Below are 57,671 nucleotides of genomic sequence, written 5' to 3'. Positions count from 1 at the left end.
GCCCTGGCCGGGGTCGCCGAGTCGGTGGGGCTGGAAGGCAGGCGAGTGCACGCGATCCTCGCGAGCGGTGAATACGCCGACCGCGTACGCGCCGACCGGGCCGAAGGTGTGGAGCTGGGCGCGACCGGCGTGCCGTTCGTCGTCCTCGACCGGCGGGTCGCGGCCCCTGGGGCGCAGAAGGTTCCGGTCTACGGACAGCTGCTGGAGCAGGTGGCAGCCCGCGCCGCGGATTCTTCTACGAGCTGACCGCGGTCTTGCCCCGGCCGACTCCGGTCAGCTCGCTGGCCGTCCGGTTCGCGGCGATCTCGCGGTGGTGGGCGGCGGCCCAGCCTGCCATGGCCTTGACCGCTTCCATCAGCGACCGGCCCAGCTCGGTGAGCTCGTACTCCACCCTCGGCGGGACCTCGGGGTACGCGGTCCGGGTGATCAGCCCGTCGCGCTCGAGGTGCTTGAGCGTCTGGGTCAGCATCCGCTGCGAGATCCCCGTGACGCTTGCCTGCAAGTCGGAATAGCGCAACTTGCCGGTGTTCAGGGTGCTGATGATCAGCACGGTCCACTTGTCGCCGATGCGGTCGAGCACCTCGCGGATGAACGCGCTGTCCTCCGGCCAGGTCTGGCACGGACCTGCGATCTGTCGCTCCGGCGCCATCTCGAATACCTCTCATCTGGTGTGCAACCGCACTACCAGTATGTAACGCCCTCGACCCACTCCGGAAGGACCCAACCCATGTCGTATCTGCTTCACATCGACTCGTCCTCGCTCGGCAAGGCCTCGGTCTCGCGTCAGGTCGCGCAGTCCTTCCTCGACGGCTGGCGCGGTGACGTCGTTCACCGCGACCTGGCTGCTTCGCCCGTGCCTCATCTGTCTGCGGCCGGAATCACCGCCCGCGCCACCGCCCCCGCTCAGCACACGCCCGAGGAGACCGAGGCGGCCGCGTTGCAGGACGCGTTGATCGAAGAGTTCCTCGGCGCGAGCGCCTATCTCTTCACGGTCCCGATGTACAACCTGACGATGCCCTCGGTGTTCAAGGCGTGGCTGGACCAGATCATGGTCTTCGGCCGCACCATGGACTTCGAGGCCCCTTCGCCTGCCGCCGGTCGGCCGGCCGTGGTGATTTCGGCGCGGGGCGGCGGCTACGGTCCCGGCGCGCCCAAACACGGCCTGGACTATGTCGTGCCCACCCTCGAAGCCATGCTCGGCCGTGAGGACATGCTCGGCCTGGACCTCACCACCGTGATTCCCGAACTGACGATGGTGCCCGATGCCCCGGCCCTGGCCGCCCTGCTGCCGAAGCATGAAGCATCGATGGCCGACGCCCACCGCCGTGCCCGCGAGCTCGCCGCCACGATCGCCGCCTGAACCCGGACCGACCGCGGAGCCCTTGTCTCAACGAAGATCTTGCCGGTCCGAAGCCAGGACGTCCGCCAGGTCCGCCGGCGACGGGTAAGCGAAGACGAGGGCGACCGAAACCTCGATACCGAGGGCGCTCTGCAGGCCCGCGGTGATCTGAAAGGCGGCCAGTGAGTCCCCATTGGACTCGAAGAAGTCGCTGTCGGCGTCCAAAGTGTCATCACCGAGGGAATCGCGGTACAGCGACACGATCAGCTCGGGCAGGTCGCGGGTCGTGGTCATCGTGATCCGTTCTCGTCGGTCCGGGTCAGTACGGCTCGGTCGATCTTGCCGCTGTGGGTGGTGGGTACGCGGGCGATGCGGACGAACCGGCGCGGCATCATGTGTGGTGGCAGCGTTTCGGCCAAGTGGGCGCGCAGCGCGGTGTCGGGGACGTCGGCCAGTTCGCCCACGACATGCGCGCTGAGGGAGACCCGGCCTCGTTCGTCCTTGTCCGAGGTGAGAACCGCGCCGGTCACGGCCGGATGGGTCAGCAGGGCGCCTTCGATCTCGGCGGGATCCACGCGATGGCCCCGGATCTTGAGCTGACGGTCCATCCTGCCCAGGTACACCAGGGTGCCGTCGGGGCCTCGCCGGGCCAGGTCCCCGGTGCGGTACAGCCGTGCTCCCGGCGGGCCGAACGGATCCGGGACGAACCGTTCGGCGGTCAGGGCGGGGCGTCCGCCATAACCGCGTGCGACTCCGACGCCGCCGATGTGGATCTCGCCGGTGGCACCGTCGGGTACCGGCCGGTGATCCGGACCGAGCAGCCACACCGACACGCCGTCGATCGGCGCCCCGATCAAGTCGGCCGTCGTGACCGGATCCTTCGGGACGGGGTACCGGGTCGACGTCATGGTGCATTCGGTCGGGCCGTACTGGTTGACCAGCCTGCCCGGCAGCAGGCGCCTGCCGCCCGAGGTCAGGAACGGCAGCAGCGACTCTCCACTCGAAACGACCAGCCCGACCGTCCGCAGTGCCGCCGCGGCTGCCTCGTGTCCGGTCAGGAAGCCGAGGAAAGTCGGGGTCACGCTGAGCAGCGCGGTGATGCCGAAAGCGCGCACGGTCTCGGCGAATTCGGCCGGTCGCAGCAGCCTGGCGCGGGGGACGAGCACCACGCAGCCACCGGCGACGAGCGGTGCGAACACATCGCGGATCGACGCGTCGTAGCCGATCGGGGCCGCCTGCAGGGTGACCGTCCCCGGTCCCAGCCCGTTGTCCGTGCCGATCGCGCGCAGGTAGGACCGCAGACCGCCATGTTCGATCAGCACGGCGTTCGGCTCGCCGGTCGAACCGGACGTGTGGCTGACGTAGGCGAGCGTGCGCGGGGTGACCTCGGACAGGCGCGTCGCCACGGTGGGCGGTGCGGTCTGGTCGATCGGGACGACCGGACCGGGTACGGGCAGCGAGAGCCGTTCGGCGAGCGCCGCCGTCGTCACCAGCATCCACGCACCGCCGGTTCGGCACATGGCTTCGAGACGTGCGTGCGGTAGGTCGGCGTCGAGGGCGAGGAACGCGCCACCCGCCCGCGCCACGGCGGCCATCGCGATCACGGCGTCCACACCGCGGTCGACGGCGATGGCGCAGACCCGTTCCGGCCCCAGCCCGTGGCCTGCCAGGCTCCGCGCGAGCCGCTGGATCCGGTCGGTCAGCTCCCCGTAGCTCAGGTGACCGTCCGGGGTGCGGATCGCGGGTGCCCCGGCGGGATGAGCGAAGAGATCGTCGACGAAGCTCATGTCGGCTCGCCGGCCAGCAGTTGCGCCACCTCGTCGTCTGAGAGCCCGGCGATCTCGTCCTCGAGCGCCTGGGTCACCGCCCTGGCCAGCTCGGCGACCGTGGTGGCTTCGAACAGGCGGCGCAGCGGGAGCTCCACGGCGAACGCGGTCCGCAGCTCGGCGAGAACGCGCGTGGCGAGCAGCGAATGCCCGCCCAGCGCGAAGAAGTCGTCCGTCACCCCGATCCGGTCCACCCCGAGCACCTCGCGCCAGATGTCGGTGATGAGCTGTTCGGCCGGGCCACGGGGTGCCTCGGCCGGGCCGGTGCCGGACGCGGTCAGTTCCGCCGCGGGCAAGGCCTTCCGGTCGACCTTCCCACTCGCCGTCAGCGGCAGGGCGGGGAGTTTCGCCCAGCGTGCCGGGACCATGTACTCCGGCAGCAGTGTGCGCAGATGTTCGCGCAACGTGTCCGCGCCCGGCTCACCGACCACATAGGCGGCCAGCAGCGGGGCGCCCGACGGATCCGCCGCGGTGACCACCACGGCCGCGTCCACGCCGGGATGCCGCAGCAGGGCCGCCTCGACCTCCCCGAGTTCGATGCGCAGACCGCGGATCTTGACCTGATGGTCGATGCGCCCGAGGAACTCGATCGTCCCGTCCGGACGGTGCCGCACCAGGTCTCCCGTGCGGTACAGCCGTGCTCCCGGCGGACCGAACGGATCCGGGACGAACCGCTCGGCGGTGCGGGCGGGGTCGTTGTGGTAGCCGCGGGCCAGCCGTACCCCGCCGAGGCACAGCTCTCCGGGGACCCCGGTGGGAACCAGGCGGAGATCGGCGTCCACGACGTAGGCGCGGGTGCCCGCGACCGTGCGGCCGAGCGGCATCGCGGCACCCGCGGGCTGACCGTCGAGTTCACCGGTCACCGGATGCAGCACCGAGCAGATGGTCGCCTCCGTCGGCCCGTAGCTGCACAGGAACCGTCCCGGCAGGCCGGAGTCCGCCCACATCCGGGCGTCATCCACCGTGACCACGTCGGCGCCGACGTTCATCAAGCGCAGGCCTGCCAGCAGATCCGGGCCGTAGCGCATCGCCTCGCGGTAATAGGCGGGGGTGGTGTCGATGATCGTCACCCCCTGTTCGGCGAGCCTGGCCGGCAGTTCGGCCGGGGTCCAGAACAGCGGATCGCTCACCACGATCGTCGCGCCGGCGAGCAGGGTCGCGCCGATCTGGTCCATGGACACGTCGAAGGTGAGCGCGGACAACAGGACCACCCGGTCGTCGGAGCCGATGGTGTAGGCGTCGGCGATCACGCGGCAGTGATGGGCGTAGGACCGGTGCTCGGTCATGACGCCCTTAGGCCGCCCGGTCGAACCGGAGGTGTAGATGAGGTACGCCAGCGTGCGCGGATCCGGCCGGGGTTCCAGGTCCGTGCCGTCACCGTCGGACCAGTCGACGCCGTCGACGGCCACCACTTCGCGGTCGCCGAAACGCCCGGCGAACTCGCGGGTGGTCACCACGAGCCGCGCGCCGGCGTCGGTGAGCATGAAATCGAGCCGGTCCGCGGGATGCCGCGGGTCGAACGGGGCGTACCCGCCGCCCGATTTGAGCACGCCCAGCAGGACCACCACCGCGTCGAGCGAACGCTCCAGGCATACCCCGACGACGGTCTCGGGCCCGGCCCCGCGCGATCGCAACAGCCGGGCGAACCGGTTGGCCCGTGCGTTCAGTTCGGCATAAGTCAGCTGCTGTCCGCCACAGACCACGGCCACCGCCTCGGGCCGGTGTGCTGCCTGTCGTTCGACGAGTTCGGGTACGCACAAAGAGTGCTCGCCCGCCGGGTCCAGAGTGGACAGTCGCTCGTGATCCGGGTCGGACCAGTCGTGCAGCAGGCGACGGCGTTCGTCTTCGCCGAGAACGTCCAACTCGGCCAGCTCGCCCTCCGGTGCGGCGCCGATGCCCGCCAGCAGACTCAGGTAGTGCCCCGCCATCCGCTCGATCGTCACCCGGTCGAACAGGCTGGTCGCGTACTCGAAGACACAACGCAGCTCTCCGCCGTCGCGTTGCTGCACGGACACGGTCAGGTCGAACTTGGCGACCGAGGCGCCGGCCGGGATCGGCTGGACCGCGGTGCCGCACAAGGTGTCCGGCCGGTTCTCCAGATTCTCCAGCTCGAACATGATCTGGAACAGCGGGTTGCGGGAGAGGTCCCGGTCCGGCTGCAACGCGTCGACGAGATGCTCGAACGGCAGGTCCTGCCGGGCGAATGCCTCGGTGCAGCCGCGCCGGACCTGGTCGAGCAGCTCGACGAAGGTCGGCGAACCCGACAGATCGGCCCGCAGGACCAAGGTGTTGGTGAAGAGACCCAGTAGTTCTTCGGTCTCCTGCCGGGTCCGGCCCGCTACCGGCGTGCCGACCGAGACGTCGGTGCGCCCGGTGTAGCGCCCGAGCAGTACGTGGAACGCGGCGAGCATGGTCATGAACGGTGTCGCGCCCTGCCGGGCGGCCAGCTCGGTCACCGCACGGGCGACCGGAACCGGGACGGTGACCGAAACGGTGTCCCCGCGCGGGTCACGCTGCGCCGGACGCGGCCGGTCGGTGGTCAGCTCGACCGGGGTGAGCCCGGCGAGCCTTTCCCGCCAGTACCGGAGCTGACCGGCCATGTCTTCGAGGGACCGTTCGGATCGCTGCCAGGCGGCGAAGTCGGCGTACTGGACGGGCAACGGCTCGACGTGGGCCTCGTTCAGGTCGCGGAACAGGATGGCCATCGACCAGGCGTCGAAGGCGATGTGGTGCAGGGTCAGCGCGACCAGGTGCTCGTCCTCGGCCACCCGGATCACGGTGACGCGCAGCGGATGCTCGCGTTCGAGATTGAACGGACGGCCCGACACCTGGCGCAGCAGTTCGCGGGCCGCGTCGGGCTCGCCGGTCAGGTCGACGAGGCGGAACGCGACCGGTCCCGGCGGGTCGACGATCTGCACGGGTTCGCCGTTCCGGTCGACGTAGCGGGTGCGCAGTACCTCGTGCCGGGCGGCGAGCCGGTCCAGGGCGTGCTGGAACGTCTTGACGGAAAGCGGTCCGGAAAGCCGCAGGGCCAGCGGGACGAGGTACTCGACGCTGCCGGGGTCGAGCTGGTCGAGGAACCACATCCGCTGCTGGGCGAACGACAACGGCAGGCCGCCGTCACGCGGGACCGGCTGTATCGCCGAGAAGGCGGCTCCGGTGCTGCTCGCGTCGAGCCGGGCGGCGAGGCGTTCGACGGTCCGGTCGTCGAACAGCTCGCCGACCGTCAGCTCTCCGCCGAACTCACGCCGGAGTTTCAGCACGAGCCGGATGGCGAGAAGCGAGTGGCCGCCGAGGGCGAAGAAGTCGGCGCGGACGCCGACGTGCCCGACCCCGAGCAGTTCGGCCATGGCGGCGGCGACGAGCTTTTCGGTCGGTGTGCCTGGCGCCGTGTGATCGTCCGAAGCGGACTCGGGGATACCGTCCGGCGCGGGCAGCGCGGCACGGTCGAGTTTGCCGTTGGGACCCAGCGGGAGTGCGTCGAGGGCGTGGACGACCGGAGGGATCATCGGCGACGGCAACCGCCCGGCGAGGTGCTCGTGCAGGTCGGCGGGCATCGTTCCGTCGGCGGGCACCGCGTAGGCGACGAGAGTGGTGTCCCCGGCCGGTGTCCGGTGGGGGAGAACGGCGGCCGCCGTGACACCCGGATGCGCGCACAGCGCGGCCTCGATCTCGGCGGGCTCGATCCGCACACCGTTGATCTTGACCTGATCGTCGACGCGGCCGACGAACTCCAGCACGCCGTCCTGCCGCCAGTGAACCAGATCGCCGGTGCGATACCAGCGTTCGCCGGGAATCGAGGGGTAGGGATGCGGGGTGAACTGCCGGGCCGTCTGAAGTGGACGATCGACGTAGCCGCGGGCGAGCCCGGCGCCGCTGACACACAGCTCGCCCGGCACCCCGATCGGCACGAGCCGTTCCGAGGCATCCACGACGAACACCCGTGTCCCGGACAGGGGCGTGCCGATGGGCACGGTGCCGTCCTGGTCGTCGCGCCGGTACCGCCACGCGGTCACGTCGATGGCGCATTCCGTGGGACCGTAGGTGTTTTCCAGCTCCACGTCGAGCAGCGTGGTCAGGCGACGGCACAGCGACGCCGGCAGCGCCTCACCCGCCGAGCAGATCAAGCGCAGCGACGCGCACTCGGTGAAACCGGGCTCGTCGAGCAGCAGGCGCAGGACCGACGGGACGAGTTGCAGGACCGTGGCGCCGTGCCGGACGATCGCCCCGGCCATCGCGGCGGGATCGCGGTGGGCGCCAGGCGGCGCCATGACCAGGGTGGCACCGGCGGCGAACGGAGCCAGCAGCTCCCACAGCGAGGCGTCGAACCCGATCGTGGTCTTCTGCAGGACCCGGTCCGCGGCGGTCAGCTGGGTGCGGACCGACCACAGGACCCGGTTGCGGATGCCGTCGTGGGTGACGGCGACTCCCTTGGGCCTGCCTGTCGAACCCGACGTGTGCACAACGTAGGCGATCTGCGCGCCGTGGATCGCCGGGCGCTCGGCGAGCGTGTGACGGGCGATGGCGTCCCGATGCTCGTCCAGATCGATCCTGGTGAGCGCGTCCGGCAGCTCGACGTCCACGGTGGAGTGCGACAGCACCAGCGTGGCGCCGGTGTCGGCGACGACCTGGCGAAGGCGTTCGGCCGGGTGGTCCGGCGGCAGCGGGACGTAGGTGCCGCCCGCGGTGAGGATCGCCAGCAGCGTGACGACCAGGTCGGTGCCGCGGTCCAGCGCGACGCCGACGGGTGTCTCCGTGCCGACGCCCTGCTGTCGCAGGTAAGCGGCCAAGGCACTGACCCGTTCGGCGAGTTCGCCGTAGCTCAATTCGTCCACATCGGACACGACGGCCACGGACCGTGGAGCTCGTGCGGCCCGGTCGAAGAACAACTCCGGCAAGGACTGTCCTGCCGTCACGGTCGCCGCCGTGCCGAAGGAACGCAGCCGGTCCTGTTCGGACTCGGCGACCAGTTCGAGCAGATGCGCGGGATCTTCGGGGGCGGCTGCGATCTCTTCGAGCAGCCGGAGGTAGTTGGCGGCCATCCTGTCGATCCTGGCGCGATCGAACAGGCTCGTCGGATAGATGAGCTGACCCTGTACCGAACCGTCGGCGAACTGGGCCAGGTGCAGCGACAGGTCGAAAGCCGAGGCGGCCCACAGCGGCGGACACAGCGAGACGTCGAGGCCGGGTAGCCGATAGGGCTGGCGACGGGCGTCGTACCAAGCGATACCGGCCTGGAAGACCGGGTTCCGGGACGGGTCGCGCTCCGGCTCCAGCCGGGCGATGACCTGATCGAACGGCACGTCCTGGTGCGCGTACGCCTCGAGAGCGGACTTCCGTGCCTGCCCCAGAAGCTCCTCAAAGGACGGGTCGCCGGACAGATCACCGCGCAGCACCAGCGTGTTGAGGAACATCCCGATCAGGGACAGCTCGTCCGGACGCCTGGTGGAGACCGAGACCCCGACGGCGATGTCGTCCTGTCCCGAATAGCGGGCCAGGAGGAGCTGGTACGCGGCCAGGTACACCATGAACGGCGTCGCGCGGTGGGTGCGGCCAAGCTCTCGCAGCTTCTCGGCCAGTGCGGACGGCACGATGAAATCGACGGAGTCGCCCTCGGCCGCCCATCGTGCCGGTCGGGGCCGGTCGGCGGGCAGTTCGAGCGGGACGAGCCCGGCGAGCCGATCCGTCCAGTACGCGAGCCCGTCGTCAGTGGCTCTCCGCTCGCGGCGGCGCAGGGCATCGTGGTGCTGAAGACCCGGCTCCGGCAGCTTCGTCGCGCCGTAGAACGCGTCGAGTTCCCTGGCCAGCACGCTCCAGGACAAGCCGTCGAAGGCGATGTGGTGCACGGCGATCAGCAGGACCGCTTCGTCGACGGCCAGCCGGACGAGGGTGACCCGCCACGGCGGTTCCGTGCGCAGGTCGATCGGGGTGCGCAGATCGCGCAGCCGGATCTCCCGCAGGCTCGCCTCCCGCTCGGACGGCGACTGGCCCGAGATGTCCACAATGGATGGATTGACCGGCGCCGGAGCCGTGACGACCTGCACCGCGGTACCGTCCACCGTGTCGAACCGGGACCGTAATACCGCGTGCCGCGCCGCGATCTCCGTCAAGGCCGCGGTCAGTGCCTCGACGTCGAGGTCACCACGCAGCCGCAGGGTCGCGGACAGCAGATGCTCGATGGCCGCGCCGGAACGCAGCTGGTCGATGAACCACAGCTGTTCCTGCGCCGACGACAACGGGTGGACGTCACCGCTTGCCACGATGGTCAGCCTTTCGTGCCGTTTTCGCCGGTCGAAGGTTCGGCCATGGCCACGGCGATCTTCCGGGGGCCGGTGAACGGTTCACGGCCGTGTGAGGAGAGCATGTTGTCGACCATCAGCACGTCGCCGCGTTGCCAGTCGAAACGCCGGGACGCGGCCCGGTAGCAGTCCCGCAGGTGGGCCACGACCTCGTCGGGAATGGTGCCGCCGTCGCCGTAGTAGGTGTTGGTCGGCAGGTCTTCTTCGGCGAGCATGGCGCGCAACCCCGCGCAGACGTCCTCGGCCAGCGTCGTCACGTGGAAGAACGTGAGATGGTTGAACCACACGGCCTCGCCCGTGACCGGGTGCCGGTGCACGGCCTGGCGACGGGCCCTGGTGCGCAGCCCGTTCCGGTCGAGCCATTCGGTCTCGACGCCGTTGCGCGCGCAGTAGGCCGTGACCTCGTCGCGGTCGGTGGTGTTGAAGGTCTGCTGCCACGGCAACCCGAACGAGTCGGTGAAGTTCCGCGTCACCATCCAGCCCCTGGCCTCGAACTCCGCCCGTACGGCGGGATCGATCGCGGCGAGGATCCGCCGGGTGTCGGCGAGCGGCGTCGCGCCGAGGGTGTCCGGCGGCCGCACGCAGTAGAAGAACAGGCTCAGCGGCCAGGCGGCCTGGTAGGAGTTCTCGTTGTGCAGGAAGATCTCCTCGGCTTCCGGATAGTCCGTCGAGGTGTACACCTGCCCCTTGATCGTGCTGCGGGGCGACGAGCGCTCCTGGTAGGTCAGCGGCGGGCCTGCCAGGGTGCGGACGGTGGTGTCGAACCCGTCGACGTCGTCGATGCCGAACCCGCGCAGCAACACGGCGCCGTGTTCGAGCAGCTTGTCCCGGATCGCGGCGCGGCCGGCCGTGAGCGACTCCTTGCCCTGGCCTGGCGTCATCACGAGGGGCAGGGCACGTTCCTGCACGGACGGTACAGCGGTCATGTCCGCCATCGTGTCCGTTCGGCCCGTGCCCCAGAAGAGAATGACGGGTAGTGCGGATCGCACCGCCGTGCCGGAGGTTCTGCGTGTTCTTCTCTGCACCCGCGCACGCCCTCGCGGGCAGGCTCGACCCACCGGTGAACCGACAGCCGGGTGCGCCAGTGACTTCCAGGAGAGACACCCATGCGCGAGGAGCAGACCGACCAGCGTGCTTACCTGGTCGTGGTCAACGACGAGGAGCAGTACTCGATCTGGCCGTCCGACCGTGACCTTCCGGCGGGTTGGCGTGCCGAGGGGGAGCGCGGCGGCCGCGAGGAGTGTCTCGCCCGTATCGCCGAGGTGTGGACCGACATGCGGCCTTTGAGCCTGCGCCGTCAGCTCGATCCGACAGCGGGCTGAGCCGGCGAAATCCCATGGACCTGAATGAGGACGAACCGGCGGGTGTGCTCGCCACGATCGGCGCGACACCGCTGGTCGAACTGACCAGGCTCTACCCGTCGGCCGGGTTCCGGCTGTTCGCCAAGCTGGAGGGCCACAATCCCGGCGGCAGCAGCAAGGACCGCGCCGCACTGTCCATGCTCGCCGGCGAGATCCGCGCGGGACGGCTCGTCGCGGGGCGTTCGGTGGTGGTCGAGTCGAGCTCGGGCAACCTGGGGATCGGGATGGCCCAGGTGTGCCGGTACTACGGGATCCGGTTCATCTGCGTGGTGGATCCCCGTACCAGCAAGCAGAATCTCGCGATCATGCGCGCGCTGGGCGCGGAGATCGAGATGATCGAGCACGCCGATCCGGTCACCGGCGACTACCTGCCGGTCCGCCTCGGCCGCATTCGCGAGCTGACCGAACGTCTCGAACACGCCTACTGGCCGAACCAGTACTCCAACCCCGGCAACCCGGCGGCGCATCGGAACACCATGCGCGAGATCGTCGGGCAGGTGCCGGGGGTACTCGACTTCCTGTTCTGCGCCACCAGTTCCTGCGGGACACTGCGCGGCTGCGCCGAATACGCGCGGGCCAACGACCTGCCGGTGACCATCGTGGCCGTCGACGCCGCAGGCAGCGCCATTTTCGCCGACACTCCGGGCCCCCGGCTGATCCCTGGACACGGTGCCGCCGTCCGCCCCGGTCACCATGCGGACGACTTGGCCGACCTGGTCGTACACGTCGCCGATCTGGACAGTGTGCGCGGCTGCCGCCGCCTCGCCGCCCGCGAAGCGATCCTCGCGGGCGGTTCGTCCGGTGCGGTGGTCGCGGCCGTGCACAGCGTGCGCGAGCTGGTGCCACCCGGCGCGACCTGCGCGATCGTCCTGCCCGATCGGGGCGAGCGGTATCTCGACACGATCTACGACGACGCCTGGGTCACGACCCATTTCGGCGGTGTCCCCACGGACGAGCCCGAGCGGGTCCTGACGCGTTATTGATCGCAAGTCCGTGAAGGCCTCCTTGAGGGACTCAGAGTCCATCAAGGAGGCCTTCACGGACTACCGCTTCGTTGGAGTGGGCAGAGGGGTGTCCACCAGTTTCGGTGCCGACCGGACGGCCGGGCTGATCACGGTCGTCAGGGCCAGCGCCGCCATCCACAGGGTGAACAGCCACACCGTCGTGGTGGCGCCTGCCTTGCTCAGCAGGACGCCGCCGATCAGCGAGCCGAGCGGGACGGCCCCGAAGGCGATCATGCCCGCGGCGGCGAGCACCCGGCCCCGGATGTGGTCCGGGGTGATGTCGAGCTGGTAGGCCGAGATCGCCACATTCCACAGTGGACCGACGAACGCCATCGCCGCGAACACCGTACCCAGCAGGAGCGGCTCCGTCACCAGCGCCAGCAGCGGGACCAGCAGGAGCCAGACCCAGTTCGCACCGATCACGACCGTCTTGAGCGACAGCCGTTTCGCCGCCGCGGGGGCGAGCAGCGAGCCGAGCACCCCGCCGACCGCGATGATGCCGAGCATGACACCGATGATCGACGGGGAAGCGCCGTGGTCGGTCGCGATCACGATCACCACCAGGAACAGCGCCTGGAACAGCAGGTTGCTGCCGGCGATCAGGAACGTGGTCGTCCGGAGGAACGGTTGCCGCCACAACCAGACGGCGCCTTCGGTGAACTCGGCCCCCCTCGGCCGCCGGTCAGTGGTGTCGCGCTGGACCTGGAAGTCCTTGCGGATCAGCCCGAGGGTCACCACCGAAACCAGGTAGCTGGCGACGTCGAACACGAACGGTGCCGAGCGGCTGAGGCCGAACAGCATCCCGCCGAGCGGCTTGCCCAGCATGGCCGCGCCCCGGCGGCGGGCCTCGTTGTGGGCCAGCGCCTGGGCGACCTGGGACGTGTCGACCACGTTGGGCACGGCGGCCGCGGCGGCCAAGCGGTAGCACACCGCGAAGGTGCCTTCGAGGAAGCCGACGACGAGGATGTGCGGCAGGGTCAGCCGACCGAACAGCAGGGCCGCCACGACGGTGCTCAGCGCCAGGGCACACAGGAGATCGCAGTAGATCATCGTCCGCTTGCGATCGAATCGGTCGACCAGCGCACCCGCGGGCATCTGGAAGAGCAGCTGAGGCAGCAGCGAGACGAATCCGGTGAGACCGGCGTCGGCCGCCGAGCCGGTCAGGGCGAGGACCAGCAGCGGGTAGGCCACGTTGGACACGTTCGAGCCCAGGATCGACACCGCCGATCCGGTCCACAGCAGAACGAAGTCGCGGTTTCGGTGCAGCGGCGGCGCCTGGGCATCCATGCTCCCGATGCTTATCGCCATCGGCGTGCGCGCACAGAGAAGGATCGGTACTCCGGCGCGCGATCGGCTGCGTGAACGCGCGCCACCTTCACCCTGCCGAATGTCCGCGCGGGCCGGGCATCCTCGACCGATCTGGACAGGAAGGCGGCTCATGGACACCCGACGCGACCCCCGTGCCGAATTGCTGCGGCGACGGCTGCGAGGCTCCGGCACTCCGGAAGCGGGCGGCGGGATCGTCCCAGTGCCACGGGACCGGCCGCTGCCGCTGTCGTTCGCGCAGCGCGGGTTGTGGTTGCTCGACCAGACCAGGCCTGGCGGCGCCGACTACCTGATGCCGGTGCGGTTGCGGCTGCGCGGCGAGGTGAACGAACCGGCATTGCGCCGGGCACTGGACGAGGTCGTCGCCAGACACGAGGTGTTGCGCACCCGGTACCTGGCCGACGGTTCCGGTGGCGAGCCCGTGCAGGTGGTCGACGAGCCGGGCCCGGTGCCCTTCGAACGACTCGACCTCGCAGACCGGCCGGAGTCACTCGAAGGTGTGCTGGCCGACGCCGGTGCCCGCCCGCTCGACCTGTCCGGGGAATGGGCGCTGCGGGTTTTGCTGATCCGACTGTCCGATGTGGATCACGTGCTCCTCCTGTCCGTGCACCACATCGCGTCGGACGGCCTGTCCGAGTCGATCCTGCTGTCCGAATTGGACGAACTCTACGCGGCGTTCGCCACCGGACGTCCGTCTCCGCTCGAACCGCTCACCGTGCAGTACGGCGACTTCTCCGTCTGGCAGCGGGATCGTCTCACCGGCGGCCGTCTCACCGAGAAGATCGAGTACTGGCGCAAGCAACTGGACGGGATCACCCCGCTCGAGCTGCCCGCCGATCGGCCGCGGGGGCCGGTCCGCGACAGCGCGGGCGCCACCGTGCCGGTGTTCGTGCCCGGTCCGACGGCCGAAGCCCTGGCCCGCCTCGGCCGGGAACACGGCGCGACGTCGTACATGGTGCTGCTCGCGGCCTTCCAGGTGCTGCTGAGCCGCTACAGCGGGCAGACCGACGTGGTCGTGGGCAGCCCGGTCGCCGGGCGCGAGCAGGACCGGACCGAAGGGCTGGTCGGGATGTTCGTCACCATGATCGCCCTGCGTGCCGACCTGTCCGCGGATCTGTCCTTCACGGAGTTCCTGTCACGGGTGCGGGCGACCGCGCTCGACGCGTACACCCATCAGGACACGCCCTTCGACCTGGTCGTCGACCAGCTCGCGGGGGAGCGCGACCCGTCCCGGACCCCGCTGTTCCAGGTGGTGTTCCAGCTCGGTGACGAAGGCACGCCACAGCACCTGCCCGGACTCGGTGCCGAACAGGAATCCCCTGGCTGGGACGTGGCGAAGTACGACCTGGACCTTACGCTTGCCACCCGGCCGGACGGCTCGATCACCGGGCGCCTCGGGTACGCCACTGCCCTGTTCGACGCCGAGACGGCGCGCCGCCTGTCCGGTCACTTCGTTCGCCTGCTGGAGAGCATCGCCACCGAGCCGACCGGCCGCGTCCACGGGCTGGCCATGTTGACCGGCGAAGAGCGCGAAGGGTTGCTGGCCGCCGGGAACAGCCCGGACTTGACCTTCCCGGTCGACGAAAGCCTCACCGACGTGTTCGCGGCCAGGCTCGCCGACAACCCCGGCGCCGTCGCCGTGAGCTGTGATGGCGAGCAGCTGACCTACGCCGAGCTCAACGCGCGGGCCAACCGGCTCGCCCACTGGCTCCGGTCGCTCGGATCGGCGCCAGGACGGCTGGTCGGCGTCTCCCTCGACCGGGGGCTCGACCTCGTGGTCGCCCTGCTGGGCGTGCTGAAATCCGGTGCGGGCTACGTGCCTCTCGACCCGGCCCTGCCCGCCGGGCGCCTGGCGATGATGCGGGCCGACGCCGAGGTCGGCATCGTGGTCAGCCGCGGCAAGCTGGCCGGATGGCTCACGGACGAACCGGTCACCGCGGTACTGCTCGACCAGCCCGGTCCCGAGTGGCCGGAGACGGACCCGGAGCGCTTGGCGGGACCGGGTGACGTGGCGTACGTGATCTACACGTCCGGGTCCACCGGACGGCCGAAAGGCGTTCCGGTCACTCACGCGAACGTCCTGCGGCTGCTGCGTTCGTGCGCCGTCGATTTCGCCTTCGGCCCGTCCGACGTCTGGACCCTGTTCCACTCGTACGCTTTCGACTTCTCGGTGTGGGAGCTGTGGGGCGCGTTGCTGCACGGCGGGCGTGTCGTCGTCGTGCCGTTCGAGATTTCCCGGTCCCCGTGGGACTTTCTCGACCTGCTGATCACCGAGGGCGTCACCGTGCTGAACCAGACCCCGTCGGCCTTCCGGCGGCTGGTCGACGCGGTCGCCGAGGCGGAGACCTCGCCGGAGTCGCTGGCGCTGCGTGCCGTGGTGTTCGGCGGTGAGGCTCTCGACGTGGCCGACGTGGCGCCGTGGTTCGCCCGCTTCGGCGACGAACGGCCCGCCTTGGTCAACATGTACGGGATCACCGAGACGACCGTGCACGTGACCTACCGCAGACTGCGCGCCGAGGACACCACGGCCGGTCCGCGCAGCCCCATCGGCAGGCCGCTGCCCGACCTGCGCGTGTACCTGCTCGACGGCAACCTCGAACCCGTGCCGGTCGGGGTGCCCGGTGAGCTCTACGTGTCCGGGCCGGGCCTCGCGCTCGGTTACCTCGGCCATCCGGCACTGACGGCCGACCGGTTCGGTCCCGATCCATACACGCCGCGTCCGGGCGCCCGGATGTACCGCACCGGCGATCTCGCCAGCCGTACTCCCGACGGCGATCTGGAGTTCGCGGGCCGGGCCGACGACCAGGTGAAGATCCGCGGCCACCGGATCGAGCCGGGCGAGGTCGAGTCGGCCCTCGCGGGGCACGCGTCGGTGTCACGCGCCGTGGTGCTCGCCCGCCGCGGTCCGGGAGAAGCGGAGCACCGCCTCATCGCCTACGCCGTGCCGGTCGCCGGCCGCCGGCTCGCCGCGGCGGAGTTGCGTGACCATCTGAGCGGGCTGCTGCCTGCCTACATGGTGCCTGCGGCGTTCGTGCCCTTGGATCGCTTCCCCTTGACCTCCAACGGAAAGATCGACCGTGGCGCGCTGCCCGAACCGGCGGTGGACCACGCGACGCCCACCGGCCCGGTCTCTCCCCGCGACCCCGCGGAGCGCGCTATGGCCGAAGTGTGGGGTACCGCGCTCGGTGTCGGCTCGGTCGGTGTGCACGACAACTTCTTCGCACTGGGCGGTGACTCGATCCGGGCCATCCAGGTGGTGGGCCTGCTGCGCAAACGCGGCCTCCCGGTGACCGTGCAGGATCTGCTGCTGCATCAGACCGTCGAGAGCCTGACCCGCTTCACCGGCACGGCGGCCGGTCCGGTGGAGGACCGGCGGGTCGCCCCGTTCGAGCTGATCGGGGAAACCGACCGGAAGATGCTGCCGGAGGACCTCGCCGACGCCTATCCGATGTCCATGGGCCAGACCGCGATGGTCTACGAAATGGTGGCGGACAAAGAGGTCAGCCTCTACCACAACATCACGTTGTTCCCGATCGTGGACGACGCCCCGTTCTCGCTGTCCGCGCTGCGGGAAGCGGCGGTGCTTCTGGTGCGGCGGCACGAGATCCTGCGGACCAGCTTCGATCTGACCACCTATCGGGTGCCCATGCAGCTCGTGCACCGGACCGCCCCGATGGACGTCGGTCACGACGACCTGCGCGAGATCGCCGAGGCGCGGGTGGAGGAGATACTGGCGGCGTTCGTCGCCGATGCCCGCCGCAGTCCCCTCGACGTCACGAGTGCGCCGCTGGTCCGTTTCCACGTGCACCAGACCGCCGAGCGCCGCTGGACGCTGTCGTTCATCGAGTGCCACGCGGTCCTCGACGGTTGGAGTCACCACTCGCTGCTCGAAGAGCTCTTGGACACCTACCGCAGCCTCCGGGACGGGCTCGCGCCGACGTTCCCCGAGCAGGCGCCGGTGCGGTTCGCCGACTTCATCGCGCACGAGAAGCGCTCCCTTGAGTCCACTGTGGACAGAGAGTTCTGGCGCGATCGGCTGGACCGCTTCGACCCGGTCACCCTGCCGCCAGGGTGGGCGTCGGCGCCGAGCGCGGACGGGCTGCCCCATCAGATCAGCGTGCGGTACGCCGATCTGGAACCCAGGTTGCGCGCGCTGGCCGCCGTCGCGGGCGCTTCGCTGAAGACCGTGCTGTTCGCCGCGCACCTCAAGGTGCTGAGCACGATCAGCGGGTCGAACCGGTTCCACACCGGGCTGGTGCACAACGGCAGGCTGGAGGAACCGGGCGGCGAGCTCGCCAGGGGAATGCACCTCAACCCGCTGCCGGTGTGCGTCGACCTGACCGCGAAGACCTGGACCGGGCTCGTCCGGCAGGTGTTCGCCGAGGAGGTCGCGGTCTGGCCGCACCGGCGGTTCCCGCTCGGTGAGCTGCAGCGGCACTGGGGTTCCGGCCGTCCGCTGGTGGACATTTCGTTCGCTTACCTGGACTTCCACGTCTTCGACACCCAGCGGGTGGAGACGGCGAAGATCGTGGACGAGAGCTACAACGGGTTCGGTGTCGACGTCTGGAGCTTCCCCGGCGTCCTGCACTTCCGGGCGCAGGCCGACCGGATCAGCCCGGACCAGGTGGACGCGCTCGCCCCGATGTACCGGCGGGTGCTCGAAGCCATGGCCGCCGATCCGGACGGCCTGGTTCGTGGCGCCGCGCTCGCCCCGGCCGAGATCGACCGGCTGATGTCGTTCGCGGACGGGCCGGTGGCCGAGTACCCGGACGCATGCGTGCACGAACTGTTCGAACGTCAGGTCGCGCGCACCCCGGACGCGACCGCGTTGCGCTGCGCTGACGGGACCACGGTCACCTACGCCGCGCTCAACGCCCGCGCGAACAAGCTGGCACGTCATCTGCGCGAGCGGGGCGCGGGCCCGGAAACCGTGGTCGGCGTGCTGCTGCGCCGCGGTCCGGAGCTGGTCACCGCGGTGCTGGCGGTCCTCAAATCCGGCGCGGCCTATCTGCCGCTCGATCCTGCACACCCGGAGAAACGGCTGGCCACGGTGCTGACCGAGGCGGGCGCGACCACCGTGGTCACCGAATCCGCCCTGGCCGACCGGGTGCCCGGCACCGCGGCGATCCTGGTCGGAGACCCGGCCATCGACACCCACCAGGACGACGATCCGGACCAGAGCGCGACGCCGTCGACACTCGCGTACGTCATCTACACATCCGGTTCGACGGGGACTCCGAAGGGAGTCATGGTCGAGCACCGGAACCTGGTCAACTACCTGTGCTGGCGCGCCGGTTCGGCGAGCTCCCCGCTGTACTCCTCGATGGCCTTCGACCTGCCGGTGACCTCAGTGTTCCCGGCGCTGCTGTCCGGCGGGACGGTCACCCTCACCCCGGACGACGACACCCCGGCGATCGAGGCGCTGGTCTCGGTGCTGTCGGAGGGCGGCTTCGATCTGGTCAAGCTCACGCCGTCGCATCTGGTGGCGCTCAGCCAGATGCTGCCCGCCGAGGCGTTCGCCGGCGCGGCGTCCCGGCTCGTCGTGGGCGGCGAGGAGCTGACCAGGGACATGCTCACCGCCTGGCGCCGGCATGCCCCGGACGTCCTGGTGGACAACGAATACGGACCGACCGAGGCCACCGTCGGCTGCACTTCGCAGGTGAGCAGGGTCGCCGACCTCGAGGCGGGGCCGGTGCCGATCGGCAGGCCGGGCCCGAACACCGTGCTGCGCGTGCTGGACGCCGACCTCGAGCCGGTTCCGGTCGGCGTGCTCGGCGAGCTGTACATCGGCGGCGCCCAGCTCGCCCGCGGTTATCGCGGCCGTCCCGGCCTGACCGCCGAACGGTTCGTGCCGGACCCGTATTCCGACGGCGGGCGGCTGTACCGCACCGGTGACCTGGCCAGGTACCGGCCCGACGGCGTGCTGGAGTTCGCCGGGCGGGCGGACGATCAGGTGAAGATCCGCGGCTACCGGGTCGAGCTGGGTGAGGTGGAAGCGGTGCTGCGAGCGCATGCCGAGCTGCGTGACGTGGCCGTGCGCGCCCGCCGGACCGCCCGCGGCGACCAGGAACTGGTCGCGTACCTCGTACCCGCCCACGAAGGACTGGATCCGGCCGGTCTGCCCGGTCTGCTGGCCGGTGCCGTGCCGGACTACCTGATCCCGTCCGCGTGGGTGGTGCTGGAAGAACTGCCCACCACCCCCAGCGGCAAGCTCGACACCAAGGCCCTGCCCGAACCGACGGCCACCGCCCGTGCCGCGCTGGCGCCGCGGACCGCGGTGGAGAACATCATCGCCACCGCGCTGGCCAAGGGCCTGGGCATCGATCACGTGGGAGTGGACGTCCCGTTCAGCGATCTGGGCCTGCACTCGCTGCTGATCATCCGGGTGCTGGTCGAGCTCCGCGAAGAGCACGGCCTGCCGGTCGAGCTGCGGGACTTCTACGAGCATCGCACGGTGATCGACCTGGCCACGGCGGTGGACCCGGCGAGCAAGGGCGGCTTCCCGCCCACCGAGGTGGCGGCGCTGGAATCGGCCGCGGGCTGGGCGCGGCAAGCCGTCGTCTGGCTGCGGCGCACGGGATCGAAGCCGCCGCTGTTCTGCATGTACCCTGGCGGCGGCCTGTGGTATGTGCGGCTGGCCGAGCACATCAGCGCCGACCGCCCGGTGGCCGCGCTGGAATGGCCCGGCCTGCACCGGGACACGCCGTCGCCGCAGAGCATCGCGAGTGTGGCCGCGCTGTTCGTGGAGCAGCTCCGCGCGGTGCACCCGGAGGGCCCGTATCACCTGCTCGGCTGGTGCGGCGGGGGACTGGTGACCGGCGAGATGGCCCGCATCCTGCACCGCGACGGCGACCGGCTCACGCTGATGCTGCTCGACCCGGCGCAGGACTTCTACAAGCGGGAGAACATGTGGGAGGAGACCGCCATGTTCGTCCGTGGCGAGAAGCTCCTGGAAGAGCTGAACTCCACGACCGATGCCGACGAACTCGCCGAGATCCGGCGCCAGTTCGCCGAGGTGCTCGACTACATCATCGACGAAGGAACCAAGGAACCGCCGGTGCCCGGCGACCCGTTCTGGCCGCGCCGGATCCGGGTGTGGCGGGAGCTGACCCAGGCGATGCTCGGGTACCGCCAGCGTCCGTATCCCGGCCGGACCCATCTGCTGGTGGGTGACGAGCTGGCCGAGGGCCTGCACGAGACCAACTTCGGGCAGAGCTACGCGCAGTACCGGGACCGTTGGGTCAAACTGGCGCCGGGCGGGCTCAAGATCCACCGCGTCGGTGGCGACCACATGGGCGTGCTGCGACCGCCGCACGTGTCCGGCCTTGCCGGTCTGCTGACCACGCTGATGGAGACCACCGAGGAGGCGTCGCCGTGACCACGCTCGCGGGGATCGACCTCGACCAGGCCACGATCCCGGACCTGCGGCGCGCGATGGACTCCGGTCAGCTGACCTCGGCCGAGCTGACGGCGTTCTATCTCGACCGGATCCGCCTGCTCGACCCGCGGCTGCATTCGGTCATCACGACCAACCCGGACGCGCCGCGGCTCGCGGCCGCGAGCGACGATCGCCGCCGGGCGCGTGGTCTTCTGGACGGCATCCCGGTGCTGATCAAGGACAACATCGACACCGCGGACCGGCAGCGGACGACGGCTGGGTCGTTCGCGCTGGCCGGGGCGCGTCCGGCCGCCGACGCCCATCTGGTCGAGCGGCTCCGCGAGGCCGGGGCGGTGATCCTCGGCAAGACGAACCTTTCGGAGTGGGCGAACTTCCGTGACCGCCGCTCGTCGAGTGGCTGGAGCGCGGTCGGCGGGCAGACCGCCAACCCCTACGTTCTCGACCGCAACACCTGCGGCTCGTCGAGCGGCTCCAGCGCGGCGATCGCCGCGAACCTGGCCACCGTCGCGGTCGGCACCGAGACCAACGGCTCGATCGTCAGCGCGGCGGGCGGGAACGGGGTCGTCGGCGTCAAACCGAGCATCGGACTGGTGAGCCGCCACGGCCTCGTGCCGATCTCCGCGGTGCAGGACACCGCCGGCCCCGTGGCCCGCAACGTGACGGACGCGGCCGTCCTGCTGGCTGTGCTCAACGGCCCGGACGCCCGCGACCCGTCCACCGACGGCAGCCCGGCCCGGCCGGACTATCTGCAGTTCCTGGACCCCTGCGCGGTGCGAGGCAAGAGGATCGGTGTCTGGGACGCGACCGGCGGCACCAGCCCGGAAACCGTGGCGGTGTTCGCCCAAGCCGTGGAGCGGCTGGCGTCCCTTGGCGCGATCACGGTCGAGGTGACGATCCCCGGACTGGACGTGGTGGGCCGCTCCGAACTGCCGTCGATGCTGTACGAGTTCAAGCACGGCATCAACGCCTACCTGGCGGCGACCCCCGGTGATCATCCCGCAGACCTGGCAGGGCTGATCGAGTTCAACAAGTCCAACGCGGACACCGAGATGGGCCATTTCGGACAGGAGCTGTTCGAAGAAGCCCAGGCCACGAGCGGTGACCTGACCGATCCGGACTACCTGCGCCTGCGCGCGGAGGCGACCGGAGCAGCACGGCGCGGGCTGGACGACACGCTCCGCGAGCACCGGCTGGACGCGATCGTGGCGCCGACGAACGGCCCGGCGTGGAGGACCACGCTGGGCAAGGGCGACGACTACCGATTCGGCTCGTCCGCGCCCGCCGCGGTGTCCGGCTACACGAACGTGACCGTCCCCATGGCGTTCGTCGGCCCGCTGCCGGTCGGCCTCTCGATCATGGCGGGCCGGTACAGCGAGCCGACGGTACTGGCGCTGGCGTACGCGTTCGAGCAGGCCACACGGGTGAGGAGGCCGCCGGAGTTCCTGCCGACGAGCTGAGCCCGCCGGTCAGATCAGCCCCGCGCGGACCGCGTGGGCGACCGCGTGGGCACGGTTGCGCACCTGAAGCCGCGCCATCAGTTCGTAGATGACGTTCTTCACGGTGTGCTCCGAACAGGACAGCTTCCGTGCGATGTCGGCGTTGCCGTGTCCGTCCGCCATCAGGGTGAGCACCGTGAGCTGCCGCTCGGTCAAGGGCGCGACCGGATGGACCCCGATGGGCAGGGACAGTTCGGCGCCACCGCTGAGCAACCGGACAAGCAGCCCGTAGGGCAGCCGGCTTTCCCCGTGCACGGCCGAGTGCACGGCGGCGCTGAACTGGGCAGGAGTCGTTTCGGGAGTCTGCAGCAGGATTCGTGCTCCGGCCCGGAAGGCGCGGAGGACACCGGCCGGGCTGAGCGTGTCCGCGGCGACGATCAGCCGATCTCCCGCCGCGCGGAGGGTGGCGGGACAGGCTGTCAACGCCTCGTCGATCGTGCCGCCGGCGGCTACCACCACGGTGTCCGCCGCGGCCGCGACGAGGATCTCCGCCTGTCTCAGCTTCGCGACCACGGCCTCCCGGACGAGCGCGCCTGCCGCGTAGACCTGCACGCTGATCACAGCAGCCTCGCCCGTAGTGCGTAGGCCACGGCGTGGGCCCGGTTGCGCAGCCTGAACCGCTGGGTGATGTCGTGCACGACGGCCGTCACGGTGCGCGCCGAGTAGGACAGCCGCCGGGCGATCTCGTCGGTTTCGTAGCCCTCGGCGACGAGGCGCAGCACGGCGTGCTCGCGTTCGTTGAGCCCGCCGCGGGCCCAGGCCTGCGGCGCGGTGGGTGTCTGGTTCTCCATGCCCTGTTCGAGTACCCGGTCGATCAGGTCCGGTGGCATGGTGCAGTCGCCGACGACGGCGGCGAGCACCGCGCGGGAAAGCCGGTTCGCGCTGGCCTCTCGGCGGCGCAGCAGGCCGTGCGCGCCCGCCGCGATCGCGTGCAGCGCCTCGCCCGGCGACAGTTCGGTGGCCAGCAGCACGATCTCCGGGCGGTGCGGCTGGTTCCGGATGGAGTGCACCACGTCGAGCACCTTGTCGTCCACGAGGTCGACGACCACGACCGTCGCGTCCGATTCCTCGCCGTTCGTCACCACGGTGAGTTCCGGGCTGCCGTTGAGTGTGCAGCCGATACCCGCTTCGAGTACCGGATCGGCCGCGTCCACACTCACCCTTGCGGGCTCTCCCATCCTTTTCCCCTTCCCCGTACAACCGCCGCCCATTTTCATCGGGTAGGCGGCCGGTTGTCTTCCTCACTAAGCATGAAATCGAGATTTTCCGCAACGATTCATTGCTCACTTCGCGTGAATTTCACCGTAGTCACGACGCCGTTCGGGGACGCAGGGACAAACGCGCAGCCGGTGCCCGTGCGGATGTTGCCGCTCTTTCCCTGCCATGCCAAGGCCTCCGGCACCAGGCTGAGTCGAGCACACTTCGGAGGTTGTCATGGCCGAACCAGCGCGCCGCCACTTGATCTCCATCAATGATCTCGACGACGAAGACCTGCGATGGATCGTCGGTCGCGGAGTCGAGTACGCACTCGGCCACCGGACGGACGAACGACCGTTACGCGATTCGGTCGCGGGTATTTTGTTTCGTAAAACCTCGACCAGAACGCGGACGTCATTCTCCGCCGGCGCACTCCGGCTCGGCGCCAAGCTGATCAATTACGGTCCCGGTGATCTTCAGGAGAACACCGGCGAGACCATCGAGGACACCGCCGCCGTGTTGTCGAAGATGCTCGACATGCTCGTGGTGCGGACATCAGGCGGCGAGGCCGAGCTTCGTGCCTATGCCGTGAGCAGGCGGATGGCCGTGATCAACGCGATGTGCGCGGACGAGCACCCCACTCAGGCTCTGGCCGACCTCACCACGCTCACCCAGCGGTTCGGCCGGGTCGAAGGGTTGCGCGTGCTCTACGTCGGCGAGGGCAACAACACCGCTTCGGCGTTGGCTCTGGCGTTGTCCCGCTACACCGACACGGCTCTCTACCTGCGCACGCCGACGGGCTATGGCCTCGAACAACGGTTTCTGGACCGGGCCGAACTCAACGCCAAGCGCAATGGCGCACTGGTGGAGGAGCGGCACGACATGGCCGCGCTCCCGGTCGTCGACGCCGTCTATACCACGAGGTGGCAGACCACCGGAACGGTCAAACACACCGAGGACTGGCGCGAAGTGTTCGCCCCGTTCCACGTCGACGAGGCAGTGATGGCCGCGTCCGGCGCGAAAGTGTTCCTCCACGACCTTCCCGCGCACCGCGGGGAGGAGGTCGCCGCGGAGGTCCTCGACGGACCGGCGAGTCTCGCGTTCACCCTGGCGGAGAACAAGTACCACAGCGCACGGGCCGTACTCGAATGGTGCGCGGGTCCGGTGCGCGATGCCTGAAGACGTCCTGCTGCCGGGTGGCGAATGGCGGCTGTGGAGGGAGTTCGCCCTGCGTGGCCCCGGCTTCCCCGCCGCCGGCGTGCTGCGACTGGCGCCGTTCGGGCTCGCCGAGGCGGCGGACGGACTCGCCAACAGGACAGGCCCCGAGTGGACCGCGTTCGAGGAATTGTTCGCCGGAGCGATGGTGGACAACGTCAAGGAATTGCAGGAGATCGCCGCGTTGCCGGATTTCCAGGCCGCGGTGGCGTGGCAGAATCCCGCCCTTCTGCAGCGCGGGATCGGCTTGTTCCTGGCGTGGGACCCCTCGGTGGACGGGCGCACCAGCAAGCGGCGCGAACGCGAGGAGCTGGTCGCGCACTACTGGCAGCGGTTCTGCGTGAAGAACGACACGATCGGTTTCTTCGGGCCGGTGGGCTGGGGCCGCTGGGACGAGTCGGCCGACGGGGTCGTCGTCGAACCGGGCTCCGGCCTGGTCGCCGAGTCGAACGTCTATTTCTCGAGCTGGGCGGTGGACGCGGTCGCGCGCACGGTCGGCGCCGATCCTCGGCTGCGGACCTGGATCGCGCCACGCCGAGTGTCGTTCGTCCGGGTCACCGGGGACGTGGCGCGGATGCCAGGACGGCGTCCGGACCGGCTTCACCCGCAGGAGCGGGAGGTGCTCGCGCGCTGCGACGGAACCCGCCGTCCAGCGGAGATCGCGGCACAGCTCGGACAGGAAACGACCGAAGAGATCGTGATGTCCATTTTGGACGAATTGCGACGGCGGCGGCTGATCGTGTGGCGGCTGGAGGTGCCGACCTGCGCGTATCCCGAACAATACCTGCGGTCGGTTCTGGAGCGGGTCACGGACCCGGAACTGCGGCGGGACGGGTTGTCCAAAGTGGCGGTCCTCGAACACGGGAGAGACCGGATCAAGGCGGCGGGCGCCGACGCCACCGCCTTGTCCGCGGCGTTCACCGCGCTGGAGAACGAGTTCGAGGCGCTGACCGAGGTCGCGGCGCAACGCGCCAAGGGCACGCGCACCGCACCGTGCCGGGCCCTGATCTACGCCGACTGCCGCCGGTCCGCCACGGTCCGGATCGGCGCCGCGATCCGCGACGAGCTGACTCCGCTGGCCCTGTGCCTCACCGCCGCCCGCTGGATGACGGGCCGGTTCGCGCGAGCCGTCGGGGACCGGATCCGGCAGGCGTACGACCGCTTGCGCGAACAGGACGGGAGCGTGGACCTCGCGTCGTTGTGGATGGAGTGCCTGCCCGCCCCGCACGGCGGTTCGATCGCCGACATCGACCGCATCCAGGACGAGCTGCGAGAACGCTGGGCACGGATCCTGGGGGTATCCGTGGACAGCCGCCGCGTCCGTCTGTCCAGTGTGGACATCGCGGACCGGGTCCGGGAGGAGTTCGGGGAAACCGGTCCGAGCTGGCCGCAAGCCCGTTACGTCAGCCCGGACGTCCTGGTCGTGGCCGACGACGCCGACGAGGTCGCGCGAGGGAACTTCGAGCTGGTCCTCGGCGAGCTGCACGTCGCGATGAACACCGCCAGTACGTCGTTGTGGGTGATGCAGCATCCGGACGCCCGGCGGCTGTTCGCCGAGACCGCGGTCGACTTCCCCGGTCCGCGTCTGCTGCCGATGCTGCCGAAGGAACAGCCGCCGCGATGGTCGGCGCGCAGCCGGATCTCGCTGGACCGGCCTGAGGACTACTACGTGGCCCTGGTCGACCACACGGTCGATCCGGAACGGGGACGGACGGCGCTCAGCGCCGACGTCCTGGTGGAAGAACGGGACGACCGGCTGGTGGCCGTGCTGCCCGACGGCGCGGAGTTCGACCTGCTCGACGTGTTCAGCAACGCGATGACCAACCGGGTCATGGACCGGTTCGCTTTGCGCCCCCGCGCCGGCCATTCGCCACGGGTGACGGTGGACAAGCTGGTGGTGGCGCGGGAGTCGTGGTCGGTTCCGGTGGAATCCCTGGATTTCGTCTCCGAGAAGTCGGAGGCGCGGCGGTTCGTGCTGGCTCGCCGGTGGCGTGACGCGTTGGGACTTCCCAGGTTTGTGTTCGTGGTTTCGCCGGGGGAGCCTCGTCCGTTCTATGTGGATTTCGACGCCCCGGTATTCGTGAACATCTTCGCGAAGGCGGTGCGGCGGCTGGCGCGTCAGGATCCGGACGGCCGGTTGTCGATCACCGAAATGCTGCCCTCACCGGAGCAGGCGTGGCTGACCGACGACAAGGGGAATCGGTACACCTCCGAACTACGCTTCGTCGCGGTCGACCAGTCCGTCCGATGACCGTCGAAGCACCCCCGCTCGGCGCGGCGGACGTGGTGACGGCGGCGAGGCGGACCGCGGGCCGGATCCGGCACACGCCGCTGCTGGCGCCGGACGGCCTGCCAGGGATCCTGCTCAAGGCCGAACATCTGCAGCATGGTGGCTCGTTCAAGACCCGCGGCGCCGCGAACGCGATGCTCGACCTGGCCACCACCCACGTCGTGACCGGCTCGTCGGGCAATCACGGGATCGCGGTCGCCCGGCTCGGCGCCGAGCTGGGGGTCGAGGTGACGGTCGTCGTCGCCGGTGGCGCGGCCGCCGTCAAAGCGGCCACCATCGGCAGGCTCGGCGCACGGGTGATCGAGGTGCCAGGAGGGGTGGCTGACCGGGATCGGTACGCACGCGAGCACGCGGCCCGCACCGGCGCGGCGTTCGTGCCGTCCTCGGATCACCGGTCGGTGGTCGCCGGAGCGGGCACGGTCGGGCTGGAAGTGTTCGACGCCGTCCCGGACCTCGACGTGATCTTCGTGCCGACCGGCGGTGGTGGCCTGCTGGCGGGCGTGTGCCTGGCCGCCGAGGGACTGCGCGGAACACCCCGGATCGTCGGCGTGGAGCCGGCGACGGCCCGGCGCTACGCCCGTTCACTGGCGGCCGGATGCCCGGTCGAGCTGCCGCCGTCCCGCACGGTGGCCGACGGGCTCCGCGGTCAGCGGCCGGGCGAGATCCCGTTCCCGATCATCCAGCGCCGGGTCGACGAGCTGATCGAGGTGACCGACGAAGAGATCCTGGCGGCGATGGAACTGCTGCGTCGCGACGGGGTCGAGGCCGAACCGAGTGGGAGCGTCGCCCTCGCCGGTGCCCTGCGGACGCGGTTCACCGGCCGTGCCGTCGCCATCGTGTCCGGTGGGAACACCCCGCGGCGCTGCCGCGCCGATGTCCGCTAGCCCGAGGAGCGTTGCCGACATGGTCTGGTTGAGCGGAAAATGGCGGCTGTGGGACCAGTTCGCGGTGCGGGGCGCGGGTTTCCCCGCGGCGGGCGTGCTGAGGCTCGCGGAGGAAGGACTCGCGGCGGCCGCGGACCGGCTCGACGCGGGGCTGTCCGGGGCCGCGTGGGACGTGTTCGAGAAACAGTTCGCGACGACGGCCGTGGAAACGGCCGTCGAGCTCCAGTCGATCGCGTCCTCGCCGGGTTTCCGGGACGCGGTCGAGTGGCAGAACTCCACCATCTGGCGAACCGGTGTCGAGTCCTTCCTCGCGTGGAAGCCGTCGGTGGCGGGCCGGACCAGCAAACCCCGGCAGCGTGAAGAGCTGGTCGCGCAGTACTGGCAGCGGTTCTGCGTGAAGAACGACACGATCGGTTTCTTCGGCCCGGTGGGCTGGGGCCGCTGGGCCGAGTCGGCGAACGGAGTCGAGGTCGAGCCCGGTTCCGGGCTGATCACGACGTCGAACGTCTACTTCGCCAGTTGGGCGGTCGACGCGGTGGCCCGCGCGATCGGCGACGATCCGCGGTCGCGGGACTGGGTGGCGCCCCGCCGGGTGCCCTTCGTGCGGGTGACCGGTGACCTGGCCCATCTGCCGGGCAGGCCACCCCAGGCGATTCCCGCGGAACTCCGCCCCGTTCTCGAACTGTGCGACGGACTCCGCTCGGCGCGGAAAATCCAGCAGGAGCTGGGCCCGGCGATCGACGTGGCCGCCGCCGTGACGGAACTGGTGCGGCTCAAGGTGGTCGTCTGGCGGCTGGACGTCCCGGCGAGCGCGCATCCCGAACGGTACTTGCGAACCTGGCTGGCGTCCGTCGGCGAGACCGGTCTCCGGGAGCAGTGGCTCGCCTGGCTGGACGAGCTGGAACGCGGCCGTGATCGGGTGCGGACGTCGACCTCCGCGGAGCTTCCTGGGGAACTCGCCGCGCTGGAGAGCGACTTCACGACGATGACCGGTTCGGCGGCCACTCGCGCCAAGGGCACGAACACCGCCCCGTGCCGCGGCCTGGTCTATTCCGACTGTGTCCGGGCGGCGCGGGCGCGGCTCGGCACGGACCTGCTGGCCGAGCTCGCGCCGGTCGACCTGCTACTGACCAGCGCGACCTGGTTGACCGCGCGGCTCGCCGACGCGGTACTGAGCCACGCGCGGAGGGTCCACACCGACCTGACGGCGGCCGGTACGGTCGGCCTGGCCGCGTTCTGGTTCGCGTGCATGCCGATCCTGCACGGCTCGGCGGTGACCGAGGCCGAGGCGCTCCGCCGGGAGCTGTCCGCCCGGTGGGCACGCATCCTCGACGTCCCCGAGGGAGCCCGGCGCGTCAGGTTGTCCCATGTGGACATCGCGGACCGGGTGCGGGACGAGTTCGGCGATCCGGTCCCCGGCTGGGACATGGCCCGCTACCTCAGTCCTGACGTGTTCGTCGTTCCCGGCACCGACAACGAGTGGGTGCTCGGCGAACTGCACGTCGCGTCGAACACCCTCGGTGCTTCGCTGTTCGTCAACCAGCACCCGGCGCGCGGTGAGCTGCTCGACGAGACCGCGGCCGACTTTCCCGGCCCGCGTCTGCTGCCGATGCTGCCCAAGGAACACCGGTCCCGGCTTTCCGCCCGGATCCGCTACTCGTTGGACCGGCCTGAGGACTACTACGTGGCCCTGGTCGACCACACGGTCGATCCGGAGCGCGAGCGGGCGGTGCTCAGTGCCGACGTCCTGGTGGAAGCACGCGGGGACCGGCTGGTCGCCGTATTACCGGACGGCGCGGAGTTCGACGTGCTCGACGCGTTCGGTCACGTGCTGACCACGCTGGCGATGGACCTGTTCCGGATCATGCCCGACGCGGACCATTCGCCGCGGGTGACGGTGGACAAGCTGGTGGTGGCGCGGGAGTCGTGGTCGGTTCCGGTGGAGTCCCTGGGTTTTGTGTCGGAGAAGTCGGAGGCGCGGCGGTTCGTGCTGGCTCGCCGGTGGCGTGAAGGACTGGGACTTCCGAGGTTCGTGTTCGTGGTTTCGGCGGGGGAGCCTCGTCCGTTCTATGTGGACTTCGACGCCCCGGTGTATGTGAACATCTTCGCCAAGGCCATGCGGCGGCTGGCACGGCAGGATCCGGGCGGCCGGTTGTCGATCACGGAGATGCTGCCCTCGCCCGAGCAGGCGTGGCTCACCGACGACAAAGGAAATCGGTACACCTCCGAACTGCGTTTCGTCGCCGTGCACCGCTGACCACCGGAAGAATTCCCGGTCGGGTTTTCTGCGCTTTCTTCCCTGCGAAAGCCGACGGCCGCCCGTCAGGCTGAGGACATGCTGATCCTGTCCCATGGCGATGTCCGGCGGATTCTCGACGGTGCGGAGCAAGAAGTGCTGGCGGCCGTGCGCACGGCTTATGTCCTGCACACCCAAGGCCGGTCCGCCATTCCGCATTCGGTGTTCCTGCGGTTCCCCGGCGACGACCGGAACCGGATCATCGCGCTGCCCGCGTATCTGGACACACCCGAGGCGCCGGTCGCCGGCGTCAAGTGGGTGTCGTCGTTCCCCGGCAACGTCCAGGCCGGGATGGACCGGGCGTCGGCGGCGATCATTCTCAATTCGATGCGGACCGGCCATCCCGAGGTGTTCCTCGAGGGCGCGACCATCTCGGCACGGCGCACCGCGGCGAGCGCGGCGGTCGCCGCCGTCACCCTCGGCGCGACCGGCTCCGGGGTGTCCCTCATCGGATGCGGCGTGATCAACTTCGAGGTTCTGTCGTTCCTGCGCGCCCTGTACGCCGGGCTGGACTCGGTCACCGTGTTCGACCTCGACCAGGCGCGGTCGACCGCTTTCGCGGACCGGTGCACCACCCGCTGGCCGGAGATGAAGGTCGACGTCGTCACACGGGTCGAGGACGCCCTCGCCGCACATCCGCTGGTGTCCCTGGCGACCAGCGCCACGGTCCCGCATCTGGACGTCGCCCGCTGTCAGCCGGGAGCGTTGATCCTGCACCTGTCGCTGCGCGACCTCACCCCGGAGACGATCCTGGCGAGCACCAACGTCGTCGACGACGCCGACCACGTCTGCCGTGCCGCCACGTCGCTGCATCTCGCGGAGCAACAGGCAGGCAACCGCGACTTCATCGCCCACTCGCTCGGCGAACTCCTCCTCGACGGCGACCGATACCGGCGAAACCCGGACACCCTCACCGTTTTCTCGCCCTTCGGTCTCGGTGCTTTGGACCTCGCCCTCGCGGATCTCGTCCACCGGCGTGCCCGCGAAAGCGGCCTGGGTACTCACGTACCCGACTTTCTCGGTACCTGATCGTTCAAGCGGTACCGCAGCACTGGCGGATGACATCGGCCGTCAGGGGCCCGCCGGGCCGGTGCAGGACCACCGCCCTGAGTTCGGCGGAGCGCGCTGCTTCCTGTAACTCGTCGGGGAAGGTCTCCGTGCACCACAGCGGTTCGATGATTCCCCGGACGGCGTCGGGATCTCGTTGCAGAACGTCGGCGACGGCGGGCCAGCGATGCCGGAGGATCGTCCACAGCGCGAGCGAGTCGATGTCGACCGCGACGCCTTCCAGGGTCCGCACGGCGCGCAGGATCGTGTAGTTGTTGAGGAACAGCTTGATACTGCGCGGATTCGGCGGCAGGAGCGGGGCGAACTTGCGGAGGATGTGCTCCCGCTGGGTGCGCGCGGAAGCCCCCAGCAAAGCATTGGTGGCGTCGACGGCGACGGCGTCCCGCAATTCGGGGCTCATCGCCGCGAGAGTGCCGACGACGGCCTGTTCGTTGCCGTCCGCGTCGCCGATGCGCTCCTTGGCCTGCTCGACTTCCTGCCAGGGAACGGATTCGGTGCTGCCAGGGCGCAGAAGCCTGCCGAGGAATCGTTGCTGCGCGGTGGCGCTCAGGGCAGGCATCGGCACGGTGAGCTGGAAGAGCTTGTCCAGGAACTGGTAGCCGAGCGAGTCGGTCGCGCCGTATTCGGCGGCGTAGGCCTTGCGCAGCCAAGCTCCGTCGGCGGCTATTACGAAGTACGCGGCCGGTGGCAGCGAGGCGTCCGGGTCGTGCCGTCGCGGTGCGTCCCGCACCAGCGTCTGGATCGCCTCCAGCAGCTCGACCACCTGGACGTCCTTGCAGCGGTCGAGGTCGTCGATCAGGAAGACCACGGGTTTGCGCGAGGTGCGCAGGAGCCAGTCGAAGTGCTCGGCCACCCTGCCCATCGGGTTGCTGTCCGACTGCTCGAACAACCGCGCGCCGCGCGCCGAACCCCACAACAGGATCCGGGCCGCGACCCGTGTGCCGGTCCACAGCACGCCGAGCGCGGTGACGACCGGTGCGGCGACCTTGAGGACCTCCGCGAACGGTCCCGCGCCGCCGATCGCTGCCCTGACGACGAGGGCGAGGCCCCCCGCGGTCACGGCGAGCAGGATCAGCGCCAGCAGATAGGGCGCACCCGATCGCCGTGCCCGCTCCGCCGTCTCCCGCAGCCGGAACCGGCCTCGCTCCCACAATCTTCTGTCGGTGACGACCTTCCGCCGCAAGGCCGACAGCAAGGCCCACCACGGGGGTGACAGCCGTGATTGCTGCCAGGCGTCGAACCGGACCACGAGATAGCCGCTTCCGGCGAGCCGCCTGCCCAGGAAGTTGAGCAACGTGCTCTTGCCGGAGCCCCAGGCCCCGTCCAGATGGATCAGCAGTGACGACCTCGGGTCGCGTTGCCGTGTCTCGGTGAGGCGCTGGGTCAATGTGGCGGCGAGGGCGTCGCGTTTGAGCAGGTCGACTTCGGCGGGGGTGTCGGTGGACCACTCGACCTCGACGGCGACCCGGTCTTCGAGCACGCTCGCCAGCCTGCCCAGCTGATCGGCGGTGTCTTCGTCGAGCCGCTGCTGCACGGCGGCCCGGACCAGGCGGTGCACTTGCAGGACGCCGCGGTAATGATCGATCTTGACCAGCATGTAGCGGTTGAGTTCCCGGAGTGCCCTGCTCTGCTCGACGGCGTCGGTGAGAACTCGTTCGAGCGCGGCGGGTATCTCGACGGTCGGCACCGTCTTGAGGTCGGCTCGGCTGATCCAACCGGCCTCGAAGAAGGTCAGCAAGCCGAGCAGGAGCTCCGCTCCGGGGTGATTCTCGGACAGTGTCCGCAGGGAAACCGTCCAGGTCGCGGACAGGTCGGGCTGGGGCAGCTCGCCGGTGGAGGTCAGTTCCTTGAGCGCGTTGTCGAACATGCTCAAGTAGTTCTCGGGTGTATCGCCGGTGACGGCGATCCAAGCCGCCGCCTGCTCCAGTGCCAGGGGCAGGTCGCCCATCGCCTCGGCGATCCTGTCGGCGTCCTGGACGGTCATTCCCGTGTCCCGGAGGGTCAGCAACCGCACGCTCTCCAGGCGCGTGAAGACGTCGATGTCGATCTTGTGGACGTGCGACTGCGAATCGCGGGAGGTGACGATGAAATGCACGTGAGGACCGCGGGGGAGATACCCGTCGATCTCGGTGAAATCGGGCACCCCGTCGAGGACCACGAGCCATTTTCCCGGCGGAACGTCTCCGGCCAGGGCCCGTAGCGCCGCGTGGGTGCCACGTCCGACGCCGATTTGCTGTCCGAGTTCGGCGAACGAGTCGCGTACCGACTTGAGGTCGGTCGCCGACGTCCACCACACAGCGTCGTACTCGTCCACATGGCGGAAGACGTATTCGAGGGCGATCTGGGTCTTCCCGATCCCGCCCATTCCGGTCAGCGCGAGTCCATGGTGGCCTCGGGAGAAGTTCTCTCGCATCCGCTTCAGCACGGACTCGCGGCCGACGAACCGGGGATTCCTCGGCGGCACCGCATACCAGATCGTGGGCGGGCCGTCCCTCACCACCTGCCCGCCGGGCAGCGGAGGGTCGCCGTGAGTCACTCTTCGCCCACCTCACCGCTCGGGTTCCGGACCGATCCCTGGATGAGTCGAGCGGCGCGACCGGATCATTACGGCTTGGGTCATTGATCGGCCGGACGAGCGAGCGTCTCAGGGACCAAGGTCCCCGGCCAGGTGATCCGAAGATCCCTTGGTGCCGTACTTCGTTCCCGACAGGATCGAGAGGAGATCGGCCTTGCTCCCCGAAGAAGGAGAGTTCCTTGCTGTCACCAGCGTCCACCGCGGTCGTTCGTGCCACTTTGCCCGCCGTACGCGCACACTCCACGGAGATCACCGGTGAGTTCTATTCGTCCATGTTCTCCGCGCATCCGGAGTTGCTCGACCTGTTCAACCAGGGCAATCAGGCCGATGGGCGCCAGAAACTCGCGCTGGCGGCCGCCGTGGTCGGCTTCGCCGAGTCTTTGACCGCCGGTGACGAAGCCGCGCCCTTCGAGCTAGTCGCCGAGCGGATCGCTCACAAGCACGTATCGCTGGGGATCCGGGCCGAGCAGTACCCGGTCGTCGGTCACCATCTGCTCACCGCCGTCGGAACCGTCCTGGGTGACGCGGTCACTCCTGAGGTCTTCGCGGCATGGCACGAGGTGTACTGGTTGCTCGCTTGCCGGCTGATCGCGGCCGAAGCCCGCCTCTATCAGCGTGGCGATCTCGACCCGGCCGACCTCTGGCGCCGGTGGCGCGTGGCCAAGCGCCTGGACGAGGCTGTCGACGCGGTTTCGTTCACGATGGTCCCCGACGACGGCGCGGCCGTACCGCAGTTCGCGCCGGGCCAGTACGTATCAGTCGCGGTCGAACTGCCCGATGGCCGACGTCAGCCTCGCCAATACTCGCTGTCGCACGGCCCTGGGCGGGGTTCGCTGCGGATCACCGTCCGCCGGGTCCGCGGCCACGAGGGTGCCCCGGCCGGAGCGGTGTCCAACTACCTGCACGACCAGGTGAACGAAGACGACATCCTGCTGCTCGGGCCGCCCGCGGGGGAGACGACGCTCGACACCGGCGACGGGCCGGTACTCCTCGTCAGCGCCGGAATCGGGATCACGCCGATGGCCGCCATGCTGGACCACCTCGCCCGTACCCAGCCGACCCGGCGGATCGTGCTTGCCCACGCCGACCGCTCGCCCGCCCACCACGCGCTCCGTCGCGAATGCGCCCAAACCGTGAGCGGCCTTGGCGATGCCGACGAACTGTACTGGTACGAAAGCGACCACGACGGCCGCTCGAGGACGGGGCGGATGGATGTCGACGTGCTGCCGCTGCGACCGGACACCACTGCCTATCTGTGTGGCCCTTTGCCGTTCATGCAAGGCATCCGCGCCGGGCTGATCCGGCGCGGTGTGCCCGCCGAACGCATTCGCTACGAAGTCTTCGGGCCCGGAATGCTCGACCAAGGCTGATGCGCATACCGTTCGTAGTGCAGGACCGCGCTGAGGGGAAGCCGGTCCCGCCAGCCGTGCCGTTCCAGATCGGGCACCGCAGGCAGGTCGCGCACCGGGCCGACGCACAACCAGGCCACCGGGCGGACGTTCTCCGGCAGTCCGACCAGTTCGCGCAGGAACTCTTCGCGATAGAAGCTGACCCAGCCGAGCCCGAGCCCTTCGGCGGTCGCGGCCAGCCAGAGGTTCTGAATGGCCAGGCACACCGAGTACAGGCCGGCGTCGGCGATGGCGTGCCTGCCCAGCACCGCGGGGGCGCCACGCGACGGGTCGTAGCCGACCACGATGCCGACGGACGACTCCTCGATGCCCTCGATCTTGATCCGGGAGAAGACGCGGGCCCGCTCAGCGTCCAGTCGGTCCGCGAACACCTGCCGTTCGGTGTGCACGTGCTCCCGGAACCTTTTCCGGACGTCCCTGTCGGACACCACGACGAAGTCCCATGGTTGTGACAGGCCCACGCTCGGTGCGGCGTGGGCCGCGCCCAGCACGCGGTGCAGCATTTCCGTCGGAATCGGCTCCCCGGTGAACTCGCCTCTGGTGTCCCGGCGCCGGTGGATCGTCTCGTACAACAAGCCTTCGCCCGGTTCACATGTCATGAGCCAGATCGTGCCTGTCCGGGCCGGGGATCCAGCGGTCAGGGCCCACTGGGCCTCCGGTGTCATGGACCGTTCGGTCCCGAGCGTGAAGAGACCCGCGACAACGGCGCTCGGGACCGAACGGCTTCAGGACCTTCGAACAGCTATGCCGTTGCCTCCCACGCGGTCACCGCACCACCCGTGACCTGGTCGATCCAGGCCCGATAGCCGGGAACGCTGTTGTAGATTCCGGGACCATTGAGGCAGTTGCTGCTGTTGTTCCCGGATCGGCTGGTGGCGCCGGTCAGCTTGCCGTCCAAAATCGACGGTCCGCCGGAATCGCCGTAGCAGGCACTGGTTCCAGGCGCGCCCTGGAAGCAGATCTCCTTGCCTCGCTTGAAATCGGCGGTACACCGGGAGTCCGCGACGGTAGTGGTGTCCACCTCGCGAAGCTGTGGCGACGCGCCACCGCAACCAGGGGTACCGCACGTCTGACCGTGTCCGATCAGCTTGTTGACGGTGCCGACGGCCGGGCTGGAGGCCGCGATCTTGATCGGCGTGGCGGTGGCTGCTCTCGACAGCTTCACCACGGCGATGTCGTTCGCGCCGAGGGTCGCGCTTGCCGCGGTGATGAGCTCACCACCGGAGCCGGTGTTGACCGAGCCGATCCGAGCGGAGAAACCACCACCGGTGGAGCCCTGGACGCAGTGTTTCGCCGTGACGAGCCATTGCGGGGCGATCAACGACGCCCCGCAGAAATGACGGCCGTTGCGTTGCAGCGACGCGAAGAACGAGTAAGGAGTGGTGACGACCTTGCCGCCGATGATGAAGGGTTCGATCGGCGGTCCAGCCGATGATTCGGCCACAGCCGCGGGCCCGGCGAAGAGCGACCCGGCAACGAGGGCGGCGGCGATCATGGACATACGTCGGATCCACATGATTTTTCGGCCTCCTGCGAAGAAAGGGGAGTCCTGCATGGGACGGGATTCAGTAGTGTCTGATCGATCAACACCCGACCGTAGTGCTCTGTCGAGTATCCGGTACCTCCCTTGGTACTGAATCGGACATACCATCGATGGGTAAGGCGAAGGACGGCTGCCGGGATCAGGGCAGACTGCAGTCCGGTTTCCCGAACTGATGATTGAGGTCTTCCGCGAGCTGCCGGGCCGCGTCGCGCAAAGCGGTGATGTCACTGTCGGCGGTGAACGTGGCCTCCACTGCGGCAGGTACCCGCACGGGCGCGGAACCACCGACACGCTCGAAAGAGCTGCTGTCTGGATGCACTCGTTCGACGGCGATGAGATGCCGGCTGGGCGCTGATCCGCTGGTGAGCAGGTCCGCGCGCACCATGATCGTTCCGGTGATGCCCAGCGTGCGGCTATGCGACGAGGCCAGCGCGACGCCCGCTCCGATCAGCAGGTCCATGACTCTGACCGGCACCCAGTGCGCGTCGTGGAGTTTCGGCACGCTGACGGTGCTGGTCAGTTCGACCGCGAGGGCGACCCCGCCGTTGTGGTGCAACTCCACCACTGGCCACGAGGCTGAGGCCTGGAGATTGTCATCGGCGCGGTACGAGCGGAACCGCCACCGCCGCAACCCGGTGCGTGGGTTCGCCACCACGCCATCGGAAAGCCCCAGCAGCTTTCGAAACCACGATGTGTCGCCCGTGAGGTCCCCGGCCAGGGCCTCGGCATCGAGAATCGCCTTGATGGCGTTCTGGCGATCAGGCCCCGACGTGCGCGGAGGCGGGGACAGGACCGGCTGGGCCGCCAGCGCCAGCCACACACCCTTGTCCTGATCGATCTCCGGCTTCAACCCGTCAAGCAGCGCGACCAGCGCCGCCCGGTCGTCGGCACGCCGGGAGAACCGGTCCCGGTAGGCGCGCTCCAGTTCGTGCTCCGACATCCAGTTCGTGTGCGGCCCGTACCGGTAGGGCACGCCCATCCGGTTGTTCTCGTAGACCACCACATGCGGCGCGTCTGGGCTGGCCGTCACGAACACCACGATCAGGCCAGGCCCGCCCCGGCCGTCGTCCAGCGACTCGATCGCCAGATCGCCGATCAGCGGGCGGACCCAGCGCGCCGCGTACGAGTGCAGGGTCTGGCGTTCCGCTTTACCGTTGGCGACGCCGAGCAGCTCATCCGCCCGCTCGTCGGCGTCCTCGCTCACCCCGTACACGATCAGGCCGCCGCCGGTGTTGGCCATCGCCGCGAGGTCCTTGGCGAACTCCTCGAGCTTCTTGTCCGGGCCCTGCGGCAACGCCCGCTTCCACTCGAGATCGTCGGTCTCGGCCATATCCAGGCGCACCGCGCGATCCACCATCGCGTACGTCAAGGCGGTGGGCGATTCCCCCAGCTCGGCATGGATTCGTGACCACTTGATCGGCATCGCCGGATACTACGAGACCGCCACGCCGGCGTTCCCTGCCTCCGGTCGGTCACCGTCAGCGCAGCAAGGCGAGGCACTTGATCCCGAACCGGTCGCCATAGCTGTTGAAGTAAGACACCAGGCTGAATCCTCTGCCGACCCAGACCGGATACTGCCAGCGGCAGGCGGCGTGGAAGTCGATCGGCACCGAGGTTCCGTGCCCGGCACACCGCCAGGACGCGACGGTTTCCCCGACCGTTGCGTCGGAGTACCCGAGGGAGTTGCAGTACTGGTTGACGGCGATTCCGCCGACATCGCTGTAAGCGGACGGGTTGGTCCAGCAACGGCCGCCGTTGTTGGTGACGGTGAATCCGGCCGCGACCAGGTCGGAGAATTGCCACCGGCAGACGTTGCTCAGCAGTATGGCCTGGTCGGGCTTGTTCCCCGTGCAGAACCAGACATCGGAACGACGCACGGCGTCGTTGAATCCTGCGGCCTGGCAGGCTTCGCGGATCATCATGCCACCGAGGTCGCCATTAGTGGCAGATGCGGCAGGGGAAATGAGCAGGAATGCGATAAGGGTGCTTCCCATTATTGCCAGAACTGACGTGAGTCGTGATCTTCGCATCAGAATCAGCTCGTTTCCGTCGGGTTGGGGGGATCTTCCATGAGGTGCGGAGGTATTTTTGCGCGAATTGACCAGTGATCACAATAGGCCTGCGGGCGTAAGCAAAATTGGCATTTGCTCTATATGGAACGGCCCTGTCCGCCGCGACTTCTGCACGATTCGGACATCTGTGTGTCGGTCCCGCATATCGGCACTGAACGTATGGGTGGCATCAAATCGCCTTCCGTTCTCTGGCAAGCGATCGTCGAGAGTGCCGAACTCTACGCAAATCCGATGGCCTGAGAAGGCCGTCTCCGAAATCCGTCCTCTCAACGGTGCCTGCCGGAAGCGAAAACCACGTTCCACTGCAAAGAGGCGTTGGCCGTCTAGCCCGGATCTTTCGCGCAGGTGAGGGCCTCGCCCCGCGCCGCGGCGTTGGCGGCTCGGCGACCTCCTTTTTGTGTTCGGGGTAGGCGGGTTTGCCCTTTGTCGACTGGGGTGTCGCCGGGTTCCACGTGTCCGGTGGTGGTGCTTGTTGGTAGGGACGGTTCGGGCTGGTCAGGTCGGTGCGGGCAGGGTGGTCAGGCGCTGGTGGGCGTGGTGGGCGATGCGTCCGGCGATGGTGAACAGCCGTAGCCGCAGGCGTTTGGGTTCCCAGCGTCGGGCTTGGTGGCCGGTGAGGGCGAGCATCTGCATCCACGCGGTCAGTTCGAGGGCGAGTGCGACGATCGCGACCCAGATCTGGTTGTGGGCGAATCCGTGTAGGGGCAGGTTCGATAGTCCGGTGGCCTCGGCCACCCCGGCGCCGTCGCGGGGTGTGCGCTCGTCATCACGCCTGGTCGGGGATCTGGGCGATGCGCTGCACCGCGTCATCGGGCAGGGTGAACCCGAGCGAGTAGCCCAGTTTCCGTGCGTGCAGCCAATCCACGAACTCGTGGGTGCCGCCGCCGGAGTCGGCGCGGATCAGCACCTTGCGGCCGATCCGGCCGCCCTTGCCGGTGAACGGCAATTGCCGCAACGCATCCCGCGCTACGCTGATGTGATCGGCCGCCGTGTTCGAGCCGGCGTTACCCGGTCGCAGCAGGATGGATAGGGGTTCGCCGGTGCCCTCGGCACCGTGATCGACAAACGCGCACAGCGGGTGGAAGCCGTAGCCCCGCTTGAACGTCGGGCGCCGCCTTCTCCTTGTCCGAATGCGCGGTCACCAACGTCGCGTCCACATCGACGATCACCGGATGATCGCCACTGATGCCACGGTCCGGGGCGTGCGCACCGGCCAGCTTCCACGCCCCGGCACGTGCCCTCGCACGGGCGGCGGCGTCAGCCCAAGAGATTAGTGCACGCCACGGTGTGCACCCCTGGCAAAGTCAGGCAAGGCCGGCGATTTTCGGTACGAGGTCGGCGGGCCTCGGCAGGGTCGCGATCTCGTCGGCCACCTCGGAGGCGGCCCGGCCCAGCCCAGGGTCGGTGAGCAGGCGGTCGATCAGCTCCGCGTCCACCTGATCCGGCTCCGAACGCAGACCGAGCCCGCGCCGCGCCACGGCGTCCGCATTCACGTACTGGTCCGCGCCGTGCGGCAGCACGAGCTGCGTGACTCCGGCGTCGATCGCGGTCAGCGTCGAGCCTGCCCCGCCGTGGTGCACCAGCGCCGCGCAGGTCGGCAGCAGCGCGGACAGCGGCACCCACCCGGCCGCCCGCACGTTGTCCGGCAGTTCTCCCAGCGGCGACGGGTCCGCGTCGCCGAGGGCGAGTACGAACTCGGCGTCCAGATGCCGTGCCACATCGACGAGTTTGGTCAACGACGTGAGCGCGCCGACCTGGGTCAGCACCGTGCCGAGTGTCACCGCGACGCGCGGGCGCGCGGGCCGTTCGAGCACCCACTCGGGCAGCACGCCGCCTCCGTTGTACGGCACGTACCGCATCGGCCAGCCGCGCACCGGCCGGTCGACCATGCTCGGCGGCGCCACGTCGATCGACTCACACACCTCGGGAAACCCTTGCACGCCATGCCGTTCGCGTTCCTCGACCATCTTCTTGAAGATCACCTCGGTCATCGGCGCCTCGTCGGCGAACCCGAAGCCGTGCGACACGGCCGGCACGCCGAGCTTCGCGGCGACCAGCGGCCCGGTGCCCTCCATCGACGAGTACACGACCACGTCCGGCCGCCACGATTCGGCCGCCGACACGGTCAGGTCCACCGACACGCCGGACAACTTGGCGAAGATCGCGCCGACGAACTCCAACCCCTTCTCGGTGTCGACGTCCGTGCTGTAGTCGAATTCCTCGGGTTGCTCGCTGGCCGCCTGGTGGAACACCGCGCCGATGTCGACACCCGGCGCGGTGTCCACGACGTGCAGGCCGGCGTTCGCGGCCTCCTTGCCGCCCGCGGTCGCCACCAGCACCTCGTGGCCGGCGGCACGCAGCGCGTGTGCCAGGGAGATCGTCGGGAACACATGGCCAAGACCGGGGGAGGTCGCGAAGAGTGCGCGCACGATTCCCATTCAACACGCGATCGGCGATCTCGTCGAGTGGCAGGTTCAGCAGCGCGTTCTCGATCAACTCCGGCATCGCCGGGTGAATCCAGTACTGGCCGCGCGCCATGCTTCACGTGTCGGTGGCAGTACTGCACGAAGTCGTGCGTGTCGCCGCCGGAATCGGTGCGCATCAAGACTTTCTGGCCGACCGATATCCCGGTTGGAATGGCAACTGCGTCAACGCCTGTGCCAAGCGCCCAGCGGATGAAACCCGAAGCCCTGCTTGAAATTCGGTGCGGCGCGTTCCTTGTCCGAGTGCGCGGTCACCAACGTCGCGTCCAGATCGATGATCAGCGGATCGTCGGCGTCGACCCCGTGGTCGGGTCCATGATCACCGGCGCATTCCCATGCCGCGGATGGCGGTCACCGCCTTACGCGGATCCTCGGCCAGCGCGGTGATCAGCCGCGACACGGTTGGATCCGAGGCCACCAGCCCAAACACGCCCAGCGCGACCGCGACCGCCAAATCCAACACGATCTTGCCCGGATCGTGCACTGCGAGGGGTTTCCGCAACGGCGACAACACCCTCGACAAAAGCCGTGATCAGCCCGACCGATTCGGCCGTTCTCAGCAGCAACGCCGCCCCGGCCTGCGACACGACACCCGAACCTGACCCGCCTACCACCAGCTGCGGATACGGCGAACTACACTTGCCCACCTGAATTGTGCTCCTCAACTACAAGCGATACGACCTTTGGCAAGCCGTATCATCGCAGCTCAGAGCACCATTCTCCTTTCACGGCACGCCGTCAGACCCGCACCGCCGTGAAAGCCCCTGGCTAGTCGTCGAACCAGACGATGAGCCTCACGTTGTCGTCGCCGTGGACGCCGGCCAGAGCTCGCATGACAGCCCAGACCGGCGCCCATTCCAGGGTTACCGCCTGGCTCCGGCTCAGGCGTTCACTGCGGAAGACCGCGTCGCCGTCGATCCATTCGGTGCCCTCCGGCCAGATCTTTCCCTCGCCCTGCGCCCCGATCGGAGTGCCACTGACCTTGGCGAACCGCGTGTTATGGCCCGCTTTGCCGCGGAAAGCCAGGCTGCCGTCCGGCTGCCGTCGATACTCGTGAATGCGACTGTCGGGCAGGTCGGCGAGCTCGTCCCAGTCGACGGCCTCGACCTCGGACCAGCCGATCCAAGTGGCGCCGAAGCATCCCCATCGCGCCATGTGGGCCACGGTGAAGTCCGTGGCGTCGTCGGGCAAGCCGCGGTCGGCCGCGATGGGCCGGAAGTTGGCGAAGTTGCGGACACCGAACAGGCAGGCGAACGCGTCGTAGTTTCGGGTGTCGTTCAAGATGTCCAGGTCGATGGCCTGCGCCCAAGAGCCGGGACCGTGCCCGGCGCAGGCCGAAGCCCGGCGGTACTCGATGACGCCATTGATGTCTGTTCCCACTCACAGAGTGTCGGCTACCGCACGGCGAACGACGAGCGATATTCGAAGCCGAACCCGCTCGCCTCACCCCTGCGTGACCAGCTGCCGTCCCAGCGCCACGATCGGCTGGATGGTGGTGTCGTAGTTGCCGAGGACCACGATCACCCAGCCCGCGTCCGGGAACACATCCAGGTTGGTCGCCCGGCCGGGGCCGCTGCCGGAGTGCCCGACGACGCGGCGGGCCGCCGTGACGGCCTCGACGTGGCCGTACCCGTAGAACTGGAGTTCGCCGTCACCGGACGGACGGTCCGCCGGGCTGAGCGCGTGCTTGCCCTCGGTGACGACCCTGGTGAACGGCGGATTGAGCAACTGGTTGCCGTGCAGCGCCTTCGCGAAACGGAGAAGATCGGGCGCCGACGAGAACGCGCCGTGGTACGGGCTTCCGATGTAGGGGAGCCAGGGGGTGGTCGTGATGTCCACCCGCTCTCCGGAGGGCTGGGTCAGGTAGCCGTGGGCGATGCCACCGTCGGCGATCACCGTCGGCTTGAGGTAGAAGTCGGTGTCGGTGAGCCCCGCCGGCGTGAACACGTGCCGCCGCACGTAGTCGTAATAGGACTGCCCCGAAACCGCGGCGACGATGGCGCCGAGGATGAAGTAGCCGTCATTGCTGTAGCCGAAGCGGGTTCCGGGGGTGAACTGCAAGGGCAGTGTGCGCAGATAGGCCGACATGCCCTGCCAGATGTCGTTCTCGCTGTCCCACTCGTCCTCGCCGGGCGGACGCTGGTTGGTCCTGCCCGGCCTGCCCGCGCCCGCGGTATGAGTGAGCAGCTGGTGCACGGTGACCGTGGCGACGTCGGCGGGGAATCCGTCGAGATAGGTGCCGAGCGGCTCGTGGAACGCGAGTCGGCCCTCCTGCGCGAGCCGGGCGACGGCCACCGCGGTGAACGACTTCGTCATCGAGGCGAGGTCGAAACTCGTGGTCGTGTCGTTGGCGACACCTTGGGTCTTGTGGGCCATGCCGTGGGATCTCGTCAGCACTTGCTTGCCCCGGTACGCCACCAGAACGGTGCCGGAGAACTGGTCCGCCGCGGCGCGTTCGGCAACGAACCGGTCGAAGCGCCCGCCCGGCAGGAGGTCGCGCGGCAGCCGGTACCCCGCTTCGCTCGCATCGCCGGTGCCTGACGTGGCGAGCAGGCCTGCCGCGGCGATCGGTGCGGCGCCGAGCAGGCCGAGGACCGAGCGTCGTGATGGGGCAGTGGACACGGTTGTTCCTTTCACCGGGTAAGCGATTCGTAGACGGCCGCGGCGATCTCGCCCTGCGCGGTCTCGACGACGCTCTGCAGCGCCATCGCCTCGTCGACGGAGCCGACGGATTTGTTCATGAACTGGGCGAACATGACCAGCCTGCCGTCCGGCAGCACGATGTAGCCTGCCAGCGCCTTGTGGAGGACATCGCCCATGCTGGCGGTGCCGGTTTTGGCGAAGACCCGGCCCGCGGCCGGTGAATCGGGCAGAACGTGGGCGATCGATCCGTCCCGTCCCATGATCGGCAGCGCTTGCCGGTACGGGACGAAGTACTTCTGCCGCGCCATATGGCTGAGGAAACGGACGAAGAAGTCCGATGTGTAGCGGTCGCCCACCGGGTCGTCGGGGTCGACACCGGCCCGCTCGAACAGCTCCCGCTGGTAACGCTCTCCCGTCACCTTCGGGGTGTCGGGATCGTGACCGGCGACGGCGCCGACGAGATAGGGGAAGTGGACGGTGTGCGGGTTCGAGCTGATCTTGAGCATGACCTTCACCTGTTCCGACAAGGGCGGAGAGATGTACTCGGCCACCTGCGTCCGACGGCCACTGTCCAATCTGGACAGGTGACCGATGACGTCGACGCCCGCGTCGTGCAGTGCCTCGGCGAAGGCGATCTCCGCGAAACGAACCGGGTCGGGCACGAAATACGGGGACACGACCGGCGGGCCGCCCAGCCGCACGTCACCGGTGAGCCGCACGGTGCGCGTACCGTCCGGCGCAGTCGAGACCTCGGTGAAAGTCAGCCGTCGCAAGGGGTTCAAGACGGTGGTGACGTCGTTGACGACGGTCAGGTAGGCGATGTCCGGCCACACCCGGAGCCCGGCCGGGGCACCGGCCTGACCGCCGGGCGTCACCACCACGTCGACGATGTTGTCGTTGACCATCATGGGCGAGACCGGGATCGAGATGTTCCCGATGGCGATCTGCTCACGGCCCTGCCGGAACAACGAGGCGTCCACGGTCACCCGGCCCTCGACGCGGCGGATGCCCCGGCACGCCACCTGGCCGGCCAGGTGGCGCAGCTGCTGGAGGGGGTCCCCGTGTATCGGGGCGGTCGCGCTGCCGTAGGAATGGTCGGGTAACGGCAGCGCGAGCGTGCCGTCCGGCCGGATCCTCGGGCCCAGCAGCAGGTCGCCGCCGGCCACCAGCACCAGATCTCCCCTGAGGGCACCGTTGACCACCGGGCCGGTGCGGTGGACGGTCGTGCGGAACCGGTGGCCGGCGCCGAGCGCGGAGAAGGCGGAGCCCGCGACGAACACCTTGAAGGCGGAGGCCGCGACGAATCGCTGCTCGGGGTTCATGGTGAAGACGGGTTCGGCCCCGGCAGGCTGGAACCGCATACCCCACTGGGAACCGGCGAACTCGGGCCGCTTGATGATGTCGGCGATCTTGGCCGCGAGGGTGCGCTCGGAGGTGTCGGCGCGTGCCGTCGCACCTGCCGACAGCAGACCCGCCGCGGCGATGGGGGTGGCGCCGAGGAGCTTGAGCACGGTGCGACGTGAGTGGTCGCCGGTCTGGACCTGGCCGGAATGTTTCACGAGAGCGAGTTCTACGCGGACGAGGGTTTCGGCACGGTTTCATCCGCGAAGAAACGGTGCCGAAACCCTCGGCTGGTGATACTGGTGCGCGTGCGAGTGCTGGTCGTCGAGGACGACGAGGAAATGGCGTACACGGTGGCCACCGGGCTGCGGCGTGCGCGGATGGCCGTCGACGTGGCGTTGGACGGGACCGGTGGGCTCGAACGCGCGCTGCACACCGACTACGACGTGATCGTGCTGGACCGGGATCTGCCGGGACTACACGGCGACGAGGTGTGCGCGGAGCTGATCGCGGCCCGGTGCCGCAGCCGGATCCTGATGCTGACCGCGGCGGCCACGACCGAAGACCTCGTCGACGGCCTCGGCCTCGGTGCGGACGACTACCTGCCCAAGCCGTTCGACTTCCGGGTGCTCGTGGCTCGGGTCGGGGTGCTGGCGCGACGGGCGCATCCCGCCGTGCCGCCAGTGCTGCGCCACGGTGACCTCGTGGTCGACACGGCCCGGCGCCTGGCCACTCGTGGTGACCGGCCGCTGGAGCTCGCGCCGAAGGAGTTCGGTGTGCTGGAGCTGTTGCTGGCCGCGGAAGGCAGGGCCGTATCGGCGGAGGAACTGCTGGAACGGGTGTGGGACGAGGCGACCGACCCGTTCACCAACGCCGTGAAGATCACGATCAGCAGGCTGCGGGCCCGGCTCGGTGCCCCGCAGGTCATCGAGACCGTGCCCAAGAGCGGCTACCGAATCTGATGGGCCTGTTCCTCCGGCTCGCCGGCCGCTGCCTGCCGCGCCGAACCGTCCGGCTGCGGCTGACCCTCCTGTACGGCGGGCTGTTCCTGCTCTGCGGCGCGGGCGTCCTGACGGCCACGTACTTCCTGGTGCGTCACGCGGTGCAGCCGGCGGGCAACGTGCGGCTGTTCCGGTATCCCCTGGACTCCGCCGCCCCGGCCCCGGCGGGTAGCTCGCTCCCCATGCTGGGCGTCGAGGCCGAGCAGGTCGCCGCGAAGGCCGAAGAAGCCTTGGCGGCGCAACGGCAGGAGGTGCTGCACCAGCTGCTGGTCCAGTCCGGAATCGCGCTGGCCATGATGGTGGCGCTCGCGCTCGCACTCGGCTGGTGGGTGGCAGGCCGCGTCCTGCGCAGGCTGCGCACGATCACCGCGGCGGCACGGAAGATCTCGGCGACCAACCTGCACCAGCGCCTCGCGCCGTCCGGCCCGGACGACGAGCTGAAGGAGCTGGGGGACACCTTCGACGAACTGCTCGGGAGGCTCGAGGCGGCATTCCAGGCGCAGCGCCAGTTCGTGGCCAACGCGTCGCACGAGCTGCGCACACCGCTCGCCCGCCAGCGCACTATCGGGCAGGTGGCGCTCGACGACCCGGACGCGACGATGGCATCCCTGCGTGCGGCGCACGAGCGGATTCTCGTGGCGGGTGCTCAGCAGGAACGGCTGATCGAAGCCATGCTCACCTTGACCCGCGGCCACGGCGGCATCGACGTCCGGCATCCCTTCGATCTCGGCGAGATGGTCACCGAGGTGGTCGACGTCCACCGTCCGCCAGACCTCACGCTGCGGACCACGATCGAACCGTGTCTCGTGTCCGGGCACCGCGCGCTCGCCGAGCGGCTGGTCGTGAACCTGGTGGACAACGCGATCCGGCACAACGTGCCCGGCGGGTGGGTCGAGGTGTCCTGCGGCTCGGGCGTGCTGACCGTGACCAACTCGGGCCCGGTCGTGCCCGCGACCGAGGTGGACCGTCTTTTCCAGCCCTTCCAGCGGCTGGGGAGAGCACGGACAGGGCAAGGCCTGGGGCTGGGCCTGTCGATCGTGCAGGCGATCGCCACCGCTCATGACATGCCGGTCACGGCGACACCGAGGCAGGATGGCGGCTTGACGATGAGGGTCGAGTTCGCCTGACTCCGTGTCCGCTCGTTGAACTCCTCGCGAATCCTTCGCCGGTTACGGTTGCCGCCCCCGGCGTATGCGGGAATTGTTCGCGTTTGGTCTGGATGTTGTCGGAGGGAGCGATATGCGCGTGCGAAAGCTACTCGTGGCCGTCACCGCGGCGACCGCGGTCGCCGGCGGGGTGACCGTGCCGGCGTGGGCGAGCAGCGAGGCCCCAGGTGCCGTCGCGGTGAACCTGGAGGGCGCCAAGAACTTCCGCGATGTCGGCGGGTACACGACGACCGACGGCCGCACGGTGCGTACCGGCGTGGTCTTCCGGTCCGACAAGCTGTCCCGGCTCACCGACGCGGATCTCCGGCGGCTCACCGCCGCGAACGTCTCGCTGGATGTCGATCTGCGCAACGTGAAGGAACGCCACGACGAGCCGGACCGAGTGCCCGCGGGCGCCCGTTACCAGGTGGCCGACGTGGTCTCGCTCGAACACGGGCTGCGGTTCCACGACAACGCCGCCGTCACGCTGGTGAAGGCCATCGCGGCCGGGCTGCTCAACGGATCCGACAACCTGGGCCAGTCGATCGGCTACCCGTTCATGGTCGACTTCGTGGGCGCGGACCACGCGTTCGGCGACCTGCTGCGGGCCATCGCGGCGAACGGTTCCGGCGCCACCGTATTTCATTGTTCGGCGGGCAAGGACCGTACCGGCTGGGGGACGGCGATCCTCCTGAGCCTGCTCGGTGTGCCACGTGCGGCCATCGAGGCCGACTTCATGCTCAGCAATGACAAGCTGGGTGATCCGAAGGCTGTCGAGCTGAGCTGGCTGCGCGCGGCGTTCGACGAGGTCGACCATCTCTACGGGTCCATGGACGCCTACGCCCGCCAAGGACTGCGCCTCGACGATGCGACCATCGACGCGTTGAAGGCCCGTCTGCTGATCTGACACCCAGCCGAGCCACAACACGGCATCCCTGTCGACGTCGCCGTGTTCGGCGGGGAACATCTGCTCTTCAGCTCACCGTCCCCGTTGCCGCGATGGACGGCAGCGCACGGTCGGTATCGGCGATCCTGGCGAACCTCGCCGTCAAGGGCGCCAGTACCGGTGACACGAGTACCTTGTCGGCCATTCTGCGCAGTGTCAGGCCGAGCCGGGTCCGGGGGAAGGCGAACGGTTTGATCCAGCGGGGGAGTTGCTGGACGTCGTCGACGAGTGGCCGCATCCAGTTCTCGTAAGCCGTGAGGCCGGGCGTGAGGGAGCCGGATCCGGTGCCGGACAAGCTGGCCGCGAGGACGTAACCGCTGACGAGCGCGAGCGAGGCACCGCCGCCACCCAGCGGGGTCACGCACCAGGCGGCGTCACCGGCCAGGCATACCCGCCCGCGGTGCCAGACCGGCATGCGGATCTGGGTGAGGTGGTCGAAGTAGACGTCGTCGGAGCCGTCGAACCCGTCCAGGATCCGGGGCGCTTCCCAGCCCACGCCGGAGAAGCGGTCACGGATCCTGGACAGTGCCTCTGCCCGGTCGAGCCGGGTCGGGTCTTCGGCCTCGGTGCAGGCGAGGATGGCGCGCGTGGTGCCGTGATCATCCGGGCGTAAATGCACCTGCCTGCCGCCGACCGTGGTGTACCAGCGCCATCGGCTGTCGTCGTCGGTGGCGCGCGGGATGGTGCCGAAGACCATGGTGATGCCCAGCGCGCGGCGGTCGACCTGGCCCTCGAAGAGCAGGTCGCGGGTGGTGGAGCGGACGCCTTCGGCGACGACCAGCAGGTCGGCGTGTAGGACCCGACCGGCGTTCGTGGTCAGGGTGACCCTGTCGGTCTCTTCCTCGACCGCGACGATGGTGTCGCCGTAACCGATCTCGACCCCTTCGGGCAGCTGCTGCAGGATCGTGCAGGCAAAATCGCCACGCAGGATTTCGAGTTCGGCGGTCGCGCCGTCGGGGCCGTCAGAGGGCAGCTCCACGAGGACCTCACCGGAGGCACCCACGAAAACGGTGCCGGTCTCGGTGGTGTTCTGCGCTCTCACCGCGTCGGTCAAGCCCATCCTGGCGAGTACCTCGCGGCCGACGCCGCGGACGTCGACGTTCTGCCCGCCGTCGCGAAACTCCGTCGCCCTCTCCAGCACGGTCACCTCCCAGCCGGTGCGCCGCAGCCAGAAAGCGGCCGAGAGTCCGGCGATACTCGCGCCGGACACCACGGCGTGTCGAGTGGTCATCAGAGTTCCCCTGTCGATAGCGGGCGTAGTAGCTTTACTGCAAAGCTACTACGCTGCAAAGGTGATCGCATGGCCGATGTCGACCCGCTGACCGAGAGCTGGACGCCGATCCAGATCGAAGTGATGCAGCGGCTTCGAGACTGGGCGGCCGGCTTCGGTGACCTGAATCGCCATCTCGCCGTCTGGATGCGGCTGCCCGCTTCGGACGCCCATGCGCTGGGGCAGATCACCTGGGCCGCCGAAGCGGGGACACCGCTCTCGCCGGTGGAGCTGTCCCGGCGGATCGCCATGACCACCGGGGCCACCACGATTCTGCTGAACCGGCTCGAGGACGCCGGTCATGTCCAGCGCAGCCGCGAGAGCAGCGACCGTCGCCGTGTCACCCTGCGCCCGACCCCCGCCGCGCGCGAACACGCCCGCCGGTTCCTCACCTTCGCCGGCGCCGAGATCGCGGCCACACTCCGCGCCGCCGACCCCGAGGAACTTCGTGTCGTCACCACGTTCCTGTCGAAGATCACCGAGGCGGCGGAGAGTGCCAACCGGCGGTTGGAGCTGTGATCGCCGAGCCCCGTTCGGAAGTGGACCCGGTGTACCGGGCAGAAGAAGCATCGACGCGGGCGAGCGCTACTTGCACAAGGTCTGGACGTTCGTGAAGGTGATGTCGCCTGTGGAGGTGGTGTCAGGGTTGAACCGGAAGACGACGTCATCGTCGCCGAGCTGCCCGCGACGAGCTGCTCCGGCAGGTCGGTGGAGCCGCCCTCCCGAATGGCCGGGTCCGTACCTTCAAGCCGTTGGACAACGTAGCGGCTTCGGCTGCCGGCCTCTCTGACACGGAGGCGTTGTCGACGCAAAAGTCCTTGTGAGCACTGGCGAAATTCGGGTCAGCGCACTTCGCGGGGTCGAGGTCGGCAGCGTCCTGTCGGGCGTCCGGCGCGGCAGAGCCGTCGCACGCGGCCAGAACGAGGACGCCGACCATTACGAAGAGGCCGACCGAGAGTCTTTTGGTGGCACAGTACGTCACGTGGGACGCGTCGAGAGTCCTGCCCCATCCAGCAGGAATGCAAGGAATGGGCCGACCGTGGGCCCGCAACACGAATACCTTTCACGGCCGGGGTCGAGACTGGTGAGGTATTCGGCTGTCGTCGCTTCACGCGCCGAATCGTCGGCAACTTTGGCGAACACCCGTTCGCATACCGAACTGCTCGAAGCATGGCTTTTGGCGCATGGTTAAAGGTGTCGAGAGGCATTCTCCGTGAATGGCAACAGTCCGATTCTTGCCGAGGTCGGGCGCCAAAAGCCGGGACCACCTCGTCGAACCGGCCCAGACCGGGAGTGCGGGCCATCCCTGGCCCTGGCGGGAATGCCGACGACGTTCGAAAGTCCCGACCAAGCTGTCGTTCTCCGTCGCTCAACGGCGACTGGTTCCGCATCGTGGGCGATTCACCGTTCGTGTGAAGCTGTTACTGTAAGTTGGCAACGCTGACTCTGTGTTGATACTCTTCTCTGCGAGATGCCCGCACTGACTATCGAAATCCGGTGGCCGGGTCAGCGTAATTCCTGAACCAGAAACAAGTCGTTTGAATTGACGCCGTCGGCGTTCGACGGGGATTTCCAGTAGCCCGGTCGTCCCTGTGACGACGGCAGGCACTGTCGCGCGGTCTTTTCCGCGGCGTGCCTTGGGATTGGCATTTCCCAGCTCCCTGCGGCACTGGCATGTCGCAGGGAGTCAAGTAATCAACTCATGATCGGAAGGATAGTGAGATGAACCACAGTCCGCCAGGGTTTGCGTCGAGAACATTGACGAAGTGCACCCTGACTCATCTTGCCCAGTCGGCTGACCTCAACCACCAGGGAGATGTCAGCGGTTTCGTTATTTTCCGGCTGATCGACCACGCGGCATGGGTGGCCACGCTCGAGCAGAGCAACGGCCCGACAGCCACCCGTGCCGTGAAGCGGATGGAGTTCCTGAACCGGGTCAAGGAAGGCGCGCTGCTGCATGCCTATGCCCGGATCGAACAGGTCAACAACACCTCGATCGAAGTCTGCGTGAAGGTTACCGCCACCTACTGGACGGGTTGGGCGGACAGCCCTGAAGACGTCCCAGAGCCCCCGACACCAGTGGCTTCGGCGGATCTGGTGTTCGTGGCCATCGACTCCACCGGAACGCCGCGGCCCGCGACACCGGTGCCTGCGACCCGATCGTCATCCGAGGACCTGCATCGGCAGCGCAGCACCGGTTCCGGGAAACGGCCGCCCGGCCGCCCAGGCAAAATCTCTCACTGACCCGTCGGCGCTCCCGGAACGGTTTCTCCAGCGTGGTCCGCGGGGGGTGACGATCGCGTCTGTCGGATCGCACCTGGCGACGACCATTTCGAGAATGGCCGCCTCACCGTCGAGCAGACGGTGAGGCGGCCATGATGGTCATCGTGTCTCGTTCCGGAGCGCCGGCGGTTGGTCCATTCGAGTGAGCAGGTGGTCTGTTTGTGATGCCGCGTGGTCGCGTTCCGATGGATCGGCAGTGAGAAGACGACAGGGTTTGCTGCTCGGCCTCGGTTTGCTTGCCGTGGCGTTGGTCTGGTGGGTTGTCGAGGTCGCTTTCCTGCCGTCGGAAGCACGGGGTAACGCCGCTACCTATGGACAGTTCGTCCTCGCCGCGGTGGGTCTCGCCGTCAGCGTCGTCGGGTTGTGGAAGGCGGTACTCCCGCCGTCGACAGGGCTCGACGAGCTGTCGGACCGGTTCGCGACGGTGATGCGCGCGCAAAGCGTGACGGCGGCGCTGGAGCGTGGCTTGATGCAGCCTTCTCCCTTGCCCCTCCGGTGGTCGGGAGTGGCGAAGGGAATCACTGGGAGTGTCGCCGCGGCGACGGCGTCACGCGGTGCGGAGGCGTGGTTCCAGCCCTTGCCGGGCCTTGGCCCCATAACGTCGGCGGACCTGCGGTCGGGTAACCGCGAGAAGCTGCACAGGGTCTATGGCGCTCTTCCGTCAGGACGGTTGATCCTCGTCGGGCCGGCGGGCTCGGGCAAGAGCTCGGCGGCCGTGCTGCTCCAGCTGGACGCCCTGCAGTACCGGGAATCCGCTGCCGGTGACCACGACCGGTGGCGGATCCCGGTTCCGGTGATCCTCACCCTGCACGGCTGGGATCCGGAGACCACCTCGGTCATGGACTGGCTGGTGAGCAGACTGACCCTGATTCCGTTGCTGCGCGGCCGTGGGGGTGCCCGTCACGCGCGGGCCTTGCTGGAGCGGCACATCACCGTCATCCTCGACGGGCTCGATGAGATCCCGGAACATCTGCGGCCGATCGCGCTGCAGGTGCTCAGCGACCAGGCAACGTTCCGTGTGATTCTGCTCAGCCGCACGGACGAGATGGCCGACGCAGCACGGCAGCACCTGCTTGTCGGCGCGGTGGCGGTGAGGCTGGAGCCGTTGACGCCCGCGGCCACCCTCCGCTACCTGCTCGGCCCGCTGGCCTCACCGGCTCCGTCCGAGTGGAAATCGCTTGCCGAGACGATGAAGGACGACCGTTCCAGTCCCGTGGCGTCGGTGCTGAGCAGCCCGTTGTGGGTGAGTCTTCTGCACGACATCTACCCGCCGCTGGGAAAACTGGACGCCACCGTCGACGAACTGCTCGACACCGATCGGTTCACCGACTCCAGAACCATCACCCAGCACCTACTCGACCAGGCGATCGCCGCCGCTTACACGAGCCGGCCGTGGGAGAAGCCGTCGCCCTACACTCCCGCCACGGTCCGCCGCACCCTCGGCGTCATCGCCGGCAGGCTTCACCGGGACCGCACCCGTGACTTCACCTGGTGGGGGACGGCCGCGTGGTCGCCGATGTCCGGCCGCCTCGCCTCCTTGATACCAACGGTCTTGTTCACGATTCCTGCGGTGCTGACCGCGGGGACACTGATCGCCGTCCTGGCGGACGACCTGTTCTGGGTCATTTCAGGCGCCCTGGCCGGCATCGGGGTCGCGGCCAAGTTCCTGGCACCGGCTGCCAAGTACCCCCTCACACTCGGGGGCTCATTCCAGTCGCGGAACCTCAGGCGAGGGGTCCAGCTGGGGCTGTCTCTGGGCCTCGGTTTCGGGGTTGTGGCAGGCTCGCAGGGAGGATTCGCAGGAGGTTTCGCCTCCGGGTACGTGGGAGGGCTTGGGGTGTGCGTGCCCGTCGGCCTGGTGGGTGGCGTGACGGTCGGTCTACTCGACCATCTGGCTCAGCAAGGACGAAACGACGTCAACCCGCCCACTCCGGTGAACCTCTGGCGCGCTGAACTCGCGACCGTTCCCCTGCTGCTCGTGACCTTCGCTTCGGCGGGCGCGCTCGTTTTCGGGCTTCTCGGGGGCGTGGTCGGGGGTGTTCAGAGCGGGCTGGAAGAAGCCGTCATCGGCGCGTTCGTCGGGGCAGCGATCGCCATCGCGGTGTGGACGGCCCTGTCGAAGACGATGCGATCGGCCTGCGGCCAGCTCTATCTCACCGTCCGGTACCGGACGCCCTTCCGATTCCTGCGGTTCCTCGAAGACGCGCGCTCACGGCACATCCTCAGAACGGTCGGCCCGCTCTACCAATTCCGCCACGCCACGCTGCAAGACCACCTCGCAGCGGAGACCACGCCCACCGCGTCGCCGGATCACCCGAAGTCGTTGACCGAATGACACGGTCCCGTCGAGTTGGCCTGTCCGGGTGACAAACCGGTCGCCGCGTCGGCGAAGGAGTTCGGGATCAGAGGTCCTGCAGGTGGAGGCGGTCTGGGCCCACGAGTTCGGTCCGCGCGTTAGTCTGGCGCGGGGGTGTGATGGCGATGTCAGGGCTGTCTGAGGAGGTCCTGCGCTGGGCAGTCGGCGCGGTGGGCGGCGGTGTTCGGGTGGCCGCTGTCACTGGCTTGCGCGAGGGCGCGAATCCGTGGCTGTTGAGGTTCGAACCGGCGGATCAGGTCGAAGCGGTGGTGCTGCGGCTCGGGGACCCGGCCGACCCCGACCATTGCCGGCGTTTCGGCACCGAGGTGGCGGCGTTGCGGGTTGCCGGTGATTACCGGTTGCCCGCCGCCCAACTGATCGCCGCGGATCTCGACGGTGCTGAAACAGGTACTTTGGCGCTGCTGACCACGGTTCTGCCAGGGGACAGCAAGATTCCTCCGGTCGCCTCTGCCAGGCGGCTGCGCTGCCTGGGAGCTGTGGCGGCCGCACTGCAGACGGTCCCGTTGGCGCCTCGGGCCGCCCTGCCGTTACGGACCCGGTCGATAGCGGATGTGGACTTCGCGGCCTGCCGTCGCGAGAAGGGCACCACTCAGCTGCTGAAGGCCGCCGAGGAACGCCTCGACCGACTTCCGGTGCCCGAAGGCCCGACGGTTTTCGTTCACGGAGATCTGTGGCACGGGAACACGCTGTGGTCCGGCGATCGCTGCACAGGCCTTGTCGATTGGGACTGTGCGGGTGCCGGGTCACCGGGAATCGACCTGAGCGGGGCACGATTCGACGCAGCCTTGATGTTCGGGATCCCTGCCGCCGACCAAGTGCTGCAGGGTTGGCAGCGGGCCGCCGGGCGACGGGCGGATCAGGTCGCCTACTGGGATGTCGTGGCGGCGTCCTGCACTTTGGCCGACATGGCGTTCTGCGTCCCGGCCATGCATGACCAGGGGCGACCAGACCTCGATGCCGACGTTCTTGGGGAGCGCCGGGACGCGTTCCTCAGCGCCGCGCTGGCCCGGCTCGACGCCGAGGAGCGATAGCCCATGGCACAGCTCATGGGAGCGGGAGCCCGGCGCGCCGGGCTCCCGCTCTCGGTCGAGCATGCGCGAAGCGAACGGGATCAGCCGTCGTTCCACGTCCAGGTCTCGGTCGAGCAACCCGCACCGGACTTGCAGAGCGACAGCCTGATTCCGCTTCCCTTCCCGCCGAAGGCGTTGGGGTTGGTGCTGTCCTCGTAGAAGTCCTTGTTGCAGTGGCCCCAGGTGTTCTGGGTGCTGATCGAGCATTCACCCTGCCGGTACTGCCGCCAGCTGCTGCCGTCCCACAGCCAGTTGCTCCAGCGCGCGTACACGCCGGTGCTTTGCGCCACCAGGTAGATCTGGTCGCCGTACTTCACGAAGCACGCTTCGCCATACGCCGATTCCGTGCAGCCATATGTGTTCTGTATGGGACCACCCAGTACCGCCTCGTTGTACTCGGTGGCCAGCGCCGACACCCCGTCGGACGCGGCAGACGGCGCGCCGCCCGCCAGCATGCCCGCGATCGCCAGCAGCGGCGCTGCGGCGAAGCCCGTGATTCTGGTTCCCCGGTTTCTCATGTCGTTTCCCTCCCGGTCGGCCGCCCGGATCCGGGCGGCCGACCAAAGCTGGCTGACGCGCCTGAGGGAAATCTGCAATCAGCCTGGAACGCGCTGGTCACCCGCCCTACGGCAGGCCCCCGCCACCTACCCGGTCCGGGCGTCAGGGCATGAGATTCACCGGCGGAAAACGGACTCTAATGATCGTCGCGCCCGGCCGGACGGGTGTGCACGGCCGGCGGAACGGCATCACGGTCGCGTAGTCCGTCCACAGTGGATTCCGCAGCACGGGAAGGTGTCAGGCGGAACAGGGCCATCGCGCTGATCATGCTGACGCCGCAGATCGCGGCCAGATACCAGGTGATGCCGGTGGTCGCGCCGGTGGCGTTGAGCACCGCGGTGGCGATCATCGGGGCGAGCCCGCCGCCGAGGATCGCGCCGCCCTGCAGCAGCAGCGACATGCCGGAGAACCGGACGTTGACCGGGAAGGTGTCCGCGATGATCGCGCCCTGTACGCAGTGGGTGATCGGGACGACCAGGCCCATGCCCGCCAGTGCGAGCAACGCGAGCCCGGTGTTGCCGGTGTTCAGCAACGGGAAGAACGCGAGGCACCACAGCAGGAGCGCGGCTGATCCGGCGACGAACATGGTGCGCCTGCCGTGGCGGTCGGCGATCCGGGTCCAGACCGGAATGGTGGCGAACCACAGCGCCGCCGATCCGGTCACCGACAGGATCAGGAACTGCCGGTCGTAGTGGAGGTTCTGGGTTCCGTAGGACAGGGTGAAGACCATGAACACGTAGGCGACCGCCGAGTTCGCCACGCCGACCAGCAGGGTCAGCGCGAGCCTGCCGACGCCGACCTTGAGTGCCGCGCCGAGCGGGAACCGGACCACCTGGTCGTTCCGGGTCATCCGCGCGAACGACGGTGATTCGGTGATCCGCAGCCGGATCATCAGGCCGATCGCGACCAGTACGAAGCTCAGCAGGAACGGGATCCGCCAGCCCCACGTGGCGAACGCGCTCGCGGGCATCAGCGCGCTGCTGCCGAGGAACAGCAGGTTCGCCAGCACCAGACCGGCCGGGGTGCCCATCTGCGGGAACCCGGCGTAGCGGTTCCGTTGATCGGCGGGCGCGTGTTCCATCGACATCAGGGTCGCGCCCGCCCCTTCTCCGCCGAGCCCGATGCCCTGCACGATCCGCATCGCGACCAGCAGGATCGGCGCCCAGATGCCGATCGCCTGGTAGTTCGGGATCAACCCGATCAGTGTGGAGCCGATGCCCATCAGCATCAGCGACACCACGAGCGTGGACTTGCGGCCGATCCGATCGCCGAAGTGGCCGAACACCAGGCCGCCGAGCGGGCGCGCGATGAACCCGACGGCGAAGGTGCTGAACGCGGCGAGGGTGCCGACCGTCGGGCTCAGCGAGGGGAAGAACTGCTTGTTGAAGATCAGCGCGGACGCGGTGCCGTAGAGGAAGAAGTCGTACCACTCGAGGGTGGTCCCGGCGAGTGTGGCGGCGGCGATCTTGCGGGGCGCGGGTGCGTTCATCTGCGAAAACCCAATCGACTCTGGTGACAGCCGACCGCGGCTGCTGGCGATTGGGCAGAAGCCTGACACCGTGAGGCATAGGCCACAAATGCCGAATTGCCGTTCTGGTATGCCCAAACAGGTATGTCTCCGAGGTCGAGCACCAAAGTCGATATGCTCTTTTGGGTATAGCTGGCGAGCAGATGCGCATTTGTTCCGCATGGCGCGGCCGGTCAGAGTGAACGGCATGACGCAGTCAGGGCGGTGGATCCGCAACTTCGTGGACGGTGAGTTCGCCGAGCCGGACGGGCCGGGGTTCCCGGCGGTCGATCCGGCGACCGGCACGGAGTTCGCCAGGGTGCACGAGGCCGACCGGCAGCTGGTGCACCGCGCGGTCACCGGTGCCCGCGCCGCGTTGCACGATGGCTGGGCGGACACTCCGGTGCGGGAGCGGACCGCGTTGCTGCGCCGGGCGGCCGATCGGATC

At 68.9% G+C, this 57,671-nt stretch carries 40 protein-coding genes and 2 pseudogenes (2 of these 42 cut by a window edge); 20 read left to right on the top strand and 22 right to left on the bottom strand.

What is annotated here, in order from left to right; all coding sequences use genetic code 11:
* Positions 1-246 carry the 3' portion of a DsbA family oxidoreductase gene (locus tag AMYAL_RS0132710; protein WP_020635508.1) on the top strand. Its footprint begins 432 nt before the window's first position, so 246 of the gene's 678 nt are visible here — the last part of the coding sequence; its start codon lies beyond the left edge, outside the window; the stop codon is at positions 244-246.
* Here the strand turns inward: AMYAL_RS0132710 and AMYAL_RS0132705 are convergent.
* On the bottom strand, positions 236-649 hold the full coding sequence (locus AMYAL_RS0132705) for a winged helix-turn-helix transcriptional regulator (protein WP_020635507.1): 414 nt from the start codon (positions 647-649) through the stop codon (positions 236-238). The genes AMYAL_RS0132710 and AMYAL_RS0132705 overlap by 11 nt on opposite strands.
* 78 nt (positions 650-727) lie before the next feature.
* Here AMYAL_RS0132705 and AMYAL_RS0132700 point away from each other — a divergent pair, with 78 nt between their 5' ends.
* Entirely contained in the window at positions 728-1,360 is a 633-nt protein-coding gene (locus tag AMYAL_RS0132700) for an FMN-dependent NADH-azoreductase (protein WP_020635506.1), read from the top strand.
* 27 nt (positions 1,361-1,387) lie between these two features.
* Here the strand turns inward: AMYAL_RS0132700 and AMYAL_RS0132695 are convergent, their stop codons facing one another.
* The 4 genes from AMYAL_RS0132695 to AMYAL_RS0132680 are packed head-to-tail and all read right to left on the bottom strand — an operon-like array spanning position 1,388 to position 10,390.
* Positions 1,388-1,633, bottom strand: coding sequence for a phosphopantetheine-binding protein (locus AMYAL_RS0132695; RefSeq protein WP_020635505.1), 246 nt, complete (start codon positions 1,631-1,633; stop codon positions 1,388-1,390).
* Positions 1,630-3,126 (bottom strand): amino acid adenylation domain-containing protein, encoded by a 1,497-nt coding sequence (locus tag AMYAL_RS0132690; RefSeq protein WP_020635504.1) that lies wholly within the window; start codon positions 3,124-3,126, stop codon positions 1,630-1,632. Before AMYAL_RS0132690 ends, AMYAL_RS0132695 begins: the two co-directional genes overlap by 4 nt.
* Positions 3,123-9,425 (bottom strand): non-ribosomal peptide synthetase, encoded by a 6,303-nt coding sequence (locus tag AMYAL_RS0132685; RefSeq protein WP_020635503.1) that lies wholly within the window; start codon positions 9,423-9,425, stop codon positions 3,123-3,125. Before AMYAL_RS0132685 ends, AMYAL_RS0132690 begins: the two co-directional genes overlap by 4 nt.
* A 5-nt stretch (positions 9,426-9,430) precedes the next feature.
* Entirely contained in the window at positions 9,431-10,390 is a 960-nt protein-coding gene (locus AMYAL_RS0132680; protein WP_026467640.1) for a TauD/TfdA family dioxygenase, read from the bottom strand.
* A gap of 180 nt (positions 10,391-10,570) precedes the next feature.
* Between AMYAL_RS0132680 and AMYAL_RS0132675 the strand changes: the two genes are divergently transcribed.
* Both AMYAL_RS0132675 and sbnA read left to right on the top strand, forming a co-directional pair.
* Positions 10,571-10,786, top strand: a complete 216-nt coding sequence (locus tag AMYAL_RS0132675) for an MbtH family protein (RefSeq protein WP_020635501.1) — start codon at positions 10,571-10,573, stop codon at positions 10,784-10,786.
* A gap of 14 nt (positions 10,787-10,800) precedes the next feature.
* Positions 10,801-11,808 (top strand): 2,3-diaminopropionate biosynthesis protein SbnA, encoded by a 1,008-nt coding sequence (gene sbnA / locus AMYAL_RS0132670; protein WP_020635500.1) that lies wholly within the window; start codon positions 10,801-10,803, stop codon positions 11,806-11,808.
* A gap of 60 nt (positions 11,809-11,868) precedes the next feature.
* On the opposite strand, the gene AMYAL_RS0132665 is transcribed toward sbnA, so the two are convergent.
* Positions 11,869-13,116: an MFS transporter gene (locus AMYAL_RS0132665; RefSeq protein WP_020635499.1), complete on the bottom strand. Its 1,248-nt coding sequence runs from the start codon at positions 13,114-13,116 to the stop codon at positions 11,869-11,871.
* A gap of 151 nt (positions 13,117-13,267) precedes the next feature.
* Between AMYAL_RS0132665 and AMYAL_RS0132660 the strand changes: the two genes are divergently transcribed.
* Both AMYAL_RS0132660 and AMYAL_RS0132655 read left to right on the top strand, forming a co-directional pair.
* Positions 13,268-20,533, top strand: coding sequence for a non-ribosomal peptide synthetase (locus tag AMYAL_RS0132660; RefSeq protein ID WP_020635498.1), 7,266 nt, complete (start codon positions 13,268-13,270; stop codon positions 20,531-20,533).
* A complete protein-coding gene (locus tag AMYAL_RS0132655; RefSeq protein WP_020635497.1) occupies positions 20,530-22,011 on the top strand; it encodes an amidase in 1,482 nt (493 codons plus the stop codon). The genes AMYAL_RS0132660 and AMYAL_RS0132655 overlap by 4 nt, the downstream gene beginning before the upstream one ends.
* Positions 22,012-22,020: 9 nt before the next feature.
* Here AMYAL_RS0132655 and AMYAL_RS0132650 read toward each other — a convergent pair whose 3' ends face one another.
* Positions 22,021-22,611: a helix-turn-helix transcriptional regulator gene (locus AMYAL_RS0132650; protein WP_020635496.1), complete on the bottom strand. Its 591-nt coding sequence runs from the start codon at positions 22,609-22,611 to the stop codon at positions 22,021-22,023.
* Positions 22,608-23,228 carry a helix-turn-helix transcriptional regulator gene (locus tag AMYAL_RS0132645; RefSeq protein WP_026467638.1) on the bottom strand — a complete coding sequence of 207 codons (621 nt, stop codon included), beginning with the start codon at positions 23,226-23,228 and terminating at the stop codon, positions 22,608-22,610. Before AMYAL_RS0132645 ends, AMYAL_RS0132650 begins: the two co-directional genes overlap by 4 nt.
* Positions 23,229-23,484: 256 nt before the next feature.
* Here AMYAL_RS0132645 and AMYAL_RS0132640 point away from each other — a divergent pair, with 256 nt between their 5' ends.
* From AMYAL_RS0132640 to sbnB, 5 genes are all read left to right on the top strand, one after another.
* On the top strand, positions 23,485-24,426 hold the full coding sequence (locus tag AMYAL_RS0132640; RefSeq protein ID WP_020635495.1) for an ornithine carbamoyltransferase: 942 nt from the start codon (positions 23,485-23,487) through the stop codon (positions 24,424-24,426).
* Complete coding sequence (locus AMYAL_RS0132635; RefSeq protein WP_020635494.1) at positions 24,419-26,713, top strand: lantibiotic dehydratase; 2,295 nt, start codon at positions 24,419-24,421, stop codon at positions 26,711-26,713. Before AMYAL_RS0132640 ends, AMYAL_RS0132635 begins: the two co-directional genes overlap by 8 nt.
* Positions 26,710-27,636: a threonine ammonia-lyase gene (locus AMYAL_RS0132630; protein ID WP_020635493.1), complete on the top strand. Its 927-nt coding sequence runs from the start codon at positions 26,710-26,712 to the stop codon at positions 27,634-27,636. The genes AMYAL_RS0132635 and AMYAL_RS0132630 overlap by 4 nt, the downstream gene beginning before the upstream one ends.
* 19 nt (positions 27,637-27,655) lie before the next feature.
* Complete coding sequence (locus AMYAL_RS0132625; protein ID WP_020635492.1) at positions 27,656-29,893, top strand: lantibiotic dehydratase; 2,238 nt, start codon at positions 27,656-27,658, stop codon at positions 29,891-29,893.
* Positions 29,894-29,971: 78 nt separating this feature from the next.
* Positions 29,972-30,961, top strand: a complete 990-nt coding sequence (gene sbnB / locus AMYAL_RS0132620) for a 2,3-diaminopropionate biosynthesis protein SbnB (protein ID WP_020635491.1) — start codon at positions 29,972-29,974, stop codon at positions 30,959-30,961.
* A gap of 4 nt (positions 30,962-30,965) precedes the next feature.
* On the opposite strand, the gene fxsT is transcribed toward sbnB, so the two are convergent.
* Positions 30,966-33,536 (bottom strand): FxSxx-COOH system tetratricopeptide repeat protein, encoded by a 2,571-nt coding sequence (gene fxsT, locus AMYAL_RS0132615; protein WP_020635490.1) that lies wholly within the window; start codon positions 33,534-33,536, stop codon positions 30,966-30,968.
* A gap of 218 nt (positions 33,537-33,754) precedes the next feature.
* Here fxsT and AMYAL_RS0132610 point away from each other — a divergent pair, with 218 nt between their 5' ends.
* Complete coding sequence (locus AMYAL_RS0132610; RefSeq protein ID WP_026467637.1) at positions 33,755-34,945, top strand: globin domain-containing protein; 1,191 nt, start codon at positions 33,755-33,757, stop codon at positions 34,943-34,945.
* Here the strand turns inward: AMYAL_RS0132610 and bluB are convergent.
* From bluB to dacB, 10 genes and pseudogenes are all read right to left on the bottom strand, one after another.
* Positions 34,906-35,583, bottom strand: a complete 678-nt coding sequence (gene bluB / locus AMYAL_RS0132605; protein ID WP_020635488.1) for a 5,6-dimethylbenzimidazole synthase — start codon at positions 35,581-35,583, stop codon at positions 34,906-34,908. The two genes, AMYAL_RS0132610 and bluB, sit on opposite strands and share 40 nt — an antisense overlap.
* 143 nt (positions 35,584-35,726) lie before the next feature.
* Complete coding sequence (locus AMYAL_RS0132600; RefSeq protein WP_039794506.1) at positions 35,727-36,500, bottom strand: S1 family peptidase; 774 nt, start codon at positions 36,498-36,500, stop codon at positions 35,727-35,729.
* Between the two features lie 166 nt (positions 36,501-36,666).
* Positions 36,667-37,950 carry an AlbA family DNA-binding domain-containing protein gene (locus AMYAL_RS0132595; RefSeq protein WP_020635486.1) on the bottom strand — a complete coding sequence of 428 codons (1,284 nt, stop codon included), beginning with the start codon at positions 37,948-37,950 and terminating at the stop codon, positions 36,667-36,669.
* Between the two features lie 55 nt (positions 37,951-38,005).
* On the bottom strand, positions 38,006-38,449 hold the full coding sequence (locus tag AMYAL_RS0132590; protein WP_020635485.1) for a hypothetical protein: 444 nt from the start codon (positions 38,447-38,449) through the stop codon (positions 38,006-38,008).
* A gap of 645 nt (positions 38,450-39,094) precedes the next feature.
* A pseudogene (locus AMYAL_RS50510) lies at positions 39,095-39,849 on the bottom strand (transposase); the annotation flags it as partial.
* Positions 39,850-39,903: 54 nt separating this feature from the next.
* Complete coding sequence (locus AMYAL_RS0132575; protein ID WP_026467635.1) at positions 39,904-41,028, bottom strand: nucleotide disphospho-sugar-binding domain-containing protein; 1,125 nt, start codon at positions 41,026-41,028, stop codon at positions 39,904-39,906.
* 128 nt (positions 41,029-41,156) lie between these two features.
* Positions 41,157-41,729: pseudogene (locus AMYAL_RS50505) on the bottom strand (transposase); the annotation flags it as partial.
* 121 nt (positions 41,730-41,850) lie between these two features.
* Positions 41,851-42,462, bottom strand: a complete 612-nt coding sequence (locus AMYAL_RS0132565; protein ID WP_020635482.1) for a hypothetical protein — start codon at positions 42,460-42,462, stop codon at positions 41,851-41,853.
* A 63-nt stretch (positions 42,463-42,525) separates the two neighbouring features.
* Positions 42,526-43,704: a serine hydrolase domain-containing protein gene (locus AMYAL_RS0132560; RefSeq protein ID WP_020635481.1), complete on the bottom strand. Its 1,179-nt coding sequence runs from the start codon at positions 43,702-43,704 to the stop codon at positions 42,526-42,528.
* A gap of 11 nt (positions 43,705-43,715) precedes the next feature.
* Positions 43,716-45,284: a D-alanyl-D-alanine carboxypeptidase/D-alanyl-D-alanine endopeptidase gene (gene dacB, locus AMYAL_RS0132555; protein WP_039794503.1), complete on the bottom strand. Its 1,569-nt coding sequence runs from the start codon at positions 45,282-45,284 to the stop codon at positions 43,716-43,718.
* 90 nt (positions 45,285-45,374) lie between these two features.
* Here dacB and AMYAL_RS0132550 point away from each other — a divergent pair, with 90 nt between their 5' ends.
* The 3 genes from AMYAL_RS0132550 to AMYAL_RS0132540 all read left to right on the top strand — a co-directional run bounded on the left by AMYAL_RS0132550 (position 45,375) and on the right by AMYAL_RS0132540 (position 48,119).
* Positions 45,375-46,028 carry a response regulator transcription factor gene (locus AMYAL_RS0132550; protein WP_026467634.1) on the top strand — a complete coding sequence of 218 codons (654 nt, stop codon included), beginning with the start codon at positions 45,375-45,377 and terminating at the stop codon, positions 46,026-46,028.
* A complete protein-coding gene (locus tag AMYAL_RS0132545; RefSeq protein WP_039794501.1) occupies positions 46,028-47,194 on the top strand; it encodes a sensor histidine kinase in 1,167 nt (388 codons plus the stop codon). The genes AMYAL_RS0132550 and AMYAL_RS0132545 overlap by 1 nt, the downstream gene beginning before the upstream one ends.
* Before the next feature lie 112 nt (positions 47,195-47,306).
* Positions 47,307-48,119, top strand: a complete 813-nt coding sequence (locus tag AMYAL_RS0132540) for a tyrosine-protein phosphatase (protein WP_020635478.1) — start codon at positions 47,307-47,309, stop codon at positions 48,117-48,119.
* Between the two features lie 67 nt (positions 48,120-48,186).
* Here AMYAL_RS0132540 and AMYAL_RS0132535 read toward each other — a convergent pair whose 3' ends face one another.
* Positions 48,187-49,389, bottom strand: coding sequence for an FAD-dependent oxidoreductase (locus AMYAL_RS0132535; protein ID WP_026467632.1), 1,203 nt, complete (start codon positions 49,387-49,389; stop codon positions 48,187-48,189).
* Between the two features lie 69 nt (positions 49,390-49,458).
* Between AMYAL_RS0132535 and AMYAL_RS47915 the strand changes: the two genes are divergently transcribed.
* The 4 genes from AMYAL_RS47915 to AMYAL_RS0132515 all read left to right on the top strand — a co-directional run bounded on the left by AMYAL_RS47915 (position 49,459) and on the right by AMYAL_RS0132515 (position 55,119).
* Complete coding sequence (locus AMYAL_RS47915; protein ID WP_020635476.1) at positions 49,459-49,947, top strand: MarR family winged helix-turn-helix transcriptional regulator; 489 nt, start codon at positions 49,459-49,461, stop codon at positions 49,945-49,947.
* 1,203 nt (positions 49,948-51,150) lie between these two features.
* On the top strand, positions 51,151-51,672 hold the full coding sequence (locus tag AMYAL_RS46610; RefSeq protein WP_084702189.1) for an acyl-CoA thioesterase: 522 nt from the start codon (positions 51,151-51,153) through the stop codon (positions 51,670-51,672).
* A 235-nt stretch (positions 51,673-51,907) separates the two neighbouring features.
* Positions 51,908-54,046, top strand: coding sequence for an NACHT domain-containing protein (locus AMYAL_RS0132520; RefSeq protein WP_143267850.1), 2,139 nt, complete (start codon positions 51,908-51,910; stop codon positions 54,044-54,046).
* 146 nt (positions 54,047-54,192) lie between these two features.
* A complete protein-coding gene (locus AMYAL_RS0132515) occupies positions 54,193-55,119 on the top strand; it encodes an aminoglycoside phosphotransferase family protein (protein WP_245193194.1) in 927 nt (308 codons plus the stop codon).
* 80 nt (positions 55,120-55,199) lie between these two features.
* Here the strand turns inward: AMYAL_RS0132515 and AMYAL_RS50150 are convergent, their stop codons facing one another.
* On the bottom strand, positions 55,200-55,676 hold the full coding sequence (locus AMYAL_RS50150; protein WP_020635472.1) for a hypothetical protein: 477 nt from the start codon (positions 55,674-55,676) through the stop codon (positions 55,200-55,202).
* 176 nt (positions 55,677-55,852) lie between these two features.
* Positions 55,853-57,205 carry an MFS transporter gene (locus AMYAL_RS0132505; protein WP_020635471.1) on the bottom strand — a complete coding sequence of 451 codons (1,353 nt, stop codon included), beginning with the start codon at positions 57,203-57,205 and terminating at the stop codon, positions 55,853-55,855.
* 226 nt (positions 57,206-57,431) lie between these two features.
* Between AMYAL_RS0132505 and AMYAL_RS0132500 the strand changes: the two genes are divergently transcribed.
* Positions 57,432-57,671, top strand: partial view of a 2-hydroxymuconic semialdehyde dehydrogenase gene (locus tag AMYAL_RS0132500; protein ID WP_026467630.1) — the beginning only. It continues 1,230 nt past the right edge of the window; only the first 240 of its 1,470 coding nucleotides appear in the window; it begins with the start codon at positions 57,432-57,434; its stop codon lies off the right edge, out of view.

It is taken from the genome of Amycolatopsis alba DSM 44262 (assembly GCF_000384215.1).
Classification (GTDB): domain Bacteria; phylum Actinomycetota; class Actinomycetes; order Mycobacteriales; family Pseudonocardiaceae; genus Amycolatopsis; species Amycolatopsis alba.
Note: the sequence above shows the minus strand (reverse complement) of the source record. Positions and strands in the feature narration are given on the sequence as shown.

What these genes read in the sequence shown, in the direction of transcription:
- AMYAL_RS0132705 (WP_020635507.1), bottom strand. Translation starts at nt 649, where the DNA reads ATGGCGCCGGAGCGACAGATCGCAGGTCCGTGCCAGACCTGGCCGGAG.
- AMYAL_RS0132700 (WP_020635506.1), top strand. Translation starts at nt 728, where the DNA reads ATGTCGTATCTGCTTCACATCGACTCGTCCTCGCTCGGCAAGGCCTCG.
- AMYAL_RS0132695 (WP_020635505.1), bottom strand. Translation starts at nt 1,633, where the DNA reads ATGACCACGACCCGCGACCTGCCCGAGCTGATCGTGTCGCTGTACCGC.
- AMYAL_RS0132690 (WP_020635504.1), bottom strand. Translation starts at nt 3,126, where the DNA reads ATGAGCTTCGTCGACGATCTCTTCGCTCATCCCGCCGGGGCACCCGCG.
- AMYAL_RS0132680 (WP_026467640.1), bottom strand. Translation starts at nt 10,390, where the DNA reads ATGACCGCTGTACCGTCCGTGCAGGAACGTGCCCTGCCCCTCGTGATG.
- AMYAL_RS0132675 (WP_020635501.1), top strand. Translation starts at nt 10,571, where the DNA reads ATGCGCGAGGAGCAGACCGACCAGCGTGCTTACCTGGTCGTGGTCAAC.
- sbnA (WP_020635500.1), top strand. Translation starts at nt 10,801, where the DNA reads ATGGACCTGAATGAGGACGAACCGGCGGGTGTGCTCGCCACGATCGGC.
- AMYAL_RS0132665 (WP_020635499.1), bottom strand. Translation starts at nt 13,116, where the DNA reads ATGGATGCCCAGGCGCCGCCGCTGCACCGAAACCGCGACTTCGTTCTG.
- AMYAL_RS0132660 (WP_020635498.1), top strand. Translation starts at nt 13,268, where the DNA reads ATGGACACCCGACGCGACCCCCGTGCCGAATTGCTGCGGCGACGGCTG.
- AMYAL_RS0132645 (WP_026467638.1), bottom strand. Translation starts at nt 23,228, where the DNA reads ATGGGAGAGCCCGCAAGGGTGAGTGTGGACGCGGCCGATCCGGTACTC.
- AMYAL_RS0132640 (WP_020635495.1), top strand. Translation starts at nt 23,485, where the DNA reads ATGGCCGAACCAGCGCGCCGCCACTTGATCTCCATCAATGATCTCGAC.
- AMYAL_RS0132635 (WP_020635494.1), top strand. Translation starts at nt 24,419, where the DNA reads ATGCCTGAAGACGTCCTGCTGCCGGGTGGCGAATGGCGGCTGTGGAGG.
- AMYAL_RS0132630 (WP_020635493.1), top strand. Translation starts at nt 26,710, where the DNA reads ATGACCGTCGAAGCACCCCCGCTCGGCGCGGCGGACGTGGTGACGGCG.
- AMYAL_RS0132625 (WP_020635492.1), top strand. Translation starts at nt 27,656, where the DNA reads ATGGTCTGGTTGAGCGGAAAATGGCGGCTGTGGGACCAGTTCGCGGTG.
- sbnB (WP_020635491.1), top strand. Translation starts at nt 29,972, where the DNA reads ATGCTGATCCTGTCCCATGGCGATGTCCGGCGGATTCTCGACGGTGCG.
- bluB (WP_020635488.1), bottom strand. Translation starts at nt 35,583, where the DNA reads ATGACATGTGAACCGGGCGAAGGCTTGTTGTACGAGACGATCCACCGG.
- AMYAL_RS0132600 (WP_039794506.1), bottom strand. Translation starts at nt 36,500, where the DNA reads ATGTGGATCCGACGTATGTCCATGATCGCCGCCGCCCTCGTTGCCGGG.
- AMYAL_RS0132595 (WP_020635486.1), bottom strand. Translation starts at nt 37,950, where the DNA reads ATGCCGATCAAGTGGTCACGAATCCATGCCGAGCTGGGGGAATCGCCC.
- AMYAL_RS0132590 (WP_020635485.1), bottom strand. Translation starts at nt 38,449, where the DNA reads ATGATGATCCGCGAAGCCTGCCAGGCCGCAGGATTCAACGACGCCGTG.
- AMYAL_RS0132545 (WP_039794501.1), top strand. Translation starts at nt 46,028, where the DNA reads ATGGGCCTGTTCCTCCGGCTCGCCGGCCGCTGCCTGCCGCGCCGAACC.
- AMYAL_RS0132540 (WP_020635478.1), top strand. Translation starts at nt 47,307, where the DNA reads ATGCGCGTGCGAAAGCTACTCGTGGCCGTCACCGCGGCGACCGCGGTC.
- AMYAL_RS0132535 (WP_026467632.1), bottom strand. Translation starts at nt 49,389, where the DNA reads ATGACCACTCGACACGCCGTGGTGTCCGGCGCGAGTATCGCCGGACTC.
- AMYAL_RS47915 (WP_020635476.1), top strand. Translation starts at nt 49,459, where the DNA reads ATGGCCGATGTCGACCCGCTGACCGAGAGCTGGACGCCGATCCAGATC.
- AMYAL_RS46610 (WP_084702189.1), top strand. Translation starts at nt 51,151, where the DNA reads ATGAACCACAGTCCGCCAGGGTTTGCGTCGAGAACATTGACGAAGTGC.
- AMYAL_RS0132515 (WP_245193194.1), top strand. Translation starts at nt 54,193, where the DNA reads ATGTCAGGGCTGTCTGAGGAGGTCCTGCGCTGGGCAGTCGGCGCGGTG.
- AMYAL_RS50150 (WP_020635472.1), bottom strand. Translation starts at nt 55,676, where the DNA reads ATGAGAAACCGGGGAACCAGAATCACGGGCTTCGCCGCAGCGCCGCTG.
- AMYAL_RS0132505 (WP_020635471.1), bottom strand. Translation starts at nt 57,205, where the DNA reads ATGAACGCACCCGCGCCCCGCAAGATCGCCGCCGCCACACTCGCCGGG.